General features: G+C 71.9%; 54 protein-coding genes and 1 tRNA gene (2 of these 55 only partly in view). 32 read left to right on the plus strand and 23 right to left on the minus strand.

All coding sequences use genetic code 11. The features are described 5' to 3' along the window. The 5 genes from O7623_RS29795 to O7623_RS29815 form a co-directional block, all read right to left on the minus strand. Positions 1-799: the 5' portion of an amidohydrolase family protein gene (locus O7623_RS29795; protein ID WP_282226238.1), read on the minus strand. 452 nt of this gene lie to the left of the window's left edge; the window shows 799 of its 1,251 coding nt (coding positions 1-799); it begins with the start codon at positions 797-799; its stop codon lies beyond the left edge, outside the window. 177 nt (positions 800-976) lie between these two features. After that, on the minus strand, positions 977-1,795 hold the full coding sequence (locus tag O7623_RS29800; RefSeq protein ID WP_282226239.1) for a TetR/AcrR family transcriptional regulator: 819 nt from the start codon (positions 1,793-1,795) through the stop codon (positions 977-979). Positions 1,796-1,888: 93 nt separating this feature from the next. Next, positions 1,889-3,499, minus strand: a complete 1,611-nt coding sequence (locus O7623_RS29805) for a glycosyl hydrolase 53 family protein (protein WP_282226240.1) — start codon at positions 3,497-3,499, stop codon at positions 1,889-1,891. Continuing rightward, positions 3,496-5,118 (minus strand): glycosyl hydrolase 53 family protein, encoded by a 1,623-nt coding sequence (locus tag O7623_RS29810; protein ID WP_282226241.1) that lies wholly within the window; start codon positions 5,116-5,118, stop codon positions 3,496-3,498. Before O7623_RS29810 ends, O7623_RS29805 begins: the two co-directional genes overlap by 4 nt. 162 nt (positions 5,119-5,280) lie before the next feature. Next, the gene (locus tag O7623_RS29815) at positions 5,281-7,284 is read right to left on the minus strand and encodes a beta-galactosidase (protein WP_282226242.1); all 2,004 of its coding nucleotides are present in this window, start codon (positions 7,282-7,284) and stop codon (positions 5,281-5,283) included. Positions 7,285-7,465: 181 nt separating this feature from the next. On the opposite strand from O7623_RS29815, the gene O7623_RS29820 reads away from it, so the two are divergent. The 5 genes from O7623_RS29820 to O7623_RS29840 are packed head-to-tail and all read left to right on the plus strand — an operon-like array spanning position 7,466 to position 12,506. Next, positions 7,466-8,752, plus strand: coding sequence for an extracellular solute-binding protein (locus tag O7623_RS29820; RefSeq protein WP_282226243.1), 1,287 nt, complete (start codon positions 7,466-7,468; stop codon positions 8,750-8,752). Between the two features lie 8 nt (positions 8,753-8,760). Next, on the plus strand, positions 8,761-9,693 hold the full coding sequence (locus O7623_RS29825) for a sugar ABC transporter permease (RefSeq protein WP_282226244.1): 933 nt from the start codon (positions 8,761-8,763) through the stop codon (positions 9,691-9,693). Continuing rightward, positions 9,693-10,532, plus strand: coding sequence for a carbohydrate ABC transporter permease (locus O7623_RS29830; protein WP_282226245.1), 840 nt, complete (start codon positions 9,693-9,695; stop codon positions 10,530-10,532). Before O7623_RS29825 ends, O7623_RS29830 begins: the two co-directional genes overlap by 1 nt. A 49-nt stretch (positions 10,533-10,581) precedes the next feature. Continuing rightward, the gene (locus O7623_RS29835) at positions 10,582-11,610 is read left to right on the plus strand and encodes a LacI family DNA-binding transcriptional regulator (protein ID WP_282226246.1); all 1,029 of its coding nucleotides are present in this window, start codon (positions 10,582-10,584) and stop codon (positions 11,608-11,610) included. 56 nt (positions 11,611-11,666) lie between these two features. Further along, the gene (locus tag O7623_RS29840) at positions 11,667-12,506 is read left to right on the plus strand and encodes a DUF4081 domain-containing GNAT family N-acetyltransferase (protein WP_282226247.1); all 840 of its coding nucleotides are present in this window, start codon (positions 11,667-11,669) and stop codon (positions 12,504-12,506) included. Between the two features lie 27 nt (positions 12,507-12,533). On the opposite strand, the gene O7623_RS29845 is transcribed toward O7623_RS29840, so the two are convergent. From O7623_RS29845 to O7623_RS29855, 3 genes are read right to left on the minus strand one after another with little or no spacing between them, the layout of a single operon-like run. Beyond that, the gene (locus O7623_RS29845) at positions 12,534-14,054 is read right to left on the minus strand and encodes a serine hydrolase domain-containing protein (RefSeq protein WP_282226248.1); all 1,521 of its coding nucleotides are present in this window, start codon (positions 14,052-14,054) and stop codon (positions 12,534-12,536) included. Beyond that, a complete protein-coding gene (locus O7623_RS29850) occupies positions 14,051-14,593 on the minus strand; it encodes a helix-turn-helix domain-containing protein (RefSeq protein ID WP_282226249.1) in 543 nt (180 codons plus the stop codon). Before O7623_RS29850 ends, O7623_RS29845 begins: the two co-directional genes overlap by 4 nt. Positions 14,594-14,603: 10 nt before the next feature. Continuing rightward, positions 14,604-15,236 (minus strand): DUF998 domain-containing protein, encoded by a 633-nt coding sequence (locus tag O7623_RS29855; protein ID WP_282226250.1) that lies wholly within the window; start codon positions 15,234-15,236, stop codon positions 14,604-14,606. Between the two features lie 121 nt (positions 15,237-15,357). On the opposite strand from O7623_RS29855, the gene O7623_RS29860 reads away from it, so the two are divergent. Together O7623_RS29860 and O7623_RS29865 are read left to right on the plus strand one after the other, a co-directional pair. Continuing rightward, positions 15,358-15,484 (plus strand) — tRNA-OTHER (locus tag O7623_RS29860). A gap of 660 nt (positions 15,485-16,144) precedes the next feature. Beyond that, entirely contained in the window at positions 16,145-16,480 is a 336-nt protein-coding gene (locus O7623_RS29865) for a hypothetical protein (RefSeq protein ID WP_282226251.1), read from the plus strand. Between the two features lie 78 nt (positions 16,481-16,558). On the opposite strand, the gene O7623_RS29870 is transcribed toward O7623_RS29865, so the two are convergent. Genes O7623_RS29870 through O7623_RS29910 form a run of 9 tightly spaced genes read right to left on the minus strand, consistent with a single transcriptional unit; the run spans position 16,559 to position 24,278 of the window. After that, positions 16,559-17,365, minus strand: coding sequence for an IclR family transcriptional regulator C-terminal domain-containing protein (locus O7623_RS29870; protein WP_282226252.1), 807 nt, complete (start codon positions 17,363-17,365; stop codon positions 16,559-16,561). A 28-nt stretch (positions 17,366-17,393) separates the two neighbouring features. Beyond that, positions 17,394-17,897 (minus strand): 4-carboxymuconolactone decarboxylase, encoded by a 504-nt coding sequence (gene pcaC, locus O7623_RS29875; RefSeq protein ID WP_282226253.1) that lies wholly within the window; start codon positions 17,895-17,897, stop codon positions 17,394-17,396. Then, on the minus strand, positions 17,875-18,693 hold the full coding sequence (gene pcaD / locus O7623_RS29880; protein ID WP_282226254.1) for a 3-oxoadipate enol-lactonase: 819 nt from the start codon (positions 18,691-18,693) through the stop codon (positions 17,875-17,877). Before pcaD ends, pcaC begins: the two co-directional genes overlap by 23 nt. Further along, the gene (gene pcaB, locus O7623_RS29885) at positions 18,693-20,084 is read right to left on the minus strand and encodes a 3-carboxy-cis,cis-muconate cycloisomerase (protein ID WP_282226255.1); all 1,392 of its coding nucleotides are present in this window, start codon (positions 20,082-20,084) and stop codon (positions 18,693-18,695) included. The genes pcaD and pcaB overlap by 1 nt, the downstream gene beginning before the upstream one ends. Continuing rightward, positions 20,059-20,643 carry a protocatechuate 3,4-dioxygenase subunit alpha gene (pcaG, locus tag O7623_RS29890; protein WP_282226256.1) on the minus strand — a complete coding sequence of 195 codons (585 nt, stop codon included), beginning with the start codon at positions 20,641-20,643 and terminating at the stop codon, positions 20,059-20,061. Before pcaG ends, pcaB begins: the two co-directional genes overlap by 26 nt. Beyond that, positions 20,640-21,383 (minus strand): protocatechuate 3,4-dioxygenase subunit beta, encoded by a 744-nt coding sequence (gene pcaH / locus O7623_RS29895; protein ID WP_282226257.1) that lies wholly within the window; start codon positions 21,381-21,383, stop codon positions 20,640-20,642. The genes pcaG and pcaH overlap by 4 nt, the downstream gene beginning before the upstream one ends. Positions 21,384-21,414: 31 nt before the next feature. Then, a complete protein-coding gene (locus O7623_RS29900) occupies positions 21,415-22,182 on the minus strand; it encodes a CoA-transferase subunit beta (protein ID WP_282226258.1) in 768 nt (255 codons plus the stop codon). Next, entirely contained in the window at positions 22,179-23,018 is an 840-nt protein-coding gene (locus tag O7623_RS29905; protein WP_282226259.1) for a CoA transferase subunit A, read from the minus strand. The genes O7623_RS29900 and O7623_RS29905 overlap by 4 nt, the downstream gene beginning before the upstream one ends. A gap of 36 nt (positions 23,019-23,054) precedes the next feature. Then, complete coding sequence (locus tag O7623_RS29910; RefSeq protein WP_282226260.1) at positions 23,055-24,278, minus strand: 4-hydroxybenzoate 3-monooxygenase; 1,224 nt, start codon at positions 24,276-24,278, stop codon at positions 23,055-23,057. Between the two features lie 150 nt (positions 24,279-24,428). Between O7623_RS29910 and O7623_RS29915 the strand changes: the two genes are divergently transcribed. The 7 genes from O7623_RS29915 (at position 24,429) to O7623_RS29945 (ending at position 32,256) form a co-directional block, all read left to right on the plus strand. Further along, positions 24,429-25,388 (plus strand): ABC transporter substrate-binding protein, encoded by a 960-nt coding sequence (locus O7623_RS29915; RefSeq protein ID WP_282226261.1) that lies wholly within the window; start codon positions 24,429-24,431, stop codon positions 25,386-25,388. After that, on the plus strand, positions 25,385-26,248 hold the full coding sequence (locus O7623_RS29920; protein WP_282226262.1) for an ABC transporter permease: 864 nt from the start codon (positions 25,385-25,387) through the stop codon (positions 26,246-26,248). The genes O7623_RS29915 and O7623_RS29920 overlap by 4 nt, the downstream gene beginning before the upstream one ends. Beyond that, positions 26,245-27,021: an ABC transporter permease gene (locus O7623_RS29925; protein WP_282226263.1), complete on the plus strand. Its 777-nt coding sequence runs from the start codon at positions 26,245-26,247 to the stop codon at positions 27,019-27,021. Before O7623_RS29920 ends, O7623_RS29925 begins: the two co-directional genes overlap by 4 nt. Before the next feature lie 15 nt (positions 27,022-27,036). Further along, the gene (locus O7623_RS29930) at positions 27,037-27,828 is read left to right on the plus strand and encodes an ABC transporter ATP-binding protein (protein ID WP_282226264.1); all 792 of its coding nucleotides are present in this window, start codon (positions 27,037-27,039) and stop codon (positions 27,826-27,828) included. Between the two features lie 21 nt (positions 27,829-27,849). After that, on the plus strand, positions 27,850-29,055 hold the full coding sequence (gene pcaF / locus O7623_RS29935) for a 3-oxoadipyl-CoA thiolase (protein WP_282226265.1): 1,206 nt from the start codon (positions 27,850-27,852) through the stop codon (positions 29,053-29,055). A gap of 196 nt (positions 29,056-29,251) precedes the next feature. Beyond that, complete coding sequence (locus tag O7623_RS29940) at positions 29,252-30,073, plus strand: SAM-dependent methyltransferase (RefSeq protein WP_282226266.1); 822 nt, start codon at positions 29,252-29,254, stop codon at positions 30,071-30,073. Between the two features lie 2 nt (positions 30,074-30,075). After that, positions 30,076-32,256 carry a GGDEF and EAL domain-containing protein gene (locus O7623_RS29945; protein ID WP_282226267.1) on the plus strand — a complete coding sequence of 727 codons (2,181 nt, stop codon included), beginning with the start codon at positions 30,076-30,078 and terminating at the stop codon, positions 32,254-32,256. Here O7623_RS29945 and O7623_RS29950 read toward each other — a convergent pair. Both O7623_RS29950 and O7623_RS29955 read right to left on the minus strand, forming a co-directional pair. Next, on the minus strand, positions 32,195-32,704 hold the full coding sequence (locus O7623_RS29950) for a DUF309 domain-containing protein (protein WP_282226268.1): 510 nt from the start codon (positions 32,702-32,704) through the stop codon (positions 32,195-32,197). The two genes, O7623_RS29945 and O7623_RS29950, sit on opposite strands and share 62 nt — an antisense overlap. Before the next feature lie 9 nt (positions 32,705-32,713). Next, positions 32,714-33,679 carry a hypothetical protein gene (locus tag O7623_RS29955; RefSeq protein ID WP_282226269.1) on the minus strand — a complete coding sequence of 322 codons (966 nt, stop codon included), beginning with the start codon at positions 33,677-33,679 and terminating at the stop codon, positions 32,714-32,716. Between the two features lie 217 nt (positions 33,680-33,896). Here O7623_RS29955 and O7623_RS29960 point away from each other — a divergent pair, with 217 nt between their 5' ends. Together O7623_RS29960 and O7623_RS29965 are read left to right on the plus strand one after the other, a co-directional pair. Continuing rightward, entirely contained in the window at positions 33,897-34,451 is a 555-nt protein-coding gene (locus tag O7623_RS29960; protein WP_282226270.1) for a pyridoxamine 5'-phosphate oxidase family protein, read from the plus strand. A gap of 257 nt (positions 34,452-34,708) precedes the next feature. Beyond that, on the plus strand, positions 34,709-38,464 hold the full coding sequence (locus tag O7623_RS29965; protein WP_282226271.1) for a SpoIIE family protein phosphatase: 3,756 nt from the start codon (positions 34,709-34,711) through the stop codon (positions 38,462-38,464). Positions 38,465-38,547: 83 nt separating this feature from the next. On the opposite strand, the gene O7623_RS29970 is transcribed toward O7623_RS29965, so the two are convergent. Then, on the minus strand, positions 38,548-38,862 hold the full coding sequence (locus tag O7623_RS29970) for an STAS domain-containing protein (protein WP_282226272.1): 315 nt from the start codon (positions 38,860-38,862) through the stop codon (positions 38,548-38,550). Between the two features lie 130 nt (positions 38,863-38,992). On the opposite strand from O7623_RS29970, the gene map reads away from it, so the two are divergent. After that, positions 38,993-39,853 carry a type I methionyl aminopeptidase gene (map, locus tag O7623_RS29975; protein ID WP_282226273.1) on the plus strand — a complete coding sequence of 287 codons (861 nt, stop codon included), beginning with the start codon at positions 38,993-38,995 and terminating at the stop codon, positions 39,851-39,853. Here the strand turns inward: map and O7623_RS29980 are convergent. The 3 genes from O7623_RS29980 to O7623_RS29990 all read right to left on the minus strand — a co-directional run bounded on the left by O7623_RS29980 (position 39,840) and on the right by O7623_RS29990 (position 41,504). Continuing rightward, on the minus strand, positions 39,840-40,382 hold the full coding sequence (locus tag O7623_RS29980) for a PadR family transcriptional regulator (protein ID WP_282226274.1): 543 nt from the start codon (positions 40,380-40,382) through the stop codon (positions 39,840-39,842). The two genes, map and O7623_RS29980, sit on opposite strands and share 14 nt — an antisense overlap. Positions 40,383-40,473: 91 nt before the next feature. Continuing rightward, a complete protein-coding gene (locus tag O7623_RS29985; protein ID WP_282226275.1) occupies positions 40,474-40,887 on the minus strand; it encodes a ferritin-like domain-containing protein in 414 nt (137 codons plus the stop codon). Then, positions 40,884-41,504: a hypothetical protein gene (locus tag O7623_RS29990; RefSeq protein ID WP_282226276.1), complete on the minus strand. Its 621-nt coding sequence runs from the start codon at positions 41,502-41,504 to the stop codon at positions 40,884-40,886. The genes O7623_RS29985 and O7623_RS29990 overlap by 4 nt, the downstream gene beginning before the upstream one ends. 315 nt (positions 41,505-41,819) lie before the next feature. On the opposite strand from O7623_RS29990, the gene rimP reads away from it, so the two are divergent. The 15 genes from rimP to O7623_RS30065 form a co-directional block, all read left to right on the plus strand. Further along, positions 41,820-42,467 carry a ribosome maturation factor RimP gene (gene rimP / locus O7623_RS29995; RefSeq protein WP_282226277.1) on the plus strand — a complete coding sequence of 216 codons (648 nt, stop codon included), beginning with the start codon at positions 41,820-41,822 and terminating at the stop codon, positions 42,465-42,467. After that, positions 42,464-43,501 carry a transcription termination factor NusA gene (gene nusA, locus O7623_RS30000; protein ID WP_282226278.1) on the plus strand — a complete coding sequence of 346 codons (1,038 nt, stop codon included), beginning with the start codon at positions 42,464-42,466 and terminating at the stop codon, positions 43,499-43,501. The genes rimP and nusA overlap by 4 nt, the downstream gene beginning before the upstream one ends. A gap of 93 nt (positions 43,502-43,594) precedes the next feature. Next, complete coding sequence (locus tag O7623_RS30005; protein WP_282226279.1) at positions 43,595-43,843, plus strand: YlxR family protein; 249 nt, start codon at positions 43,595-43,597, stop codon at positions 43,841-43,843. 93 nt (positions 43,844-43,936) lie between these two features. Then, entirely contained in the window at positions 43,937-46,915 is a 2,979-nt protein-coding gene (infB, locus tag O7623_RS30010; protein ID WP_282226280.1) for a translation initiation factor IF-2, read from the plus strand. A gap of 113 nt (positions 46,916-47,028) precedes the next feature. After that, positions 47,029-47,322 (plus strand): DUF503 domain-containing protein, encoded by a 294-nt coding sequence (locus tag O7623_RS30015; protein ID WP_282226281.1) that lies wholly within the window; start codon positions 47,029-47,031, stop codon positions 47,320-47,322. A gap of 59 nt (positions 47,323-47,381) precedes the next feature. Then, positions 47,382-47,891 carry a 30S ribosome-binding factor RbfA gene (gene rbfA / locus O7623_RS30020; protein WP_282226282.1) on the plus strand — a complete coding sequence of 170 codons (510 nt, stop codon included), beginning with the start codon at positions 47,382-47,384 and terminating at the stop codon, positions 47,889-47,891. After that, positions 47,888-48,922 (plus strand): bifunctional oligoribonuclease/PAP phosphatase NrnA, encoded by a 1,035-nt coding sequence (locus O7623_RS30025; RefSeq protein WP_282226283.1) that lies wholly within the window; start codon positions 47,888-47,890, stop codon positions 48,920-48,922. The genes rbfA and O7623_RS30025 overlap by 4 nt, the downstream gene beginning before the upstream one ends. A gap of 114 nt (positions 48,923-49,036) precedes the next feature. Next, a complete protein-coding gene (locus O7623_RS30030) occupies positions 49,037-49,444 on the plus strand; it encodes a hypothetical protein (RefSeq protein WP_282226284.1) in 408 nt (135 codons plus the stop codon). After that, entirely contained in the window at positions 49,441-49,659 is a 219-nt protein-coding gene (locus O7623_RS30035) for a DUF6186 family protein (protein ID WP_282226285.1), read from the plus strand. The genes O7623_RS30030 and O7623_RS30035 overlap by 4 nt, the downstream gene beginning before the upstream one ends. Positions 49,660-50,023: 364 nt before the next feature. Beyond that, positions 50,024-51,364 (plus strand): MATE family efflux transporter, encoded by a 1,341-nt coding sequence (locus tag O7623_RS30040; protein ID WP_282226286.1) that lies wholly within the window; start codon positions 50,024-50,026, stop codon positions 51,362-51,364. A gap of 38 nt (positions 51,365-51,402) precedes the next feature. Beyond that, a complete protein-coding gene (truB, locus tag O7623_RS30045) occupies positions 51,403-52,287 on the plus strand; it encodes a tRNA pseudouridine(55) synthase TruB (protein ID WP_282226287.1) in 885 nt (294 codons plus the stop codon). A 163-nt stretch (positions 52,288-52,450) separates the two neighbouring features. After that, positions 52,451-53,413, plus strand: coding sequence for a bifunctional riboflavin kinase/FAD synthetase (locus O7623_RS30050; protein WP_282226288.1), 963 nt, complete (start codon positions 52,451-52,453; stop codon positions 53,411-53,413). A gap of 171 nt (positions 53,414-53,584) precedes the next feature. After that, a complete protein-coding gene (gene rpsO / locus O7623_RS30055; RefSeq protein WP_282226289.1) occupies positions 53,585-53,854 on the plus strand; it encodes a 30S ribosomal protein S15 in 270 nt (89 codons plus the stop codon). A 229-nt stretch (positions 53,855-54,083) separates the two neighbouring features. Then, on the plus strand, positions 54,084-56,444 hold the full coding sequence (locus O7623_RS30060) for a polyribonucleotide nucleotidyltransferase (RefSeq protein ID WP_282226290.1): 2,361 nt from the start codon (positions 54,084-54,086) through the stop codon (positions 56,442-56,444). Between the two features lie 11 nt (positions 56,445-56,455). Further along, positions 56,456-56,898: the beginning of a pitrilysin family protein gene (locus O7623_RS30065; protein ID WP_282226291.1), read on the plus strand. 907 nt of this gene lie beyond the right edge of the window; only the first 443 of its 1,350 coding nucleotides appear in the window; the start codon lies at positions 56,456-56,458; the stop codon falls past the right edge of the window.

Here is a 56,898-nt window from a genome sequence, read left to right on the forward strand (position 1 = left end):
CCGTGCCGGTGATGCCCATCATCGAGGCGTTGAGGACCACGCACGCCACGACGAAGGCACCCGAGGCGGCGACCTGCTGGACGATCTCGGTGGTGTGGGGCCGGTCCATGAACAGGTGTGCGAGGCCACCGACGCCTGCCTCGATCGACATACGGGTGGCGTCGATGGTGAGTGCATGGGCGACGGTGAGCATGCCGCGACGGGTAGCCTCGGCAACGCCGGCGTTCAGAGTTCTCTGATCGAGCGCGGGCAGGCCGGGGTGGCCTTCGACGGTGCCGTCGTCGACCATGAACTTGATGTAGTCGGACCCGGTGTCGATCAACTGTGGGATGAAGGCCACCGCCTCCTCGGGCGTGGCGGAGAACGGCATCACCGGCGGTGTCGGCGCGGGCCCGGTGGCCGGACCCGCGCCGGGCGGCGGGCCGGGCCTGAAGCCCTCGGGGAACAGCTCCGACGGATGCCCGCCGGGCGGGGTGATTCCGAAGCCCGACGAGCGTACGTCGGCGACGCCGTCGTCCTCCTCGATGTGCCGACGGTTGGGGCGGGTGTTGGTGCCCTGCATCTCCAGCTGGGTGGTCACCCCGAAGCGCAGGGCCAGCGCCAGGCTCGGCCTGCTGGTGTGCACATGCGCGTCGAACAGACCGGGCAGCAAGGTCTTTCCGGCGGCATCGATGATCTCGGCGTCGGCGGGCGGTTCCCCTCCCACGGCTGTGATCGTGGTGTCGTCGATGAGGACAGTGGTCGCGTCGAGCACCTCGTGTCCGTCGAAGACACGTGCGTTGACGATTGCGGTAGCCATGTTCCATTGGCCCTTCACGGTCGGCGAAGCAGCGGTTCCTGGTACTGATGCACTTGCCAGGGGTTGAACATGTTCGTAACGAACGCGTTCTCACGCGTCCTGGTGGGGCCCTGGACGGGGAATCTCAGCGAGCGCGTGCCAGGTGGGGATACCTGCTGATGAGACTGGGAATGAAGGTCAACGGCGGACGTGGAGCCCGTCGATGATGGTGGCGAACACCCAGCGCATCCGATGTTCGTAGTCGCCCGAGAGAATCTCGTCTCGAACTCGGGTGATGCTCGGATAAGTGTCGGACCTGGCCTCGGCGATCGCGATGGCGAGATCGTGCTCTTCGCCCCTCGCCTCCGCACTGTCGCCCCGACTGCCCTGTTCGGCCGCCATGGCGATCGCCTGCTGTAACAGGATGTCGACGCCCCAGGCGGCGTGTCGTGTCGGAACATCGCCGTCGAGCAGCAGCCCGACGATCGTGTCGATCAACCGTAGGTAATGAGGTCCGGACGGTCGTAGCACGAGCACCGAACGGGCGAGGCTGGGGTACGAGAACAGCAACTCGGTGCAGGAGCACAACAGGCTGATCACCTGCTCGCGCCAGTCCACACCCGTCAGCGGGTCGGGAAGCTCCAGTTCTGCCACCAACTCGTCGAGCAGCGCGCCGTGCAGTTCGGCGGTGTTGCTGATGTAGACGTACAAGGAGGCGGGACCGGTATCGAGCTCAGCGGCAAGTCGTCGCATCGTCACCTGTTCCAGCCCTTCCTCGCGCATGATGCGGGCGGCGACGGCGACCACGCCCGCACGGCTCAGCGGGGCCTTGGCGGGACGATCACGACGGCTGACCGGGTCACGACGGGGGCTCATAACGCGATCGTAGCGAACGCGTTCGTCAGGGGCCAGGCGGTATCGGTGCTTCGTCCGTACGGCCAGGTAACCGTGCCCTTCGATCGACGGCGAGTCCTCCGGGTGAGCGACCACGTCAGGAACCCGACCGGTGCTGCCCACCCGCTCGCCACCGTCGAGCCGGCCGGCCGGCTCGACGGTGGCGAGGTCGAGGTCGAGGTCGAGGTCGTGACTGCCGGCCGCCGGCCGTACCGGTCAGACCTGGCCGAAGATGGCCAGCGCTGGCAGCGCCCGCCCGGAGTAGTCGAACACCGCCTGGTTCTCCCAGCCGTTGCCCGACGACGGGTCGTCCGGATCCCAGCCGGAGCCGGAGACCGCCGTCCAGGTCGGCTCCCAGTAGAAGACCCCGAGGCCGCGCCCGTTCGGCACCGCCTTGACCGCGTCGAAGACCGCCCGCAGCGCGTCGGCCTGGCCCTGCGGGGTCGCCGGGTAGCCGCCGGCCGAGGCGAGCGAGGAGTTGAAGATGTTCGGCTCGTGGTCGTGCTGCGCGGTGGTGAACCCGTACGCGGTCTCCACCACCACGACCGGCCGCTGGTAGCGCGACGCCAGGTCGTTGAGGTTGGTGCGTAGGCTGGTGATCGAGCCGTGCCAGTAGAGGTAGTGCGACACCCCGATCACGTCGAACGGCACGCCGCGCGAGGTGGCCTGGTCGAACCACCAGCGGTGCTGGCTGTTGTTGCCGCCCTCGGCCAGGTGCAGCATCACCCGCGTGGAGCTGTCCACCGCCTTGACCGCCTGCGCCCCGGCGGTCAGGAACGTCGCCAGGTTGGCCCAGTTGTTGCTGCGGCCCTCCGGCCACAACATCCCGTCGTTGATCTCGTTGCCGACCTGCACCATGTCGGCGGTGGTGCCCTGCGCCTGCAACGCGCTCAACACGTCGTACGTGTGGTGGTAGACCGCGTCGCGCAGCTGGGTGACGCTGTAGTTCGCCCAGGCCCGGGGCTTGTACTGCTTGCCCGGGTCGGCCCAGGTGTCGGAGTAGTGGAAGTCGACCAGCAGCCGCATCCCCTGCGCCTTCGCCCGGGCGGCCATGGTCAGCACCCGGGCCTTGTTGTTGTAGCCGTCGGTCGGGTTCACCCACACCTTGAGACGGGCGTAGTTGACGCCGGCCGAGCGCAGCAGCTGCACGGCGTCGCGCTGGTTGCCGGCGGCGTCGCGGTAGACCGCGCCCCGGTCCTCGTTCTTGGCCAGCGTCGAGAAGTCGGCGCCGACCATGAACCCGCCGGGTACGCCGGGGTTGCCGGTCGACCCGCCGGTGAACTCCACATCGTCCACGTTGATCCAGTTTCCGGCGCGGGCGTTGGAGACGAAACTGACCGTGCACTGCCCGTTGCTGACCTGGGTGGTGACCGAGATCTGGGTCCAGCTGCCGGTGGTCGGGATCGCCACCCGGGCCTCGTTGCCGCCACAGTTGCGCAGCGCCATGAACGCCTCGTGCTGCCCACCGCCGGAGCGGACCCAGGCCCGTGCCGTGTAGCTGCCGTTGCCCAGCCCGGACAGGTACTGGTAGGTCTCCACCTGGTAGGCGCCCGACGCCCAGTGCGACAGCCGGTAGCTGCCGGAGCGGCCGCCGGCCTCGGTGTAGCTGGCGCTGGTCTGTCCGGTCGACGAGTACTCGCCCCACCCGGACGGCGTCTGGGTGCCGCCGCCCGCCTCGAAACCGCCGTTGGTCAGCGTCGCGGCGGCGTGCGCGGCTCCGTGCGTACCGCCGGCGAGGCCGACGCCGAACGCGGCCGCGCCGGTCGCGGCCACCGCGACCAGCGCGAGCGCCGCACGTCCGAAGAATCCACGGGTACGGATGGTCATCGCTTGCCTCCCTTGTCACCTGCCACCGCGTCGGCGAAGACCCGCAGGCCGGGCAGCGCCGTGCCGGAGTAGTCGAACAGAGCCTGGTTCTCCCAGCCGTCGCCGGAGGTCGGGTCGGCCGGATCCCAGCCGGCGCCGTCGACGGCGGTCCAGGTCGGCTCCCAGTAGATGACGCCCAGACCCTGCCCGCCCGGTACGGCGGCTACGACGTTGACGATGTCGCGCAGCGCGTCGGCCTGGCCCTGCGGGGTGGCCGGGTAGCCACCTTCGGCGGCCAGCGTCGCGGTGAAGATGTTCGTCTCGTGGTCCTGTTCGTCCAGAGTGAACCCGTACGCGGTCTCGGCCACCAGTACCGGTCTGCCGTAGCGGGCGGTCAGGTCGAACAGGTTGGCCTGCAGGTAGCCCAGCGGCCCGTGCCAGTAGGTGTAGTGCGACACGGCGATGACGTCGAACGGCACCCCGTACGCGACGGCGTTGTCGAACCACCAGCGGTGCCCACCGTTGTTGCCGCCCTCGGCCAGGTGCAGCACCACCTTGCTGCGTGGCGAGGCGTCGGTGACGGCGGTGGAACCGGCGGTCAGCAGCTGTGCCAGGCCCGGCCAGTCGTCCCAGCGGCCGTCCGGCCAGAGCATCCCACCGTTGACTTCGTTGCCGACCTGGACCAGCTCCGGCGGGGTGCCCTGGCGGCGCAGCGCCGACACCACCTCGTAGGTGTGGTCGTAGACGGCCTGCCGCAGCAGGTCGAAGCCCAGTTCCGCCCAGGCGGCCGGCTTGTACTGCTTGCCCGGGTCGGCCCAGGTGTCGGAGTAGTGAAAGTCGATCATCAGTTTCATGCCCTGCGCGGTGACGCGTTTCGCCTTGGCGAGCACGTCGGCTTTGTCGCTGAACCCGTCGGCCGGGTCGACCCATACCTTCAGCCGGGCGTAGTTGACGCCGTTGTCGGCGAGGATCCGCAGCGCGTCGCGGGGGTGGCCCCGGGCGTCGCGGTAGACGGCGCCATGCGCCTCGTTCTTGGTCAGGTGCGACACGTCGGCGCCGCCGATCGCCACCGGCAGTCCTTCGCTGCCGTCGGAGCGGGTGAAGGTGACGTCGTCGACGTTGGCCCACTGCCCGGCGGCGGCGTCGGAGACGACGCTGACGGTGCAGCGGCCGGCGGTGACCCGGACGGTGAGCGCCAACTCCACCCACCATTCGTCGCCGGTGCGGGGCAGGTCGACCCGCTGTGCCGGGCCGCCGCCGCAGCCGGAGACCCCGAGGTACGCCGCGCGTTGGCCGCCGCTGGAGCGCACCGCCGCCCGTAGCGTGTACGTGCCCCGGGCCAGCCCGGTCACCTGTTGGCGGGTCTGCACCCGGTAGCCGGTGTCGGCCCAGTGGCTGAGTCTCTGGTCGCCGGTGCGTCCGCCGGGCTCCACGTAGGAGGCGTCGCGGTCGCCGGTCTCGGTCCAGCCGACCGGGGCGGCCAGGTCGGTGATGTCCTCGAAGCCGGCGTTGACGAGTTCCGGTGCCGGGCGGCCGGCGGTGGACGCACCCGGCGTGCCGCCGACGATGGCGATGGCGGTCGCCAGGGCGACCGCGGCGGACCGGGCGATCGTGGTGGACAGGGGGCCACGGATGTGCATGCCTGCGCCCCTTCTCGGAACGAATCGGACCAGCTCTGGGAGCGCTTACGGCCGCAACGATCCGCTGTGGTGTGGTAATGCGCCCGACGTGAGCCCGTCACGACGATGTAATACTGGGAGCGCTCACAGAATCATCATCGCCGATCCCTGTCAAGAGGCCCGTCACTCCCGGCGTACCACTCGCACCTGCCCGGCCGGCACCGTCACCGTCCCGGTGCAGCTCACGCCGGTGATCAGCTCCGCCCCGGTGGCCGGCAGCACCGCGTCGTCGGCGGTATGGTTGATCGCGATCAGGTAGTCCGCCGTAGGCCCGGACCGTCGGACCAGCTCCACCCCGTCGGGTACGCCCGCCGGCGGGGCGATGCCCGCGTCGGCGTACACCCGGCCCAGGACCGGGGCGAGTGTGGCGGCGTCCAGCCGGGTCGAGACGTACCAGGCGGTGCCGGCGCCGTAGGAGTGCCGGGTGACCGCCGGACCCCCGGCCGCCGGCCCGTCGACGTAGCGCAGCACCGCCTCGGCCCCGGTCAGCTCCACCGCCTCGGCCCACACGTCACCGGTCAGGCCCTGCTCCAGAGTCACTGTCTCCTCGGCGCGCAGCGGCAGGAACTCGTCCACGGTCAACCCGAGCAGCTCCCGCAACGCCCCCGGGTAGGCCCCCGGGTGGACGGTGTCGGTGGCGTCCACGATGCCGGAGAAGTACGACACCAGCAGGGTGCCGCCGCCCGCGACGTAGCGGCGCAGGTGCTCCGCGGCCGCCGGCGTGGTCAGGTACAGGCTCGGCACCACCACCAGTGGATGGTCGTCCAGGGGCGCCTCGGCGCGGGCGAAGTCGACGGTCAACCGGTCGCGCCACAGCCGCTCGTAGTAGGCCTCGACCCGTTCCCGGAAGTCCAGGTCGATCGAGGGGCGCCACTCCAGCTCGACGGCCCACCAGGACTGCCAGTCCCACAGGATCGCCGCGTCGGTGACCACCCGCGTGCCACGCAGCTCGTCGAGGCGGGGCAGGGTGTCCACGCCCAACTGCACCACCTCCCGCCAGATCCGGGTGCCGGTGCCACCGTGCGGCACCATCGCCGAGTGGAACTTCTCCGCCCCGAACCGGGCGGCCCGCCACTGGAAGAACAGCACCGCCTCGGCCCCGCGCGCCAGGTGGGCGAGGCTGTTGCGGGCCAGCTCACCGGGGCGTTTGGCGATGTTGCGGGGCTGCCAGTTGACCGCCGAGGTGGAGTGCTCCATCAGCAGCCACGGCCGGCCACCGGCGACCGAGCGGGTCAGGTCGGCGCACATCGCCAGCTCGATGGCGTTGTCGGCCCGCTCGGCCTGCAGGTAGTGGTCGTTGGCGACCACGTCGACCTCGTCGGCCCACCGCCAGTAGTCCAGCGTCTTGCAGTTGGCCAGCATGAAGTTGGTGGTCACCGGCACGTCGGGGGTGTGCCGGCGCAGGATGTCGCGTTCCCGGCGGAAGTTGGCCAGGTGCGCGTCGGAGGAGAACCGGAGGAAGTCCAGCTGCTGGGCCGGGTTGACCGCGGTCGGCGCGGCGGTCGGCGTCTCGATCTCCGCCCAGTCGCCGTAGCGCTGCCCCCAGAAGCTGGTGCCCCACGCGGTGTTCAGTGCCGCCAGGTCGTCGCCGTAGCGTTCCCGCAGCCAGCCGCGGAACGCCTGAGTGGAGCCGGGGCAGTAGCAGAGCGCGTTGGCGCCGCCGTACTCGTTGTGCACGTGCCACAGCACCAGCGCCGGGTGGTCGGCGTACCGGGCGGCGACCGCCTCGGTGATCCGGGACGCGGCGTCGGCGTACGCCGGTGAGCTGGGGCAGAACGACTGCCGGGCGCCGCCGCCGAGCACCGCGCCGGTGCGGTCGACCAGCCGGGTGTCCGGGTGCGCGCGGCGCAGCCAGGCCGGCGGTACGGCGGTCGGGGTGGCCAGATCGACGGTGATCCCCCCGTCGTGCAGCAGGTCCAACACCTCATCGAGCCAGCCGAAGTCGAACTCACCGGGGGCCGGCTCCAGCAACGCCCAGGAGAAGATCCCGACGCTGACCAGGTTGACCCCGGCGGCGCGCATCAGGGCCACGTCCTGCGGCCAGACCTCGGCCGGCCACTGCTCGGGGTTGTAGTCCCCGCCGTACGCCAGCCGGTCCAGCCGGGGGATCGGTGGTCTCTGCACCATGTGACGCTCCGAAACTGTACGCGCTCCCAACACGACATCGGCATGATCGCACATGCCACAGCAGCGAAGTCAGCCCTGATGTGGCTCTTGACACAGGTGTACCCGGCACCAACACTGTGAGCGCTCACAGTTGTTTCCCCCTGATCACCATCCGATGACGGTCGACAGATGAGAGGTGGAGATGAGCCGCTCCCTCGGCGCGAAGATAATGCTCACGACGCTCGCCGCCAGCCTGGTCGCGGCCTGTGGGGCCGACCCCGGTGACGACGGCCCGGTCGAGCTGACCTTCTGGTCCTGGGCCCCGAACATCGAGAAGGTCGTCGACGCGTGGAACGCCGACAACCCGGACATCCAGGTCACGTTGAGCAAGCAGGCCGGCGGCGGTGACATCGTCACCAAGCTGCTCACCGCCAACCAGGCCGGCAACCCGCCGGATCTCGCCCAGGTCGAGTACCAGTCACTGCCCACCCTGGTCAGCAACGACGTGCTCGCCGACATCGCCGACCTGGCCGGCGACGCGCAGAACGCGTTCGCCGAGGGCGTCTGGCAGCAGGTCACCCTCGGCACCGACGCCGTCTACGCCATCCCGCAGGACGCCGGGCCGATGATGCTCTACTACCGGGCCGACCTGTTCGACCAGTACGGCCTGACCGTACCGACCACCTGGGACGAGTTCGCCCGGACCGCGCGGGACCTGCGGGCGAAGACCACCGACCACTACCTGACCACGTTCTCCGCCAACGATCCCGGCTGGTTCGCCGGGCTGGCCCAGCAGGCCGGCGCCGCCTGGTGGGCGATCGACGGCGAGGCGTGGCAGGTGACCGTCGACGACCCGGCCACCCGACAGGTCGCCGAGTTCTGGGGCGGACTGGTCACCGAAGGCGTGGTCGACGACCAGCCGATGTACACCCCGGAGTGGAACCAGGCGCTCAACGACGGCACCCTGCTGGCCTGGCCGAGCGCCATCTGGGGGCCGGGTGTGCTGGCCGGCAACGCCGCCGACACCGAGGGCCTGTGGGAGATGGCCCCGCTGCCACAGTGGACCGCAGGGGAGAACGTCACCGGTAACTGGGGCGGTTCGTCCACCGGCGTCACCGAGGCCTCCCCGCACCGGGAAGCCGCCGTCACGTTCGCCACCTGGATGAACACCGATCCGGCCGCCACCGAGCTGCTCGTACGCGAATCCGCCATCTACCCGGCCGCCCGCGACGCCCAGACCGGCCCGGCGTTGGCCGACCCGCCGGCGTTCTTCGCCAACCAGCCCGACTTCTACACCCTCGCCCAGGAGATCGCCGACACCGCCGCCGGGTTCACCTGGGGGCCGAACGTCAACGTCACCTACCAGACGTACATGGACTCGTTCGCGGCGGCGATCACCGACGGTACGCCGTTCGTCGACGCGGTCGCCGCGATGCAGACCGCCACCGTCGACGACATGCGCGACAACGGCTTCTCGATCGCCGAATGAGCCCAGAGATGCCTGTGGTCACCCGCGCTCGCGGCGGCCGCCGAGGAAGACGTACGGCGGTGCCGTACGTCTTCCTCGCCCCGGCGGTGACGCTGTTCGTGCTGACCTTCCTGCTACCCATCGGGTACGCCGTCCACCTGAGCCTGCGCAAGGTGCGGGTCTCCGGTCTCGGGCTGGGCCGGGGCTCGCGTACCGAGGTCTTCGCCGGACTCGACAACTACCGTGCCGCGCTGGCGGACCCGACGCTGCTGACCGGCGCGGCGCGGGTCCTCGGCTACGGTGCGCTGCTGGTACCGGTGATGCTCGGCCTGGCGCTGCTGTTCGCCCTGCTGCTGGACCGCCCCCGGGTCGGCCTGCAACGGTTCAGCCGGATCGCGATCTTCCTGCCGTACGCCGTCCCGGCGGTGATCGCCAGCCTGCTCTGGGGCTTCCTCTACCTGCCCGCCACCAGCCCGCTCAACGACGCGCTCGACTGGATCGGCGGGCCGCAGCCCGACCTGCTCGGCACCGGAACCGTCTTCTACGCGGTGGTCAACATCGCGCTCTGGGGCGGCGTCGGGTTCAACATGATCGTGCTGTTCACCGCGCTGCGGGCGATCCCGCCGGAGCTGTACGAGTCGGCCCGCATCGACGGCTGCTCTGAGCTGCAGATCGCCTGGCGGATCAAGATTCCGCTGCTCACTCCGGCGCTGGTGATGACCACCGTCTTCACCATGATCGCCACCCTGCAGGTGTTCAGCGAGCCGATGACGCTGCGCCCGCTGACCAACTCGATCTCGTCGACCTGGACCCCGCTGATGAAGATCTACCGGGACGCGTTCGCCACCGACGACCGGTACGCCGCCGCCGCGACCTCGGTGATCGTCGCCCTGGCGACGCTGGTGCTGTCGTTCGGCTTCCTGCGCCTGGTGCAGCGGCGGGCCTTCGGCCAGGAGCGGTGATGGCCACGGTCCGAAGGCCGCAGCTGGTGCCCACGGCCGTGCTGCTGATCGGCGCGGTCTACTGCCTGCTGCCGGTGGCCTGGGTGCTGGTCGCCGCGACCAAGAGCGGATCAAGCCTGTTCAGCACGTTCACCTTCGCCCCCGGCGACGCGCTGGTCGCCAACATCGCCGAACTGTCGGCGTACCGGGGTGGGCAGTTCTGGCGCTGGGTCGCCAACACCGCCCTGTACGCCGGGGTCGGTGCCCTCGCCTCCGCCGCGCTGTCTGGACTCAGCGGCTACACGCTGGCCAAGTACGACTTCCTCGGCCGGTCGGCGATCTTCAACATGCTGCTCGCCGGAGTGCTGGTGCCCGGGGTGATCCTCGCCGTGCCGCAGTACCTGCTGCTGGCCAAGGTGGGGCTGGCCGACACCTACTGGTCGGTCCTGCTGCCCAGCATCATCAGCCCGTACGGCATCTACCTGGCCCGGATCTACGCGGCGGCGGCCGTGCCCGACACAGTGATCGAGGCGGCCCGTACCGACGGTGCCAGCGAGTTCCGGATCTTCCGCCAGGTGGCCGCACCGATGATGATCCCCGGCCTGATCACGGTGTTCCTGTTCCAGTTCGTGGCGATCTGGAACAACTTCCTGCTGCCGTTCGTCATGCTCGCCGACGACGACAAGTTCCCCGTCACCCTTGGCCTGTACACCCTGCTCAACCAGGGTTCGACCACGCCGGCGCTGTACAGTCTGGTGATCACCGGATCGCTGTTGTCGATCATCCCGTTGGTGGCGCTCTTCCTCTCCCTGCAGCGGTACTGGCGGATCGACCTGTTGTCCGGATCCATCAAGGCATGAGGTCGATCGGGCGTGAGATCGATCAGGGTGTAAGGACGACAATGTGAGCGTGGCCGGAACTGAACGCGGCCGGGCCCGCCCCGGGCGGGCCCGGCCCACCATGGACGACGTCGCCGCCGTCGCCGGGGTGTCGAGGGGCACCGTGTCGCGGTGGCTCAACGGGGGGCACAACGTCAGCGGCCCGGCCGCCGACGCCGTCGAGCGCGCCATCCGCAAGACCGGGTACGTCGTCAACCAGCACGCCCGCAGCCTGGTCACCCAGCGCTCCGACTCGGTGGCGTTCATCCTGTCCGAACCGCAGGACCGGCTCTTCGAGGACCCCAACTTCAACGCCCTGCTGCGCGGCTGCACCCAGGCCCTCGCCGAACGTGACATCACCCTGCTGCTGACCATCGCCGGCACCTCCGAGGACCGCAAACGGGTCGGCCGCTACGTCACCGCCGGACACGTCGACGGCGCGCTGCTGGTCTCCACCCACGCCGGCAGCCCGCTGATCGACGAGCTGAAGGGCCGTGGCCTGCCGTTCGTGGTCTGCGGCAAACCACTCGGGCACGAACGCGACGTCAGCTACGTCGCCGCCGACGACCGCGACGGCGCCCGGCAGATGGTCGGCTACCTGCGCTCCCAGGGGCACCGTACGATCGCCACCATCACCGGCCCGCTGGACACCCCGGGCGGGGTCGAACGCCTCGCCGGCTACCACGACGTGCTCGGTGACACCGATCCCCGACTGGTCGTCACCGGCGACTACACCCGGGCCGGGGGAGAGGCGGCGATGGAGCAGCTGCTGCGTCAGGCACCCGACCTCGACGCCGTCTTCGTCAGCTCCGACCTGATGGCCGCCGGGGCGATCGCCGCGCTGCACCGGGCCGGCCGCCGGGTGCCCGGCGACGTCGCCGTCGGCGGCTTCGACGACTCCGAGGTCGCCACCGCCTCACTGCCGCAGCTGACCACCATCCGCCAGCCACTGGGCCGGATCAGCGTCGAAATGGTCCGGCTGCTCCTCGGCCACCTGGCCGGCGACTCCCACGCCGCCGTCATCCTCCCCACCGAACTGGTGGTCCGCGGCAGCGCCTGATCGTCGACGGCCGATCGGGTCTGCCGCGTCGCGGCGGATCTGGCAGGCTGGTAGCCGTGCTGACGGTGCCGGTGCGGCAACTCGGGGAGACCGAACGCGGGGCGGTGGAACGCATCCTCGACCTCGATCCCTTCGCCGCACCCCAGGTCGCCGAACGGGTCGCCGCGCACGGACTGGCCTGGTGGCGGGCCGACGGCCGGATCTTCGGCTACGGCCCACGGCGGCAACTCGAGTCGCTGTGCTGGCTCGGCGGGCACCTCAGCCCCGTACACGCCACCCCGGCGGCGGTCGCGGCCTTCGCCGAACGGCTCGCCATCGAGGAGCGCGTCTGTTCGTCGATCGTCGGGCGGGCCGACGCCGTACTCGGCCTGTGGGAGCAGCTCGGCGAGCCGTGGGGGCCGGCCCGCGAGATCCGCGCCGAGCAGCCGCTGCTGGTCGCCGACCGGCCGCCGGCGGTGCCGGCCGACCCCGGCGTACGGCTGGTCCGCCCCGACGAGATCGACCTGCTCTTCCCGGCGGCGGTGGCCATGTACACCGAGGAGGTCGGGGCGTCGCCGATCGCCGACGACGCCGGGCGTGGCTACCGGCGGCGGGTCGCCGAACTGGTCCGGGCCCGACGCACGTACGCCCGGATCGTCGACGGCACCGTGGTCTTCAAGGCCGAGCTGGCCGTCGTCACCCGGCACACCGCGCAGGTCCAAGGGGTCTGGGTCGATCCGCTGTGGCGCGGCCGGGGGCTGGCCACGCCGGCGATGGCGGCCGTGGTCCGCGACGCGCTGCGCCGGGTCGCCCCCACGGTCAGCCTGTACGTCAACGACTACAACACCGCCGCCCGCCGGGTCTACGACCGGTGCGGCTTCCGCCGCGTCGGCACCTTCGCCACCGTGCTGTTCTGACCGATCAGCCCGTCTTCATCCTGACGGTCAGCTCAGCAGCAGGGTGACGGCAAGGGCGAGGGCGGTCACGGTGACGGTGGTGGCCAGCCCGGTCCAGCGCAGCCACGGCCGACCGGAGCCGATCACCGGCAGGTGCTGCCAGTGCAGTGTGCCGAGTGCCGTACCGCCGACGGCGAGCCCGACGGCGAGTGCCCACCAGCCGGCCCACACCTCGGACCAGGCGCCGGCCAGGTGGACGATCAGCAGGTAGAGCAGCGCGGTCGTCGCCGCGCCGACCAGCTTGAGCCGGTCCGCCGCCGGCAGCCAGCGCCGCCGGCCGCCGAGCGAGGTCAGCACCGGGGTGACCGCCCCGGCCAGCAGCAACACGACGGTGATGCCGATCATCAGCGGTCGGGCCCCGGTGGAATCGTCGTCGGTGGTCACTCCGAGCAACGCCAGGCCGATCGGGTCGACGGGCCGGTCGGTGTTGCCCAGCACCACCACGGCGTCACCGGTCGCCGGGTCGTAGCCGACGTACGACCGGAAGCCGCCGGTCCCGCCGTTGTGCCAGACGATCTCCCGGCCGTCGTAGCTGGTGGTGAACCAGCCGTACCCGATCCGGCTGTCGTCACCGGCGTCGAAGCGGGGCGATGCCGCATCCGCACCCGGCGCGGTGCCGTCGCGCAGCGCGGCAGCCAACCGGGCCAGGTTGGGCGCGGTGGACCACAGGCCGATCCCGGCACCGGCCAGCCCGGACGCCTGCCACGGCTCGGTGCTCCGGCCGCCGGCCGTGCTGCCGGTCGCCGCACCGTCCGCCACGGCGGCACCGTCGAGGGCGTACCCCGTGTCGGCCATCCCAAGCGGGTCGAGGATCTCCCGTTCGACCAGCTCGGGGAAGCTGGTGCCGGCCCGCTCGGCCAGGGCGATGCCGAGCAGCGCCGTGCCGAAGTTGGAGTAGCTCACGTCGCCGTACCCGTCGCCGACCCGTGCGCTGACCAGCGCCGCGCGCATCCGGTCGGGGTCCAGGCCGGCGTACGGGTCGGTGCCGCGCAACGCGCCGAGCGACATGGCGAGCGTGTCGGTGAGACCGACTGTTGGCAGCCGGGGCAGGCCGGAACGGTGACTGGCCAGCTCCGCCAGGGTGATCTCGCCGACCGCCGGGTCGCCGAACTCCTGACCGGGCAGCGCTTCGGTGAGCGTGGTGTCGGCGGTGGCCTGACCGTCGGCGATCTGGTCGGCCAGCAGCATCCCGGTCAGCGTCTTGCCGATCGAACCGATCTCAAACGGGGTGTCCGGCGTCACCGGCTCACCGGGGCGGCCGGCCAGACCCGGCGTCCGGTCGCCGAGCCCGGCGGTGCGGACCTGTCCGTCGGCGACCCGGGCCACCGCCAGCCCGCGCAACCCGGCGGGGTCGTCGATCACCGCCCGGACCTCGGCGGCGAGCGCGGCGTCTCCGGTGTCGGCGTCGCCGAGGCGGGCCGGCCAGGGGGCGATCAGCGTGGCGAGCAGCCCGCCGACGACGGCGACGACCGTCGCGACGACCACGGCGCGGGTACGGACCGGACTCATCGGTGTGTTCCAGACAGGACGATCAGCAGGGGGACGACCCGCTCCGGCGGTACGGCGTACTGCCCCCGGGCCGACGAGCGCAGCCAGCCGGCGCTGACGAGTTGGCGCAGGTGGTGGTAGAGCTGGCCGGTGGTGCCCAGCCCGTCGATCTCGGCCAGGGCGGCGACGGTCCGGGTGCCGGCCAGGATCTGCCGGATCAGCAGCAGCCGCACCGGGTGGGCGAGCGCGGTCAGGGTCTCGGCGTACCCGCGCCAGTCGGCGTCGAGCAGGTCGTCGACGGTGTGTCCGTACTGCCAGTCGTAGTGCTCGCCGGTGGGCAGGGTGACGGTGCCGGTGTAGAGCACCGCGCCGGAGCTGTCGCCGACCTGTGCCTTGAGCCCGTCGAGCGCCCAGAACGGGTGCCGGTCCGGGCCCGACGGTGTGTCCGGGCCGCTCGTGGCGACAGTCGGGGCGGCCGGCGACCCGGCATCCCACCGCTCGACCAGGGTCCGCACCAGCTGCTCCAGCGCGGTGACCCGCTCGGCCAGCTCATCACTCATGAATCAACTATTACGTACCTACGTACTTCTTGCAATCGGAGTGCTCCGGGTCACGGGCGACGCTCGCCGCCGTACCCACGCACCACGCCACGATCAGCAGCAACAGCAGGCGCTCCAGCACGCCGACCAGCAGCCCTCCGCCGACCAGCAGCATCGTCAGCCCGACCGTCGCCGCCAGCGGCAGTGCGCCCGCCAGCGCCCACAGCGCCAGCCGGCGCGCCGTGCGGGTCGACGCGGCGGACCACCAGGTGGCGACCATCGCGAAGACACAGCAGGCCACCGCGAGCACACTCGCCCCGCCGTGCACCAGATCGGCGACGGTGACCGGATCGTGCGGCGGCAGCGGGCAGCCCTCCCGGCACGGCACCGTCGCCGAGACGGCCGTCGCCACGGCTGCCGCGACCAGCAGCGCGGCGGCGACCGGTACCGGCCGCAGCGCCCCGGCGAGCAGCAGCAGGCTCGCCGCCAGCACCAGGAACCCCAACTGGTACGCCAGCACGTAGCCGCCGTCGCCGACGCCGGACTCGCTGACGTACCCGCGCAGTCGCGGACCGGGACCGGCGACGACCGCGACCGTCGCGGTCACCGCGCCGCCGACCGCGCCGACCGCCGCCCCGACCGCCCACCACCTGGTACGCCTCACGTGCCTACGGTGCCACGTGGCCACGGTTCCCGTGGTTGCGCCACGGTGCGCCGTACATCGGACTCAGATCGCTCGGGAAACGTGGCTGCGGTAGGAGCCATGCTGGCGCGACACTCAACCAGGACCGGTGGCAGAGGCGGGTTATTGCAGCACACGAGTTGTACGCCGGGCACGCACGGACGACTCGACAGTGCGTGGGGCCCCTGGCGTGCCATGCCCCACCAGGGGTTCAAATCCCCTCCGGTCCGCAGGTTCCCTGACCTGCCACAGGAAAGCTGCACCGCGCTCCAGGTACCACATCCCGGTGTGTTGTTCCGGACGGACTGGCGTCCACCACCGGTGGTGACGCACGATCGCAGCTGGCTACCTCTCTCTTGCCCTCGCCCCCTGTGTCGTACCGGCCTGGGCTCCCTGCCACGCGGCGCATCCGTCGTGGCGATTGCCATGGCCGCGCTTGGTCGGGTATGCGACTGGCTGAGCGCAATGGGCTCGGCGTCGTGTGCAATGAAGGCCCGCGTGCCCGGCGACGGAGGAGGGCATGAATGCGGCGATGGTGGCGTGCGCTCAAGCCCGCCGAGCAGGTAGCGGTATCGGGCGTGCTGGTCACGCTGTTCGTCGGTGTCGTGGCGGCCGTGCCGACGTACCTCGCTCTCGGCCGGGAGAACCCACCTGGTCCCGACCCGTCAGCCGTCCACCCGCTACAGCCGACGTGGATGCCGGCCGCGCCAGAGACGCCGAGTGCTTCGCCGGTCCCGCCGACCTCGGGCGCGTCTGGTTCGCCCGAGTCGAGCACCGTGGCTCCTACGCCGGCCCCACCACCGGCCACTAGCGCGCCACCACCCGCTACGACCGCCCCACCACCGACCGCGATGCCACCAGTGCCGTTCGCGATAACGAGTTCCAAGGTCGTGCCGAACTGCTCGGACGTCTCCGGCACCGGATACGAGCCGGCGGACAGCCAAACGGCGGTGCTCTTCGTCCGCGTGGCCGGTCACCTCGACTATTACTACGAACAGCCACTCCACTTCGACTCCACCCGGCACACCTGGCAGGCGAACCGGGTCGTCATCGGCGACTCGACGTCGGCTGGACAGAGCTTCGAACTTCACGTCTACGTCGTCAGCGACGAGTACGCACGGGAACTCGCGACGCACAACGGCACGCCCTACCCGGTACGCAACGTGCCCGGCGAGCGGCTGGCCTGGACCTCCGTGCAGCGTGACGACAAGCTCGGCAACTGCTGACCCGTATCGAGTGTCCCTTGAGCCGTTTCGACGGTCCCGGCGCGCGCCGGGACCGCTCGGTGATCGGTGCTGGCGCGGTCAGGCGCCGGGGAGCCGGGCGGTGCGGCCGGGGGCGGCGATCCGCAGGTCGGCCTCGATCTTCGCGACCGTGGCCAGCAGGTGCGGCAGCAACTCGCGGCGGATCGACTCGAGGGTGTGGCGACTGGCGTGCACCGAGATGTTGACCGCCGCGACCACCGTGCCGGCCCGGTCCCGGATCGGTGCGGCCACCGACCGCAGGCCGTCCTCCAACTCCTGGTCGACGATGGCGTACCCCTGGGCGCGGATCCGGTTCAGCTCCGCCCGCAACGCCGGCACCGTGTGCAGGGTACGGGCGGTGAGCCGGTCCAGCCGGCTGCCCTCCAGCCGGGCGGTGGCCTCCTCCTCGGGCAGGTACGCCAGCAGCACCCGGCCGACCGAGGTGGCGTACGCCGGGAACCGGGTCCCGACGTTGATCGAGACCGTCATGATCCGCGACGTCGGTACGCGGGAGACGTAGACGACCCCGTCGCCGTCGAGGACACACACCGACGACGACTCGTGCACCTGGGCGACCAGCCGTTCCAGGTGCGGCTCGGCCACCTCCGGCAGCGAGATGGCCGACAGGTAGGCGTACCCCAGCTCCAGCACCCGGGGAGTGAGGGAGAACATCCGCCCGTCGGTCCGCACGTACCCGAGGTCGACCAGGGTGAGCAGGAAGCGGCGGGCGGCGGCGCGGGTCAGGTCGCAGATCCGGGCGACTTCACTGAGCGTCAGCTCGGGATTGCGGGCGTCGAACGCGCGGATCACGGCCAGGCCGCGCTCCAACGACTGCACGAAATGAGCTTCCCGCCCGTGCTCGCTCATGGCTCTCCCGTTGTGTTGTCGCAGAACCTTAGCGAGGTTCCACCGCGCCGGGATCCACCGATGATCCCGTTGTGTTGTCGGGGTTCTGACTACCCACGTGCGGGGTCTCGGCAAGCACCCGTTGCGCCACGGCGTACGCGCTGTTCGCAGCCGGCACCCCGGCGTAGACCGCGGTGTGCAGCAGCACCTCGCTGATCTCGTCGGCGGTGAGCCCGTTGCGCAGCGCCGCCCGCACGTGCATGGCCAGTTCGTCGGTGCAGTGCAGTGCGGTGAGCAGGGCGAGGGTGATGCAGCTGCGGGTACGCCGGTCCAGCCCGTCGCGGGCCCATACGCTGCCCCACGCGTACCGGGTGATGAAGTCCTGGAAGTCGGCGGTGAACCCGGTCGTGTTGGCGATCGCCCGGTCCACGTGGGCGTCGCCGAGGACGGCGCGGCGCACCGCCATTCCCGCCTCGTGGCGCGGGTCCGGCGACGGGGTCGCGGAGTCGTACGGCGGGCCGGTCGCCGGGTCAGGCGGCGGGTCGGTCGGCATCGCCGGTCACCTCCTGTCCGGTCAGGTGGGTCAGGATCAGCCGGGACGTGACGTCCGGCTGCTCCACGGTGGCCAGGTGCGCGGCGTCGTCGACGATCCGCAGGGTGGCGCCGGGGATGCCGGCGGCGATCGTCGCACCGTGCGCTGGCGGAGTCGCCGGGTCGTCGGCACCGGCGATCACCAGGGTGGGGGCGGTGATCGAGCCCAGCAGCCCGGTCAGGTCCATCCGTTCGATCGCGGCGCAGCAGCCGGCGTACCCCTCGGGCGGGGTCGCCGCGATCATGTCCCGGGCGGCCGCGACGACCTCGGGTCGCCGGGCGGCGAAGCCCGGGGTGAACCAGCGGGCGGCGACCGCGTCGGCGACGGCGCCGGTGCCGTGGGCCCGGACGGTGGCCGCCCGCTCGACCCACGCCTGCGCCGGCCCGAGCAGCGGCGAGGTGCAGCAGAGCACCAGCCGGTCGACGCGGGCGGCGGCCCTGGCGGCCAGCCACATGCCGATCATTCCGCCGAGCGACAGGCCGACGACATGGACCCGGTCCAGCTCCAGGCGGTCGAGCAGGGCGAGCACGTCGGCACCGAGATCATCCAGGGTGTACGGACCAGGCGGTACGGGGGAGCGGCCGTGGCCCCGGGTGTCGAAGCGCAGCACCCGCAGCCCGGCGTCGGTGAGCACCGGCACCTGCGGATCCCACATCGCCCGGGTGCTGCCCAGTGAGTTGGCCAGCAGCACCACCGGCGCACCGTCGGATCCGACGATCTCGTGGTCGACGTCCACCGGATGGCCGTCGGTGCTCATCAGCGGTCCCCCTGGTCCGGTCGGCGGTGGTGGGCACGCAGCGCCCGGTCGATCAGGTCGTCGTACGCGCCGAGGTAACCGGCCGGGTCGAGCAGCTCGTCCAGCCGCGCCCGGTCGAGTACGGTGCCCACCTGTGGATCGGCGGCGAGCCGCTCGGCCAGCCCGGCGGCGGGCCCGCCGGTGACCGCAGCCTTGACGATCTCGTTGGCCCGTTGCCGGCCGAGCTGCCCGGCCAACGCGCCGCTGACCCGTTCGGCGAGCAGCGCGCCGCCGGTGGCGTCGAGGTTGGCCCGCATCCGGACCGCGTCCACCCGCAGCCCCTCCAGGCAGCGGCGCAGCCAGTACGCCGCCGAGCCGACCGATTCCAGCAGGCTGCGCAGCGGTCGCCACTCGGCGTGCCAGGCACCGGCCGCGCGTTGGTGCTCCTGGGTCATGCTGGCCAACAGGGTGGCGACCAGCCCGGGCGCCTGGGTGGCGCAGGCGAGCGCGGTGACTGCGGCGACCGGGTTGCGTTTGTGCGGCAGGGTCGACGAACCGCCGGGTTGTTCCTCGACGAGCTCGGCGATCTCGGTCTGCGCGTGCAGGGTGACGTCGCGGGCGACCTTGCTGATGCTGCCGGCGGCGCCGCCCAGGACGCCGGCCAGGTCGGCCAGCCGGCTGCGGTCGGTGTGCCACGGCAGCACCGGCGCGGTCAGCCCGAGTTCGGCGGCGAGCCGGTCGACCAGTGCCGGGCCGGTGGGGCCGAACGCGGCGAGGGTGCCGGCCGCGCCGCCGAGCTGCACCGCCGGGACCCGGTCACCGGCGGCGGCCACGGCGTCGGCTGCGGTGTCCAGAGCGGTCAGCCAGCCGGCGGTGACCAGCCCGAAGGTGGTCGGCAGGGCCTGCTGCAGCAGGGTACGGGCGGGCAGCAGGGTGTCGCGGTGGGTCTCGGTGAGCCGGGCGGCGGCCGCGGCCGACCTGGCCACGTCGTCGTGCAACGGTGCCAGGGCACGGCGGACCACCAGCATCGCGGCGGTGTCCAGGATGTCCTGGCTGGTCGCCCCGGCGTGCACGTACCGGCCGGTGTCCGGGCCGACGGCGGCGCGCAACGCGGCGACCAGCGGCACCACCGGGTTTCCGGCGCCGGTGGCTCCTGCGCCGATCCCCGCCAGGTCGAACCGGTGGTCCCGGGCGGTGGCGGTGATCGCTTCGGCGGCGGCCGCCGGCACCGTCCCGAGTGCCGACTGGGCGCGGGCCAGCGCCGCCTCGACGTCGAGCATGGCGCGCAGCCACGCCTGGTCGTCGACGGCGGCGCGGACCGCGCCAGCAGCCAGCAGGGCGTCGAACAGCCCGCCCGGGCCGGCCTCGGCGGGGCCGGTGTCGGGCTCAGACGGCGAAGAAAACGGTTTCATGCTCGCCCTGCAGCCGGATGTCGAAGCGGTAGCCGTCCGGCTCGGCGGTCGCGACGAGCGTGGCCCGCCGGTGGGCCGGCACCTCGGCCAGGACCGGGTCCGCGGCGTTGGCCTCGACCTCGTCCGGGAAGTAGATCCGGGTGACGACCCGGTGCAGCAGCCCTCGGGCGAAGACCGACACGTCGACGTGGGGTGCCTGCGGCCGCCCGTCGGGGCCGGGCACCGGCCCGGGCTTGCGGGTGTGGATGGCGTACCCGCCGGACTCGTCGGTCGGGCAGCGACCGAAGCCACGGAACCCGGCCACCGCACCCCGGGGGTCGTCCGGGTGGTCGAAGCGGCCCTGCCCGTCGGCCTGCCAGGTCTCGATCAGGCCGTCCGGCACCGGGTCGCCGGCCCCGTCGAGCAGCCGGCCACGCAGCCAGATCCCGCCCGGGGCGTCGGGCTCGACGACGTACGGCCCGTCCGGCCAGGGCAGGCCGATCCCCAGGTACGGCCCGACCGTCTGCGCGGGGGTCAGCTCGGTCAGCTGGTCCCACACCGCTGAAGCGCCGCTGGTCATGCTTCCTCCATCGGGGTCGCCTCGCGCCCACGCAGCACGATGTCGAACCGGAACCCGAGCGCCCACTCCTCGACGGTGTTGTCCAGGTCGAAGGTCGAGATCAGCCGTTGCCGGGCGGCCGGGTCGGGGATCGAGTTGAGCACCGGGTCGTAGGCGAACAGCGGGTCGTCGGGAAAGTACATCTGGGTGACCAGGCGCTGGGTGAAGGCCCGGCCGAACAGCGAGAAGTGGATGTGCGCCGGCCGCCAGGCGTTGGCGTGGTTGCGCCAGGGGTAGGCGCCGGGTTTGATGGTGACGAACCGGTAGCGGCCCATCGAGTCGGTCATCGCCCGGCCGACGCCGGTGAAGTGCGGATCCAACGGTACGTCGTGCTGGTCGAGCTTGTGCAGGTAACGCCCACCGGCGTTGGCCTGCCACACCTCCACCAGGGTGTCGGGCACGGGCCGCCCGTCGCTGTCGCGGACCTGGCCGTGCACGATGATCCGCTGGCCCTGCGCCTGGCCGTCGCGGTCGCGGCTGAGGTCGGCGTCGGCGGCGGTGACCCGACCCTCGCCCAGCAGCGGGCCGGTCACCTCGGTGAGAGTCTGCGGCAGAAGCACCAGCGGCTCGGCCGGGGCGCGCAGCACGGTGGACTTGTAGCCGGGGGAGAGCAGCGGCGGGTGTACGGCCGTGTCGTCGCGGCGGTAGCGCGGCAGCAGCAGCCTGCGGGGGCTCGCGTCGGGCGCGGCGGGGTCAGGCATGGGCGGTTGCCTCCTCGGGGGTGTCGACCGGTCAGGGTTGCAGCAGCTGGCGCAGCGTGGCCAGCTCCTGCGCGGTGGGCTCGGCGGTGGTCGTCAGGTCGGGCGCGACCTTCAACGGCCAACCGGTGGCGGCGGTGACCTGGTCGACCTGCACTCCGGGATGCAGCTGGGTGAGGGTCAGTTCACAGGTGTCCGGGTCCGGGCGCAGCAGGCCGAGATCGGTGATGACCAGGGTAGGTCCGCGCCCGCGCAGGCCGAGCCGCTGTCGGTCGCCGGGGCCGGCACCGAAGCCGACCGAGGTGACGAAGTCGACGCGGTCGACGAAGGTCCGTCGGCTCTGCGGCACGATGACGATCACCTCGCCACAGGAGGCGGCGATCTCCGGCGCGCCGCCGGCACCCGGCAGCCGGACCTTCGGGTCGGCGTACGTGGCACCGATGACGGTGGTGTTGATGTTGGCGTACTGGTCGATCTGGGCGGCGCCGAGGAATCCGACGTCGATGCGGCCGGGCTGCAGCCAGTAGTTGAAGATCTCCGGCACCGAGACGACCGCGTCGGCGGTTTCGGCGAGCACGCCGTCACCGATGGACAGCGGCAGCCGGTCGGGCTTTGCCCCGATCGTGCCGGACTCGTAGATCAGCACGAGCCCGGGGGAGTGGGTACGGCGGGCCAGGTTGGCAGCGGTGCTCGGCCGGCCGATGCCGACGAAGCAGCGTGCGCCGTCGCGCAGCGCCCGGGCGGCGGCGACGGTCATCATCTCGTCGAGGGTGAAGTGGCTGCTGGCGGCCGGGTCGCTCATGCGGCACCCCCGTCGGTCGGCGCGGCTTCGGCCGTGTGGTGGATCTGCGTGTCGAGCCAGCGGGTGAACGTCTCGCGGTCCCGGCTGATCTCGTCCCACTGCTGGTAGTAGGCGTTGTCCCGGTCGCTGTAGCCCATCGCGTAGGAGGGGTGGGCCCCGCCGGGCACCTCGGCGACCCGGGTGATCGCCCAGCCGGGGAGCACCATCGCGCCGGGGCGGGGCTCCAACTCGTCGACGATCTCCTCGACGGTGACCAGCGACCGTTTCGCTGCCAGGACGACCTCCTTGTGCACCCCGGTGATGCCCCACACCTGGACGTTGCCCTGTCGGTCGGCGCGTTGGGCGTGCACGATGCCGACGTCGGGGTTGAGCGCCGGTACGGCGGTCAGCACCTCGCCGGTGAACGGGCAGGTGATCGGCGCGATGGTGGCGGTGTGGGCGACCAGGTCGGTGCCGACGTAGCCGCGCAGGACGGCGAAGGGCAGCCCGGCTGCGCCGGCGACGTACCGGTTGGCCATGCCGGCGTGGCTGTGTTCCTCGATCTCCAGTGGCCGGGGCCAGCCGCGCTGCACCGCGTCGCGGAACCGGTGCAGCGATCCGACGCCGGGGTTTCCCGCCCAGCTGAAGATCAGCTTGCGGGCGCAGCCGGCACCGATCAGCTGGTCGTAGACGATGTCCGGGGTCATCCGGATCAGCGTCAGGTCCCGCCGGCCCTGTCGGATGATCTCCTGCCCGGCGGCGGTGGGGATCAGGTGGGTGAAGCCCTCCAGGGCGACGCTGTCGCCGTCGTGGACGAGCTCGGCGACAGCGTCGGACAGTGAGGAGATTTCACCCATGCCACATCCCCGGTGCGTGTGTAGAACAATCGTTCGCTAAGCGAACGGTACGGTCGGCCGCACCGGCGTGTCAACGCGCCGGCTCCAGTCCAACGGCAACCCCACGTAGTTCTCCGCGAGGGTGGTCGCCGCCGCCGTCGAGGTGGCGACGTACTCGAGTTGGGCGATCTGCAACCGGTGGGAGAACTCGTCGGCGTCGGCCGGTCGGTGCAGCAACCCGGTCATCCAGGACGAGAAGTGCTGCACCCGCCAGATCCGTCGCAGGCATCGGGCCGAGTACTCGTCGAGCCCGGTGCCCCGTCCCAGCTTGAACCAGCTGGTCAGCGCCTCGGCCAGGAACCGCACGTCGGCCACCGCCAGGTTGAGCCCCTTCGCGCCGGTCGGCGGCACGATGTGGGCCGCGTCGCCGGCGAGGAACAGCCGACCGTGGCGCATCGGTTCGGTAACGAAACTGCGCATCGGCGTCACCCCCTGCTCCAGGATCGGACCTTCCTTGAGGGTGAAGCCGTCGTCGGTGGCCAGCCGGGTGTGCAACTCGTCCCAGATCCGGGCGGCCGGCCAGTCGGCCAGGTCGGTCTCGTTGGGAACCTGCAGGTAGAGCCGGGTCACCTCGGGGCTGCGCATGCTGTGCAGAGCGAAGCCGTGCTCGTGGTGGGTGTAGATGAGCTCGTGCGCCGACGGCGCGGCCTGGGCCAGGATCCCCAACCAGCTGAACGGGTAGGTGTGCTCGACGGTGCGTCGGGCCGTCTCGGGGATGGCGCCCCGGCAGACTCCATGGAAACCGTCGCAGCCGGCGACGACCAGGCAGTGCAGTTCGCGTATGGTGCCCTCGTGCTCGAACCGGACCACCGGGGCGTCGCTGTCGATGCCGTCCAGGCTGACGTCGGAGACTTCGAACAGGATCTCGCCGCCGGCGGCCAGCCGGGCGGCGATCAGGTCCTTGACCACTTCCTGCTGGCCGTAGACGGTGATCGACCGTCCGCTGGTCAGCGCGGCCAGGTCGATGCGTCGCGACACGCCGTCGAAGCGCAGATCAAGGCCGGTGTGGACGAGTCCTTCCCGGCGCATCCGGTCGCCGACGCCGGTGTCGGCGAGCAGTTGTGCCGTGTCGTGTTCGAGCACGCCGGCCCGGACCCGGCGCTCGACGTACGACCGGCTGCGGGTTTCCAGCACCACGGAGTCGATACCCTCCAGGTGCAGCAGGTGGGAGAGCATCAGCCCCGCCGGTCCCGCTCCGATGATGCCAACCTGGGTGCGCACGCTGCTCCCTCCCCCTGCCGGATTGGCAGAGTATCTTCCGATATGCGACATTGACGTGAGCCGGGGTAGCCCGTACGTTCATCATAAGAACCACCGTTCGGTACGCGAACACCCCCGATCGGTCACACCCATCCCTCAACTGGAGGTCCCATGCGACGGCCCCTCGTCGCCCTCACTCTGGCAACCGCGCTGCTGGTCGCCGCCTGTGGTTCCGACTCGTCCTCCGACGAGGCCGACGGCACCGGCGAAGTAACCGATGTCACCGTCGGCGTCATCCCGATCGTCGACGTCGCACCGATCTACCTCGGTGACGAGAAGGGCTTCTTCGCCAAGCGCGGCATCAACCTGACGATGGAGAGCGGCCAGGGCGGCGCCGCCATCGTCCCTGGTGTCGTCAGTGACCAGTTCCAGTTCGGCTTCAGCAACGTCACCTCGCTGATGACCGCCCAGGTCAGCGACGTGCCGATCAAGGTCGTTTCCAACGGGGTGGCCTCGACCGGCAGCACCGACGGTGACTTCGGTGGCGTCGCGGTCAAGGGTGACAGCCCGATCCAGACGGCTGCCGACCTGGCCGGCAAGAAGGTCGCGGTCAACACCCTCAAGAACATCGGCGACACCAGCGTCCGCGAGTCGGTCCGCAAGGCCGGCGGCGACCCCGAGAACATCGAGTTCGTCGAGATGCCGTTCCCCCAGATGCCCGCCGCGCTGGAAAACGGCGACATCGACGCGGCCTGGATGGTCGAGCCGTCGCTGACCGTCGCCAAGGACGCCGGTGCCCGGGTCGTCGCGTGGAACTTCGTCGACACCGCTCCCGAGCTGACCGTCGCGGTCTACTTCACCAGCACGAAGCTGGCCCAGGAGAACCCCGACCTGGTCACCCGCTTCCAGGAGGCGATGGCCGAGTCGCTGTCCTACGCCAACGCCCACCCGGACGAGGTGCGTGACGTGCTGCGCAGCTACACCGACATCGACCAGGCCATCCTGGACGCGATGACGCTGCCGCAGTGGCCGGCGGAGATCAACCGTGCGTCGATCGAGCGGGTCGCCGAGCTCGGTCTCGCCGACGGCGTCTTCGACTCCGAGCCGGATCTGGACGCGCTGCTGCCGTGACAGCGGTCGACAACACCCCGGTCGGGGCCGGCACCGCCGGCCCCGACCGGGGCACGTCAGCATCCGGGCCCCGGCCGACGCGTCGGCGCCGGCCGTCGAACCTGCTGCTCGGCCTCGCCGGGCTGACCGGCCTGCTCGCCGTGGTGCAGATCCTGCCGGCCACGCCGCTGGTGTCGGCCCGGTACCTGCCGCCGGCCACCGAGATCCTCGCCGCGCTGGTCGACCTGCTCGGCGAAGGCCGCTTCTGGGTGGCGCTCGGCGACACCCTCACCGCGTGGGCGATCGGGTTGGCCATCGCCGTCGGCGCCGGCATCGCGCTGGGAGTGCTGATCGGTACGGTGCCGCTGCTGCGGGCCCTGACCGCCTCGACGGTCGAGTTCCTGCGCCCGATCCCGTCAGTGGCGCTGATCCCGCTCGCCGTACTGCTCTACGGCACCGGCATCGAGTCCACCCTGCTGCTGGTCGTCTACGCCGCCTTCTGGCAGGTGCTGGTCCAGGTGCTCTACGGCGTACAGGACGTCGACCCGGTCGCCGACGAGACCGCCCGCAGCTACGGCCTGGGCACCTGGGCCCGGGTCCGACACGTCGTCTGGCCCACCGCGCTGCCGTACGTGATGACCGGCGTACGACTGGCCGCGGCCGTCGCCCTGGTGCTGGCGATCACCGCAGAGCTGGTGATCGGTGCCCCGGGGCTCGGCAACCGGATCGCGGTCGCCCAGACCTCCGGTGCCGTGCCGTTGATGTACGCCCTGGTGGTGGTCACCGGCCTGCTCGGCGTGGCGATCAACCTGGTCGCGCGGGCGGTGGAGCGCCGGGCGCTGTCCTGGCACCAGTCGATGCGCGGCGAGGTGATCGTGTGACCGGGCTGGCCAAACGGGTGGGCTTCGCACTCGCCCTGCCGGTGGTGCTGCTCGCCGTCTGGTGGTTCGCCACCGCCGGCAGCACCAGCTTCTACTCCCCGCCGCTGAGCCGGATCCTCACCGTCTTCCCCACGACCTGGACGGCCGAGCGGCTGCTGGCCGACGTGCTGCCCAGCCTGTTGCGGCTGGCCGGTGGCTACACCGTCGCCGTCGTGATCGGGGTCGGACTCGGCGTCCTGGTCGGCAGCTTCCGGACCGTACGCGGCGTGCTGGAACCGGTGCTGGAGTTCTTCCGCGCCATTCCGCCACCGGTGCTGGTGCCGATCATCATGCTCTTCGCCGGCATCGACAACACGATGAAGGTCGTGGTGATCGCCGCCGGCTGCGTCTGGCCGGTGTTGCTCAACACCGTCGAGGGCGTACGCGCCACCGACGAGGTGCTCTCCGACACCGCCCGCTCGTACGGGATCACCGGGGCGGCCCGGCTGCGGCACCTGGTGCTGCGCGCGGCCAGCCCGCAGATCGCCGCCGGAATGCGCCAGGCACTGTCGATCGGCATCATCCTGATGGTGATCAGCGAGATGTTCGCGGCCAGCAACGGGCTCGGCTTCACCATCGTGCAGTTCCAACGCACCTTCGCGATTCCGCAGATGTGGAGCGGCATCCTGCTGCTCGGCCTGCTGGGCTTCGCTCTGTCCGTGCTGTTCCGCTTCGTCGAGCTGCGCGCCCTGGCCTGGTACCACGGCCTGCGGCGGGCGCAGCGCAGCTCATGAGAAAGGTGACGAGCGATGCTCGATGTCCAGGGCCTGCGTAAGGTCTACGACGGACGCCAGCGCCAGGTGGAGGCGGTGCGCGACCTGACCTTCACCATCGCCGCCGGTGACCTGGTGTGCCTGGTGGGCCCGTCCGGCTGCGGCAAGACGACGCTGCTCAAGTGCATGGCCGGCCTGCTGCCGCCGACCTCCGGTGAGGTGCGGCTGCGCGGCGAGACGGTCACCGGCCCGCCGCCGGGCATGGCCGTGGTCTTCCAGGAGTACGGGCGCAGCCTGTTCCCGTGGATGAACGTGCGGGACAACGTGGAGCTGCCGCTGCGGCAGAAGCGGATGGCCCGGGCCCGGCGTCGGGCACTGGTCGACGAGGCGCTGGCCGCGGTCGGTCTGGCCGACACCCACAGCGCCTACCCGTGGCAGCTCTCCGGCGGCATGCAGCAGCGGGTGGCGATCGCCCGTGCGGTGGCGTACCAGCCGGACGTGCTGCTGATGGACGAGCCGTTCGCTGCGGTCGACGCCCAGACCCGCGCGGACCTGGAGGATCTGATCCGCCAGCTCTGGCAGCGGCTCGGCGTCACCATCCTGTTCGTCACCCATGACATCGACGAGGCGGTCTACCTGGGTCAGCGGGTGCTGATCCTCTCCTCGTCGCCGACGGTGGTGCAGGACGAGGTCACGGTGGACCTGCCGGTCGACCGGGATCAGCTGCACACCCGCGCCGATCCGCGCTTCACCCAGCTGCGCGGTCACGTCTACGAGCAGATCCAGGCCGCCAAGCGGGGTCAGCGCGCCCCGGCCGGCCAGCACTGACCTGCCGGAGGGAGCCCTGTCATGTCCGTCGCCTACCTGGTGTCCGGCGTCCGTACCCCGATCGGCCGGTTCGCCGGCGCGCTCGCTGCGGTGCGTCCGGACGATCTGGCCGCCCACGTGATCCGCGAACTCGTCGCCCGGCATCCGTCGGTGGACTGGGCGGCCGTCGACGACGTGGTGCTCGGCTGCGCCAACCAGGCCGGTGAGGACAACCGCAACGTGGCCCGGATGGCGGCGCTGCTGGCCGGGTTGCCGGAGCGGACCAGCGGCACCACGGTCAACCGGCTCTGCGGCTCCGGGTTGGACGCGGTGGCGATCGCCGCCCGGGCGGTGGTCGCCGGGGAGGCCGACCTGGTCGTCGCCGGTGGGGTGGAGAGCATGAGCCGGGCACCGTTCGTGCTGCCCAAGGCGACCACGGCGTACTCGCGGGCGGCGGAGATCCACGACACCACCATCGGCTGGCGGCTGGTGAACCCGCTGATGCGCGCCGGCTGGGGCACCGACTCGATGCCGGAGACCGCCGAGAACGTGGCGGCCGAGTACGGCGTCGAGCGTACGGCGCAGGACGCCTTCGCGTTGCGGTCCCAGCAGCGGGCCGCCCGGGCACAGGCCGGCGGCCGGCTGGCCGCCGAGATCACCCCGGTCGAGGTGCCGCAGGGCCGCAAGGGCACCGTGACCGTCGCGGTCGACGAACACCCGCGGGAGACCTCGGCGGAGAAGCTCGCCGCGCTGCCGACGCCGTTCCGCGACGGCGGTACGGTGACCGCCGGCAACTCCTCAGGGGTCAACGACGGTGCGGCGGCGCTGCTGGTCGCCAGCGCCGCCGCCGTCCAGCGGTACGGGCTGACCCCACTGGCCCGGGTGGTCGGGGCGGCCACCGCCGGGGTCGCTCCCCGGGTGATGGGGATCGGCCCGGTGCCGGCGACCCGGCGACTGCTCGACCGCCTCGACGTCGCACTCTCCGACGTGGATGTGATCGAGTTGAACGAGGCGTTCGCGGCGCAGGCCGTCGCGGTGCTCCGCGAGCTGGGCATACCGGAGGACGCCGAGCACGTCAATCCGAACGGAGGGGCGATCGCCCTCGGGCATCCGCTCGGTGCCAGCGGTGCGCGGCTGGCGCTGACCGCGGCGCTGGAGCTGCGCGAACGGTCCGCTCAGCGGGCCCTGTGCACCATGTGCATCGGGGTCGGGCAGGGCATCTCGTTGCTGCTGGAGTCAGCCCGCTGAGCGTCGCCCGAGGCGGCTACGCCGTCGGGCAGCTTTCCGGCATTGTCGTGAATCTGCCAGCGGTGCACATTCTACCGTCGCGGCGCTACCATGGGCCGGCGTACCGCGCGGGGCGGCCGGGGCGCTGCCGGTGCCGCCGCGCGTAGTTGACCGTGCACAGCGGTGCGACGGGCGTCGCAGGAGGCTGAAGGACACGATGACGGACCAGCTCGACGACGTACCGGCCGGAGTGGACATCTCGCGCCCCAGCGCTGCCCGGGTCTACGACTACTTCCTCGGCGGCGCGCACAACTTCGAGGTCGACCGGCAACTCGCCGAGCAGATCATGGCGATGACACCGCATCTGGCCGAGACCATGCGGGCCGGCCGGGCCTTTCTGCGCCGAGCGGTACGGATGCTGCTCGCCGACGGCGTCGACCAGTTCCTCGACATCGGATCCGGCATCCCCACCGTCGGCAACGTCCACGAGGTCACCCACGCGGTCGACCCGACGGCGACCGTCGTCTACGTGGACATCGATCCGGTGGCGGTGGCGCACAGCCGGACCATTCTGGCCGATGTGGCCACCGCCGCCGTGATCCAGGCCGACCTGCGTGAGCCGGACACGATCTGCGACCGGGCCGTGGCGACGGGGCTGATCGACTTCGGCCGGCCGGTGGCGGTGCTGCTCGCCGGGGTGGCCCACTTCATCCCCGACGCCGACGATCCGCAGGAGATCCTGCGCCGGCTGCGGGCCCATCTCGCTCCCGGCAGCTACCTGGTGATCTCCCACGCCACCTACGAGGACCAGCCGGCGGAGGTGCTCGCCGCCCAGCGGCTGTCGGCCCGTACCGACACCGAGATCACGTTGCGGTCCAGGGCGGACGTCGCCGCGATGTTCGGTGACTTCACCGTCGTCGAGCCCGGAATCGTCCACCTGCCGCTGTGGCGGCCGGACTCGCCGACCGACGTGGATGATCACCCGGAGCGGTTCGGTGCCTTCGGCGGTGTCGCCCGCCGGGACGCCGCCCTGTCCTGATCATGCCGGCGTCCGGTACGGGCGACGCGGCCGCCGGGATCGACGTCGACGGTGCGCGGCGGTTCGCACAGCGGTGGGCGGCCGCCGCCGGCCAGCTCGGCTACCTTCCCCTGAGCTCCGCCGAGACCGTCGACATCCTTCTCGGACACACCCTGCGACTGGCAAACGCGGTGGCGGCCGCGACGTTCAGTGACGAGCCCGGCCGTGACGTCGGGCGGGCGATGGTCGACGACCATCTGACCGAGCCGGCCGTGCTCGACTGGACGGTGTCCGCCCTCGGCCGCGACTTCCTGCCGCTGGTGCTGCCGCACCTGGCTGACCCGGCACCGGCCCGGCAGCGGGTCGGCCGGTTGCAGGGAGCGCTGGCCGGCGGCTACGCCCGCGCGTTGCGCAACCGGGTCTTCGCGCAGCAGTCCAGCATCCGCCGGGCCGCCTGGTCCGCCCGCGATGCCGCCGAACAGGCGCTGCGCGACAGCGAGGCCCGGTTCCGGGCGGTGTTCACCGGCGCCGCCATCGGCATCGGCATCGCCGACCTCACCGGCCGGATCATCGACGTCAACCAGGCCTTCGCCGACATGCTCGGGTACCCGGTGGCGCAGCTGCGGGAGGTCAACGTCGGGCAGCTGTTCCACCCGGACGACGCCCCCGGTATGTACCAGCTCTATCTGGAGCTGATCGAGGGCAAACACGACAGCGTCCGGGTCGAGAAGCGGTACTACCGCAAGGACGGCCGACCGATCTGGACCGACCTGGCGGTGTCGCTGGTGCGCCACGACGACGGCCGCCCCCGGTTCACCGTCGCCATGGTCGCGGACATCAGCGACCGGTACGAGATGCAGCGACGGCTGCGGTTCCAGGCCGAGCACGACCCGCTCACCGAACTACCCAACCGGGTGCGGTTCTTCGACCAGCTCGCGGCGGCGCTCGCCGACGATCAGCAGCAGGTCGGGGTCTGCTTCCTCGACATCGACGGATTCAAGTCGATCAACGACGGGCTCGGTCACGGGGTCGGTGACCGGGTGCTGACCGTGGTCGCCCAACGGCTCGTCGCCAGCGTCGCCGACGCCGGGCATCTGGTCGCCCGGATGGGCGGTGACGAGTTCGTGATCCTGGTGTACCACTGCGCCGGCACCGCCGAGCTGGTCGGCGTCGCCCAGTCGGTGCTGACCGCCCTCGCCGCACCGATCCACGTCGACGGTCACCAGCTGACTGTCACAGCCAGCGCGGCGGTGGTGGAATCCGCGCAGATCGGCCGGGATCCCACCGACGTGATGAAGGCCGCCGACACCACGTTGCACTGGGCCAAGGCCGACGGGCGCGGCCGGTGGGCCGCCTTCGACCCGGTCCGTGGCGCGCAGGACGTCACCCGCTCGGCGCTGGCCGCCGCGTTGCCGGCTGCCCTGGACCGGGGCGAGTTCGTGGTGGAGTACCAGCCGATCGTCCGCCTCGCCGACGGTACGACGACCGCGGTCGAGGCACTGGTCCGCTGGGAGCATCCACAACTCGGCCGGCTGGGCCCGGACCGGTTCGTCACCCTCGCCGAGGAGACCGGCCTGATCGTGCGCCTCGGCCGGTGGGTGCTCGAGCAGTCCTGCCGGCAGGCGAGCCGGTGGCACGCCGCGCATCCGTACGTCCCGATCGTGGTCAGCGTCAACATCGCCGCCCGGCAGGTCAGCGATCCGCAGCTGGTAGCCGAGGTGGCCGGGGTGCTGACCCGTACCGGGTTGCCGCCGCACCTTCTGCAGCTGGAGCTGACCGAGAGCGCGGTGATGGCCACCGGAGGCGAGCCGTTGCGGGCCCTGCGCCGCCTCGCCGGTCTCGGCGTCCGGCTGGCGATCGACGACTTCGGTACCGGCTACTCCAACCTGGCCTACCTGCGGCGGATGCCGATCCACGTACTGAAGCTGGCTGGCGGCTTCGTCGAGGGGATGCGCGCCGACGGGCCCCAGAGCGACCGCGACGAGCGGATCGTCGATGCGCTGGTCCGCCTCGCGCACGCCCTTGACCTGACCGTCACCGCCGAGGCCGTGGAGACCGCGAAGCAGGCGCGGCGGCTCGCCGCGCTCGGCTGCGACCAGGCACAGGGCTGGCACTTCGGGCGTCCGGTGCCGGCCGACCAGATCACCGCTGCGCTGTCCCGGAACCGGGACCGGGACCGGGACCGGGACGTAACCGGACCGTGACGGCGCCGTCGAGCGCGGGCCGCTCGGCCACCGCGTGGGCGAACCGCACCAGGTCCGCGACGGGTACGCCGTACGGCGACTGCTCGGCGTACGGCGCGATCCGTTGCGCCGCCCGGGCGAGCAACCGGGCGGCACCGGTCGGGTTCCCCCGCCGAGCATGGGTCAGCCCCACGGCCAGCTGAGCCAGGCCGCGCCAGAACTCCCGCTCTGGCGCCGGTGCTGCCTTCCAGGCCGACTCCAGCACCTCGTGGGCGTGGAACGGTCGGCCGGTGTCGAGCAGCCGCTGTGCCTCGTCGAGTGCCTCGACCGGGGTGAGCACCAGGTCGTCCGGTGTCGTCGGGACCCCGGCTGCCCCCGGTGGCAGCGGCCGGCCGAGCTCGTCGCGGGGCCGGGCGTTGCGGGGACGCCCCGCACCGTCACGGTCACGGTCGATTGGTCGACGGGTCACCGGCCAACCCTAGCCGCCGGTCGGCATCCGACTCCCCGGCTCGACGGCCTCCGTCGGCGTCCAGATACCCCACTGTGGATTCAGCGCGATCGTGAGCGCTTCCTGGGTGGTCAGCGCGGGCTCGGTCGGTGGGTTGGTGCGGCCGTCCCAGGGCTGGCATCGGGCGATGTTCAGCTCGACCCGGATCCCGTCGGGGCGCTGCACCCACAGTCCGCGACCGGCCAGGCAGTCGTCCGTCAGGTCGTAGATGACCACGGCGGTGCCGTCCGGCAACGTGTAGCACAGCTGCCCGGCGTCGCACCGCGATGCCGAGGCCGGATCCGCCTGGGAGATGGTCAACCGGATCATCCCCGGCCCGTCACCGCGATCCAGATGGAGCGCTACGGTCGACAACCCCGACCGGGGCCAGAGCTCGGCGCTCGTCGCATGGTCGCTGGTCCGGCCCTCGGGAAGGAGCCCGAGCAGCAGTTTCAGCGCGTCCTCGGCGGTGGGTGTGGCGAACGTGGTGTCCGGTCCGGGACCGACGACACCGGATTCGGGCCCGACGACGTCGAAATCGAGCGACTCGGGCGCCGGGCAGTTGGTGACGTGGATCCGTGGGGACAGCGACGCCGACAACCCCACCGGGTCGCTCTCCCCGCAGCGGGGACGCGGCGTCGGGCTCGGGGCCGCCGGGGCCTCGGTGGCCGGGCCCCGTGTCGGGGCCGGTACGGCGAGGGTGGCCGGCGGTGCCGCGGCGGGTGCCGCCACCTCGTCGACCGGCCCGGTGGCGATCGCCCCCAGCATCGCCGGAGCGAGCAGAGCCGCGACAGTGGCGAGGGCCGCGGCGGCGACACCGCCGACGGTGGCCAGCACCCGGCGTACCCGGCGGCGCCGACGGCCCTGCCGGATCGACGTCGCCACCAGGTCCCCGAGCGGCGGCGCCGGCTGGCCGAGCAGCTCCTGCTCCAGCAGCCGCTTCATCTCACTCGCCACCGTGCCCGCCTTTCCCGTGTCGCCGAACCGCCCGTGGTCGTGTCGAACGCACCACTCACACCCGGCATGACGTCGCGGCCGCACCGGCGGGTGACCCAGCCGGCGACCTTCGTGCCGTACGGGTGCCACCGGTACACCCTGCAGTGTCGCCTACGGCACGCGTCGCCGGCACCGCGCACCGTGTCGACGCGCGATCGTCGCGTGCGACCATGGAGCGATGGGAAAGGTCTATCCCGACATCGACGGTCGCCTACGGGCCTTCATCGAGGCGCAGCCGATGTTCTTCGTCGCGACCGCGCCGTCGGGAGGTGACGGCCACGTCAACGTCTCCCCGAAGGGAATGCGGGGCACGTTCGCCGTACTCGGCGAGCGCCGGGTCGCGTACCTGGACTACCACGGCAGCGGCGCGGAGACGGTGGCGCATCTGCGCGACAACGGGCGGATCACTCTGATGTTCTGCGCGTTCGACGGCCCACCGAAGATCGTCCGGCTGCACGGCCAAGGGTCGGTGGTGCCGGTCGACGACCCTCGGTTCACCGAGTTGGCCGCGATCTTCGACGATGCACCGGACCAGCACGGGGCGCGGTCGGTGGTTCTGGTCGACGTCACGCGGGTCAGCGACTCCTGCGGGTACGGCGTCCCGCTGCTGCAGTACGGTGGCGACCGCGACCTGTTGATCCAGGCGCACGCCCGCCGCAGTGCCGACGATCTGGTGGACTACCGCGCCACCCGCAACGCGGTCAGCCTCGACGGTCTGCCGGCGTTCTCCTGAACTGTCGGAGCCGGTCCGGTTGGGGGTCCGCACAGCCCGCTGACGGGTCGCCGGGTGACCCGTCGGCGGGCAGGGCGCTCCGTGCGCGGCGGCAGCCGACGGTGTCCGCCGGCACGTTAGGGCGGGCCCGCCACCGGGTAGGAGGCGGGCCACGCCGGGACGGTCCGGGGCAGGGGACGGTCCGGGGCAGGGGACGGTCCGGCACCGGCCGGGCGGTGCGGTGGCGTGCCGGGTTCGATTATTGAGGGTGGTCAGTGATGGCAGAGGGTGATCGGCCGGCAGGGGCCGCCGCAGCGCCGGCACCCGCCACCTCACCAGCAGCCCTGCCTGCCGCACTCGCCGCCGCGTTCGACGCGGGCGGTGAGATGGGGGCGATGATCCGCGACCGAGACTGGTCCGCCACGCCGCTCGGCCCGCCGCACCAGTGGCCGGCGAGTCTCAGCCACGCCGTCGCCATGATGCTCTCCTCCCAGGCCCAGATCGTCCTGTACTGGGGTGACGAACAGCGGGCCTTCTACAACGACGCGTACCTGCCCACCATCGGGGCCAAACATCCGGCGGCCCTGGGGGAGCCCGCAGCGCGACACTGGTCCGAACTGTGGGACGTCCTGGAGCCGCTGTTCGACCGGGTCGTCGCCAGCGGCACCGCCTACCGGGGCACCGACCACCCGTTCATGCTCGAACGGCACGGCTTCCTGGAGGAGACCTACTTCGACGTCTCCTACGATCCGCTGCGGGTCGAGGACGGCAGCGTCGGCGGGGTCTACTGCGTCGTCAGCGAGACCACCGGCCGGGTGCTCGGTGAGCGGCGGTTGCGGGCCCTGGCCGACCTCAGCACCCGGTTGTCGGATCTGCAGAGTCAGGCGGAGCTGCGCCGGGGAGTGCTCGACGTGCTCGACGGGTGCCGCCGCGACGTACCGTTCGCCCTGCTGTATCTGGGTTCCGACGCCGATTCCGCCCGACTCGCCGGTGTGACCGGCGTGCCGGCGGACACCGTCGTCGCGCCCCGGCATCCGGAATCCGACACCGCCCCGGCGGCGCTGCTCGCCGCGTTGCGCGAGGGCACCGACGGGTCGGCACCGGTCGGGGACTTCGTCGCCGTACCGCCGGACAGCGCGGCCGCGGAGGCGTTCGTCCTGCCGATCTGTGCCGCCACCGATCCGGTCGGCGCGTTGGTCCTCGCGGGCAGCCGGCACCTGCCCTTCACCGGTGACTACCGTGACTTCTTCGACCTGCTCGCCCGCCAGGTCTCCAGTGCGGTCACCAACCAGCGGGCCTATCTGCACGAACGGGCCAGGGCGGCGGAACTGGCCGCGATCGACCAGGCAAAAAGTGACTTCTTCGCCAACGTCAGCCACGAGTTCCGGACCCCGCTGACGCTGCTGCTCGGGCCGATCGAGGACCAGCTCGACGAGCCGGACCTGCCCGCCGGGCACCGGGAGCGGGCCGAAATGATGCACCGCAACGCGTTGCGCCTGCTCAAACTGGTCAACACGGTGCTGGACTTCTCCCGGCTGGAGTCGGGGCGGGCGCGGGCCACGTTCCAGCCGGTCGACCTGGCCGACCACACCAACCGCCTGGTCAGCACGTTCCGGTCGGCCGCGCAGCGCGCCGGCCTCGACCTGGTGGCGGACTGCCCGCCGCTGCCCGTCGCGGTCCACGTCGACCCGGACCTGTGGGAGAAGGTCGTGCTGAACCTGCTCTCCAACGCGCTGAAGTTCACCTTCGAGGGCGGCATCACCGTCCGGCTGCGCCAGCGCGACCAGATGGCGGAGCTGACCGTCGCCGACACCGGGATCGGTATCCCGCCGGCGGACCTGCCGCACCTGTTCGAACGGTTCCACCGGGTGGCCGGCGCCAGGGGCCGCAGTCACGAGGGCACCGGCATCGGACTGGCCCTGGTCCGCGAGCTGGTGCAGCTGCACGGCGGCACCGTGGCGGTACGCAGCGAACCCGGCCACGGCAGTGTCTTCACCGTCGACGTCCCGCTCGGCACCGGGCACCTGTTGTCCCCGTCGGTCGGGCCGGCCGACATCGACGTCGGCGGCGTGGGCGACGTCGACGTGGGCGACAGCGACGTGGTCCGGCTGCACCTGGCCGAGACCGAACGGTGGACCGGCACGGCACCGGCCGACCCGCAGGCGACGACGCACGGCGTCACCGACCCCGTGTCCTCGTCGCGGCCCGGGACGCCGGTCGGGCGGGTGCTGGTCGTCGACGACAACGCCGACCTGCGCGACCACGTCAGCCGGCTGCTGGCACCGTACTGGCAGGTGGTGACCGCGACCGACGGCACCGAAGCGTTCGACCTGGCCACCCGCACCGCGTTCGACCTGGTCCTCACCGACGTGATGATGCCGAACCTCGACGGATTCGGGCTGGTCGCCGCGTTGCGGGCGGACCCGCGGACCCGGCATGTACCGGTCGTCGTCCTCTCGGCCCGCGCCGGACCGGAGTCCGCGGTCGAAGGGCTCGCCGCCGGTGCCGACGACTACCTGGTCAAGCCGTTCGCGGCGCGGGAGCTGGTCGCCCGGGTCCGGGCCAACGTCGAACTCGGCCAGCTGCGCGGCCAGATCATCCGGCAGCTGCGGGCGCTCGCCGACGCCGCCATCGCGGTGAACACCGCGCAGACCACCGCTGAGGTGTTGCGGGCGACGGTGGCACACGTCCAGCGGCTGGCCCACGCGGCCCGGGTGGTCGCCACCGCCCCCGGAGCCCGGCACGAGGCCGACGGTGGCGGTCGCAGCACAGGCGAGCCGGCGGCGGCCATTCCGTTCATCGGTGCCACCGGGGAACGACTCGGGGAACTGCTGGTCTGGCCGGCCGACGAGGCCGGCACCGACATCGACTCCGCCGCCCTGTCGGAGTTCGCCCGGCTGGTCGGTCTGCGGTTGGGCAATGCCCGGTTGTACGAGGCGGAACACCGCATCGCCACCACCCTGCAGCACAGTCTGCTGCCGCAGACGCTGCCCCGGGTGCCCGGTGCCCTGCTCGCCAGCCGGTACCTGCCCGGCAACGCCGAGGCCGAGGTCGGCGGCGACTGGTACGACGCGCTGGAGGTCGGCGGTGGCCGGCTCGTGCTGGTCATCGGCGACGTGGTGGGCAAGGGCGTCAGCGCGGCCGCCACGATGGGGCAGTTGCGCAACGCACTGCGCGCCTACCTGCTGGAGGGGTTCGCCCCGGGTGACGCTCTGACCCGGCTGAACCGCCTGATGGCGACGATGAGTCGGCGGTCACTGGCGACCGTGGTGTGCCTGTCGGTCGACGCGTCGACCGGCGAGCTGCGCTACGCCAGCGCCGGGCACCCGCCGCCGGTGCTGGTCGCCGACGGTACGGCACACCTGCTGCACGAGCGGGCCCTCGGGCCGCCGATCGGGGCGATCCCGGCGAGCAGCTACGAGACGTCGCTCGCCCGGCTCGACGTCGGCACCCGGCTGATCTGCTACACCGACGGGCTCATCGAGGACCGGACCGAGGGCATCGACGCCGGCCTGGACCAGGTCCGCGCCGACGCGGTGGCCGGCGGCGACCATGTCGAGGACGTCGCCGACCGGCTGCTGCGGCGGGTGGCCCGCCGGCCCCGCCGCGACGACGTCGCGGTGCTGGTGCTGGAGACCACCGAACTGGACCGGCTGACGCTACGACTGCCGGCGCAGGCGACCAAGCTGGCGCTGCTGCGGCGGCGGCTGGAGGACTTCTTCACCGCGCACGGCCTCAGCGAGACCGACCAGTTCGACCTGACCGTGGCGATCTCCGAGGCGGCGGCCAACGCGATAGAGCACCCGGTGAGCCCGGCGGACTCGGACATCTGGGTCGACGTCTCGATCGACGGCGACGAGCTGACGGCCAGTGTGCGCGACAGCGGCGGCTGGCGGGAGGCGACCGACGCAGGGTTCCGGGGGCGCGGGCTGGCGCTCATCGCCGCCCTGGCCCAGCTGCGGATCGACCGTGACGAACACGGCAGCCGGGTGACGCTCGGCCGGCGGCTGGCGGCGCGCACCGGTCGTGGCTGAGCGGTGACGGTCCGGCGGTGGCTGAGCGGTGATGGTCCGGCGGTGCTGAGCGGTGACGGTCCGGCGGTGCTGAGCGGTGACGGTCAGGTTGCGGCGAGCCACGGTTGTTCGCCGAGACCGGAGACCTCCAGAACCCGGCGGACCTGCCGCGACGGCAGTACCGTCAGCGCCTGCGGGTAGCGGTCGATGAGCTGGATCAACGCGTGGATCGCGGCCGAGTCGAAGAACGACACCTGACGCAGGTCGAGCGTGAGCGCGTCGGCGGCGACCCGGGTCGCCGCCTGGTACATGTTGTCCGCCGTCGCCATGTCGACTTCGCCCTGCACCGTGACGGTCAGGCGGTGGCCGTCGAGGTCACTGGTGGCGGAGAAGACCGGTTCCGGATCCTCGAGGTCCACGCAGTAGAAGATGGCACAACTGTGCGGATCCATCAAGAATCGGAGGTAACGGTTGGTCGGGTCGCCGGCCGGCCGTCCGGGTGGGCCGCCTGGGACGTCAGCTGGCCAGGCCCGGCGATACTCTGGGGGGATGACCGCCGTCCGCGCACCGCTGACCCCCGGCACCGTTTCGCCCTGGCGCGAGGTGCCCGCGCACATCGCCCGGCCGGAGTACGTCGGCAAGGATTCGCCCACCCCGTGGCGCGGCTCGCACGTGCAGACTCCGGAGACGATCGAGCGGATGCGCTTCGCCGGTCGGCTGGCCGCCCAGGCGGTGCAACTCGCCGGCGAGTACTGCAAACCCGGGGTGACCACCGACGAGATCGACCGGGTGGTGCACGAGTTTCTCTGCGACCACGGTGCCTATCCGTCCACGCTGGGGTACAAAGGTTTTCCGAAGTCCTGCTGCACCAGCCTCAACGAGGTCATCTGTCACGGGATCCCGGATTCGACGGTGCTGACCGACGGCGACATCATCAACGTCGACGTGACGGCGTACATCGGCGGCGTACACGGCGACACCGACGCCACGTTCTGCGTCGGTGAGGTCTCCGAGGAGGCCCGGCTTCTGGTGGAGCGGACCCACGAGGCGATGATGCGGGGCATCCGGGCGGTCGCTCCGGGACGGCAGATCAACGTCATCGGTCGGGTGATCGAGTCCTACGCCCGCCGGTTCCGTTACGGCGTGGTCCGCGACTTCACCGGTCACGGCATCGGTGAGGCGTTCCACAGCGGGCTCTACGTGCCGCACTACGACAGCCCGCGCCCCACCGACGTGATGGAACCGGGGATGACCTTCACCGTCGAGCCGATGATCACCCTCGGCACCCACGAGTACGACGTCTGGCGCGACGGCTGGACCGTGGTCACCAAGGACCGTCGGTGGACCGCGCAGTTCGAGCACACCATCGTGGTGACCGAGGACGGCTACGAGATCCTCACCCTGCCCTGACGGTCGCCGGGCCGGGCTGGCCGGTCAGGCCGAGCGTGGTCTCGCAGTGGTCGAGCCACCGGACCTCCGACTCCGCCTGGAACAGCAGGGCGTCCAGCACCAGCCGCTGGGCCAGGTCGGCGGGGTCGATCGCCAGCCGGGTCCGGGTCAGCTCCCGCAGCTCGTCCATGATCGCCGCGCGCTGGGTGGCGAGGATGGCCGGTACGTCGGCACCGGGGCTGACCAGCGCGACCGCCACCTTGATGGCGAGTTCGTCCCGGCCACGGGTGGCGCGGGGGACCGGGCTGGCGAACCAGCGGGCCAGTTCGTCCCGGCCGGCGTCGGTGATCTCGAACGGTCGCTGCCCGCCCTCGTTGGCCGGCAGGGCGCGGACGAGGCCGTCGCGGTGCAGCCGGGCCAGCGTGGTGTAGACCTGCCCGATGTTCAGCGGCCAGGTCTGGCTGGTGTGCGCCTCGAACGCGGCGCGGAGCTGGTAGCCGTACATCGGTCCGGTCCCGAGCAACGCCAGCAGGCCGTGACGGATGGACATGGCACCCGAGTATGCGTACCAGGTATGTCGCCGGCAACCGGGGTCATGAATCCAGGGTCAGGTGTCCGGTCGGGTCGCGCCGGCCGGCGGCTCAGTCCGGCCGTCCCGGCCAGGTCGGCACGACCGGTGTGCTGCCCGCCGCCTGCCGCCACTGGGTGGCCCGCACCGCGTACTCGATCATCGTGGCCAGCGCCGATTCGCGCTGCGTGCCCTCGGTCGCCGGCAGCAGGTCCCGCCAGACGGCGGCGCTGCGCTCCTCGACCTCGGCCGCCAGCCGCAGCGCGCTGGCCTGGTCGGTGACGGGGAAGGGCGTCTGGTAGGCGGCCTGGGCCGGCACCGTGTCGCCACCGGTCGCGCGCAGGATCAACTCGTCGCGTCGTGCCCGGTGGGCGGCTTCGGCGGTGCGCGCCCGGGTCACGGCGTCACCGGTCAGCTGTGCCCCGATCAGCCCGTACGCGAAGATCGCCGCGTGCTCGGCGGCCAGTGCCCGGTCCCACGGGGTCATCGGAGCACCTCCAGGTGGCAGGCGCGGGCGGCGGCGATCGTCCCGAGCAACGCGGCGCGGTCGGCGGTCGCGGCGAGGCACGCGGCGACGGCGGCGTCGCGGGCCGACTCCTCGGCGGTACGCAGCGCGGCGACGACGGCAGCGCGGTCCGGTGCCGGTGTGCCGGTGCCACCTGGGCCCATGCTGCCCGGGGCCCCGGTGGCGCTGCCGCTGGCCGCCGGGCCTGGCGCGGTGGCCGTCGGGTCCGCCGGGGACGTGGGCGTCGCCAGTTCGATGCCGGTGACCCGGGCGAGTTCGGCGGCGTGCGCCCGATGGGTGGTGGCGATCGGCGTCAGCAGGGCATCGAGGTCGGCGACGCGGGCGGCTGCGGCCGCGTACTCGTCGGCCAGCTCGACCGTCGCGGCGAGCAACCCGGCGAGCGGGTCCAGCGCCGGTTCGGGCTCCGGGGTGCGGTCGAACAGACCGCAGCCGGTGGCCGCCGCCGGCGTGACGGCGGCGAACATCGCGCCGGCGGCGCCTCGGAGCAGGTCCCGCCGGCTGCAGCCGGCGCCGGTCCGCGCGCCCGGACGGCCGGTGGCGCGGGCGCGCCGCACCGGGTGGTGGTGGGGTCTGGACACCGGGCTAGTCAACACCATCGGTGCGGCGGATGCGTCGGTACCGGCCCGATTGCGCGTCGGTCGGCCGCCGGCCCGACCGCTGTCTCGGGCGGGCGGCGTGTCGTAGTGATGTCGCGACGCTCGGTGTCGATCGCCGCCTGTGGTGCCCGGCGGTCGCCCCGCGCGTCGCCCCGCATGGTTTCGTCGGTGCGCCGGGCGGTCGATCCCCTCGGGGGCGCGTTACGCTCTGCCCAGCCCCGGATGAACCGCATCCGGCGATGCCGCCGCAGTGGTGACGGCGCATGTCGAAGACGATAACGGTGGAAGGGTGCGGAGATGACACAGCGTGACCGTGCCGGTGGCAGGTCACCCGGTTCCCGCTCCCGCCGGCCCGCTGCGGCGACCCGCTCCCGTCCCGAGGGCGGCCCCCGCCCCCGGGTCGAGCCGGTCGTGCGGCGCGACCGCCTGCGCGCGGTGATCGAGCCGGTGGTCGTGGCCGCCGGCTTCGACCTTGAGGACGTGTCGGTGTCCCGGGCGGGGCGTCGCCACCTGGTCCGGGTGATCGTCGACGCGGACGGCGGTGTCGGTCTGGACGCGGTGGCGGAGGTCTCCCGGTCGATCTCGGCGGCGCTCGACGAGGCCGAGTCCACCGCCGGCGCGGATCTGGTCGCCGGTGAGTACCAGCTCGAGGTCAGCTCGCCCGGGGTGGACCGGCCGCTGCGGTTGCCCCGGCACTGGCGGCGCAACGTCGGCCGGCTGGTCCGGGTGAGCGCGGCCCAGCGTCAGGTGACCGGTCGGGTCGTCGCCGCCGACGACGACTCGGTCAGCCTGGACGTGGACGGATCGGTGCAGCAGTGGCCGTACGCGGATCTCGGCCCCGGCCGGGTCCAGGTGGAGTTCCACCGCCTTGACGAGGTCGACGACGACGACCTGGCGGATTTCGACGGCTCGACCGACGACGAAGTGGAGGACGAGGAGAGGTGAACATCGACCTCGCGGCGCTGCGCGCACTGGAGCGCGAGCGGGAGATCCCGTTCGACACGATTCTCGCGGCGATCGAGGCCGCGCTGCTGACCGCGTACCGGCACACCGAAGGTGCCCAGGCTCAGGCCCGGGTCGAGATCGACCGCAAGAGCGGCATGGCCCTGGTGTACGCCCAGGAGGTCGGCGACGACGGCGTGGTGGTACGGGAGTGGGACGACACCCCGCACGACTTCGGGCGGATCGCGGCGATGACCGCCAAGCAGGTGATCCTGCAGCGGCTGCGGGAAGCCACCGACGAGGTGCACTTCGGCGAGTACGCCGGCCGCGACGGCGACCTGGTCACCGGGATCGTGCAGGCCCACGAGGCGCGGACCGAGAAGGGTATCGTCACCGTCGACCTCGGCAAGCTGGAGGCGGTGCTGCCGGCGCCCGAGCAGGTGCCGGGGGAGAGCTACCCGCACGGACAGCGGATCCGGTGTGTGGTGGTGCATGTCGCCAAGGGCTTCCGTGGTCCGCAGATCACCCTGTCCCGGTCGCACCCGAACCTGGTGAAGAAGCTCTTCGCCCTGGAGGTCCCGGAGATCGCCGACGGCACCGTGGAGATCGCCGCGATCGCCCGCGAGGCCGGTCACCGTACCAAGATCGCGGTACGGTCGACGACGCCAGGCGTGAACGCCAAGGGTGCCTGCATCGGGCCGATGGGTCAGCGGGTTCGGGCGGTGATGAGTGAACTCCACGGCGAGAAGATCGACATCATCGACTGGTCGGACGACCCGGCGACGTTCGTGGGCAACGCCCTGTCCCCGGCGAAGGCGCTACGGGTCGAGGTGGTCGATCTGGCCAGCCGTACGGCCCGGGTGACGGTGCCGGACTTCCAGTTGTCGCTGGCCATCGGCCGGGAGGGGCAGAATGCCCGCCTTGCTGCCCGGTTGACCGGTTGGCGGATCGACATCCGTCCGGATACCGAGTCGGCGCCCGCCGGACGTGACCCTGCTCCGGAACCGGGCGGCGCGGTCTCTGGCGCGGCGGGGTAGACTTTCTTCGTGGTACGACGTGCGTCGCCGGAGCGCACCTGTGTGGGCTGTCGGCGACGTGCACCGGTTCACGAGCTACTACGGTTCGTCGTGGTGGGGGGCGAGAGCGAGTTGCGCCTGCGACCCGATCCGATCCGTGGTCTGCCGGGGCGGGGCGCGCACCTGCATCCCGATCCGGCGTGTCTGCAGCTGGCGCAGCGGCGTCGCGCTTTCGGGCGGGCGTTGCGCGTCACCGGTGTCGTGGACTCCGGTGAGCTGGCTGAGTACATTCGCGCGTCAACCGCTACGTCCGGTCATCCGGCCGGACGAGGGTCGCACAGCAAGGTAGGACGACCGACATGAGCACACGATGAAGTCCCAGCAATGATCAGGCTTCAAGTGCACGAGTGAGGTCGCTGCGGGTGCTGCCCGCACGACCTCGGAGTGAGGAGTGCAGTGGCAGGCAAGGCCCGCGTACACGAGCTCGCCAAGGAGCTCGGGGTCGAGAGTAAGACCGTTCTCGCCAAGCTCAAGGAGATGGGCGAGTTCGTGAAATCCGCGTCGAGCACGGTGGAGGCACCGGTCGCCCGACGCCTCCGTGGTGCGTTCGCGGCATCCGCCCAGTCGTCGACCACGGCGCCGGCCCCCTCGGCCGCGCCGTCGACGGGTAGCACCGAATCCAGGATCTCCGCCAAGCCGGCTCCGCCGCGCCGACCGGCCGCCCCGTCGTCGATGCGGCCCAAGGGTCCGGTCCCCGGACCACCGCCGTCGGCGGCACCGGTGGCCAAACCGGCCAGCGCCCACGACATCGAAGTGGCCGCCGCAGAGGCGCGGGCCGCCGCGCTCAAGGCCGAGCAGGAGGCGAACGTCAAGGCCGCTCAGCAGGCGGCGAAGCAGCGCGACACCACCCGTCGGGACACCCCGCCGGAAGGTGGCCCACGGCCCAAGCCCGGTCCGGGCTCGGTGCCGCCACGGCCGGGCAGCCCGGCCGCTGGCCGGGCGACCGGTGGCCGTCCGCCCGCACCCGGTGCGCCGTCGGCGACGCCGGGTCGTCCGGGTGCCCGCCCGCCGGCCCGTAGCGGCGGCAACAACCCGTTCGGCATCACTCAGGGCGGCGGCCAGCGGCCCGCCGCTGGCGGCGGCGGTCCCCGACCCAACCCGGCGTCGATGCCGCCCCGGCCGAGTCCTGCCTCGATGCCGCCCCGGCCGAGCCCGGCGTCGATGCCGGCGCAGCGTCCGGGTCGGCCCGGTGGTCCCGGCGGTGCCGGGCGTCCGGGTGGCCCCGGCGGTGCCGGTCGCGGTGGCGGCGGCGGTGGTTTCCGTGGCGGTCCCGGTGGCGGCGGCGGTGGTTTCCGTGGCGGTCCCGGTGGCGGTGGCGGCGGCGGTGGTTTCCGTGGCGGTCCCGGTGGCGGTGCCGGCGGCGCGGGTGCCGGCGGCGGTTACCGCCCTGGCGCGCCAGCCGGTGGCGGCGGTCGGCCCGGTGGCGGCGGCCGTGGCCGTGGCGGCGGTACGGCCGGCGCGTTCGGCCGGCCCGGTGGTCGTCCCACCCGTGGCCGCAAGTCCAAGAAGCAGCGCAGACAGGAGTTCGACAACCTGTCGGCACCGACCATGAGCTCGGGCGCACCACGGGGCCAGGGCCAGGTGGTACGGCTGTCGCGGGGCGCGTCGCTGTCGGACTTCGCAGACAAGATCAACGCGAACCCGGGTTCGCTGGTCCAGGAGATGTTCAACCTGGGCGAGATGGTCACCGCCACGCAGTCCTGCTCGGACGAGACCCTGCAGCTGCTCGGCGAGCACCTCGGCTTCAACGTGCAGATCGTCAGCCCGGAGGACGAGGACCGCGAGCTGCTGGCGCAGTTCAACATCGACCTCGACGCCGAGGTGGAGTCCGACCGGCTGGTCAGCCGTCCGCCGGTGGTGACCGTGATGGGTCACGTCGACCACGGTAAGACCAAGCTGCTCGACGCCATCCGCAAGACCAAGATGGTCGAGGGCGAGGCGGGTGGCATCACCCAGCACATCGGTGCCTACCAGGTGCGGGTCCCGCACGACGGGGTCGACCGGGCGTTGACCTTCATCGACACCCCGGGTCACGAGGCGTTCACCGCCATGCGTGCCCGTGGTGCGCAGGTCACCGACATCGTGGTGCTGGTGGTCGCGGCCGACGACGGCGTCATGCCGCAGACCATCGAGGCGCTCAACCACGCCAAGGCGGCCGACGTGCCGATCGTGGTCGCGGTCAACAAGGTCGACAAGCCGGAAGCCAACCCGGACAAGGTCCGCCAGCAACTGACCGAGTACGGTCTCGTCGCCGAGGAGTACGGCGGCGACACCATGTTCGTCAACGTGGCGGCCAAACCCGGGATCGGCATCGACGACCTGCTGGAGGCGGTTCTGCTGACCGCCGACGCGGCGTTGGAGCTGACCGCCCCGATCGACGGTCCCGCGCAGGGCATCGCGATCGAGGCCCATCTGGACAAGGGCCGTGGTGCGGTGGCCACCGTGCTGGTGCAGAAGGGCACCCTGCGCACCGGTGACTCGATCGTCGCCGGTGGGGCGCACGGCCGGGTCCGGGCGATGCTCGACGAGAACGGCCAGCAGGTGTCCGAGGCCGGGCCGGCCCGTCCGGTGCTGGTGCTCGGTCTGACCGCGGTGCCCAGCGCCGGCGACACCTTCCTCGCCGCGCAGGACGACCGCACGGTGCGGCAGATCGCCGAGCAGCGGCAGGCACGCCGCCGGGCGGCGAGCTTCGCCAACTCGCGCGGTCGGGCCACGCTGGAGACGCTCATGGAGCAGATCAAGGAGGGCGAGAAGACCTCGCTCAACCTGATCCTCAAGGGCGACGTCTCCGGCTCGGTCGAGGCGTTGGAGGACGCGCTGTTCAAGCTCGACATCCCGGACGAGGTCCAACTGCGGATCCTGGACCGGGGCGTGGGTGCGATCACCGAGAGCAACGTGATGCTCGCGAGCGCGTCCGCCGAGGCGGCGACGATCATCGGCTTCAACGTCCGGGCCTCCAACAAGGTTCGGGAGATCGCCGAGCGCGAAGGCGTGGAGATCCGGTACTACACCGTCATCTACCAGGCCATCGAGGAGATCGACGCAGCGCTCAAGGGCCTGCTCAAGCCGGAGTTCGAGGAGGTCGAGCTGGGCACTGCGGAGATCCGCGACGTGTTCCGTTCGTCCAAGATCGGCAACATCGCCGGCTGCATGGTCCGGTCCGGCGTCATCCGCCGCAACGCCAAGGCCCGCCTGCTGCGCGACGGGGCGGTGGTCGCGGACAACGTCACGATCAGCTCGCTGAAGCGCTTCAAGGACGACGCGACAGAGGTCCGGGAGGGCTTCGAGTGCGGTCTGACCCTGGGCAACTACAACAACATCCAGGTCGGCGACGTCATCGAGACCTTCGAGATGCGGGAGAAGGCACGTACCTGACCCGCTGAGGTGACACAGCGACCCGACGGGCGGTCGGGGCCGGCGCAGCTGCGCCGGCCCCGACCGCCCGTCGGCCATCGGCGGCAGCGCGGTCAGGCGTATCCTGCGGGACGATGTTCACCGGAACCGCACTCTTCGACATGTTGCTGCCCGGCGACTCCCAGTCGCTGAAGGCCAAACGCTCCTACGTTCGTCCGATCGTCGCCGCGCTGCGCCGGTTCGAGGTGTCGGCGGCCGAGGTCGGTGCGCTCGACCGGCACGGCCGCGCCGAGATCGCGGTGGCGGTGGTCGCCGCCGACGCGGCACACGTCCGTGAGGTGCTGGACAACTGCGAGCGGATGGTGGCCGGCCGGCCCGAGATCGAACTGCTCTCCGTACGCCGTCGCCTCTACGGTGTCGACGACTGAGCGCCGCACCGTGACACAGGTAGGGTCGAGACGTTGACGGACTGCGCGGAGGTAGCAAGATGACGGATCCAGCCCGGGTACGCCGGCACGCCGAGCGCGTGCGCGAGCTGGTGGCTTCGGTGGTGCGTACCCAGATCAAGGACCCCCGGCTCGGGATGATCACGATCACCGACGCGCGGATCACCGCGGACCTGCGCGACGCGACGGTGTTCTACACGGTGCTCGGCGACGCTGCGGCCGAGGCCGGCACGAAGGCGGCGTTGGACAGCGCGAACGGCCTGCTGCGCAGCACGGTCGGCAAGGCGCTGGGGCTGCGTCACTCGCCGACGCTCACCTTCGTCCTGGACAACGTGCAGGAGCACGCCAAGCACATTGACGACCTGCTGGCGGCGGCCCGGAACGCCGACGCCGAGGTGCAGCGCCTGGCGGCGAACGCCCGGTACGCCGGGGACGCCCAGCCGTACCGCGAGGACGCCGACGCCGAGGACGCCGACGCCGATGACGACGAGGCCGACGACGACGCGCCGGCCTCGGCCGACGGAGCGGATCCGGGGCGGCGGGCGCGATGATCAGCGTTCCCTCGCCGGCCGGTCCGCTGGCCGACCGGGTGCCGGGGCCGACCGAGGACGAGTGGGCGGCCGCGGTGGCGGCGATCGAGGCGGTGCCGGCCGGTGGCCGGGTACTGCTGCTGTGCCACGTCAACCCGGACGGCGACGCCCTCGGCAGCATGCTCGGCTTCGGCCTTGGGCTGTGCCGGCTGGGTGGCCGGCAGGTCCAGGCCGCCTATCCCGGAGTGCAGCAGCTGCCACCGGCACTGCACGGCATGCCCGGTGCCCAGCTGCTGGTCGCGCCGCACGAGGTGTGGTCCGATCCGGACCTGGTGCTCTGCTTCGACGTGGCCAGTGCCTCCAGGCTGGGATCGCTGGCCGATCGGATGTCGGTGCCGACATCGATCGTCGTGGACCATCACGCCTCCAACACCCGGTTCGGCGGCATCCATCTGGTGGACCCGGGTGCCGCCGCGACCTCGGTGGTGGTGCAGGGGCTGCTCGACCGACTCGGCGTACCGCTGGACGAGCAGATCGCGGAGTGCCTGTACATCGCGTTGGTCACCGACACCGGCTCGTTCCGGTTCGAGATGACCACGCCGGCCGTACATGAACTGGCCGCCCGGTTGCTGGCCACCGGGATCGCACCCGCGCAGATCGCCCGGCGGGTCTTCGACAGCCGCCCCTTCGGCGCCGTCCGGCTGTTCGGGGCGGTGCTGCAGCGCAGCGTCCTGGAGCCGGCGGCAGCCGGTGGGCGGGGGCTCGTCTGGACCTACGCCACGCTGGCCGACCTGGCGACCTACGATCAGCAGCCGTACGTCCTGGAAGCGCTGATCGATTCGGTCCGCTGTACGGTCGAGGCCGACGTGAGCTGTGTGCTCAAGCAGGTCGCCGAGTCCACCTGGGCGGTGTCGATGCGCAGCAAGGGCGGGGTGGACGTGAGCCGGGTCGCGGTCGCGCTCGGCGGCGGCGGGCACCGGCTCGCGGCCGGCTTCACCGGTGTCGGTACGGCGCCGGACGTGATCCAGGCGATCCGCGCCGAGCTGGACTGATCCGTACCGGTCGCGGGTCGCGTACGACGTCGGTCGATCGATGCCCGGACCGGTCGGCGGGCGCGGCGGCCCGACGTGCTTCACTCGCCGTGAGCTGGCGGGGACAATCGGATGATGGAACAGCCGTCTGAGCTCGCCGCGGACGTGCCGCGGACGTGGGACCGACCGGTGGTCTCGATGCCGGTCATCGCCGTGCTGTCGCTGGTCGGCGGGCAACTGCCGTCCTTTTCGACGGCGGCCAATCTCTACACCATCGGTACCGGCGGCGCGTTGATCTGGATCGGCCTGTCCACCCGGGTGCCCCGGCGGCCGTCGCCGCGCCGCCTCGGCGACGGCGCCGTCTGGTGGGTACTGCCGGTCGCGGTCTTCACCGTCTTCGAGTCGGCGACCTTCGCGCTCGGGTCGACCGAGGACTTTCCGACCTTCTCCAAGCTGGCTGACCCGGTGCTGGAGGCGCCGCTCGCCCGCAGTGCGGGGTACTTCGCCTGGCTCGCCGCGTTCTGGGCGTTGGTGCGCCGATGAGCGTGGCCCGCGTCGTCGTGGTCGGTGGGTTCACGCTGGCTGTCGCCCTGTTCGTGGCGGTGGAGGTGCTCGCCCGCCGGCCGGGTTCGCGCATTCCGTCCTTTGGTGACGTCTGCGCCTACGTGATGCAGTACGAGGTGGGCAAGGTGCCGGTCGGGCGCCTCGGAGTGCTGGGTTTCTGGTGGTGGGTCGGGTGGCACTTCTTCGCCAGGTGATCGACCGACGACGATGTAAATCTCCCACAACGTGGGAACGGTGGGCAGGATGTGGACCTGAACGATAACTTGGGTGTGGTGCGGGCCACACCTGCCCGCGTTCTGCTCGCCTGGTCGCGACCCGGAGATCCCGGCTCTGTCGCCGTCGGCAGCCGGTGTCCACTATGCGAGAAGGTCGTGTCGCCATGCCCAGCAAGCCCAAGCCCGAGACCACCGACGATGCCCGCGAGCAGGCCCGCCGGGCGCTGCAGATGTCGATGGACACCCGCCAGTAACCGGCTGCTCGCGTCAAAGGTGACGTAGGCGGTAGTAAGTGACATAGGCAATAGCGGTCCTTACGGATCGGCTGCGATGCTCTGCGTCGATGACCAGTGCCAGCAGGCCGGGGACCGCCCCGCGCCAGGTGTCCCACCGGCGGATCGCGCGCCTCGCGCTTCCCGCCCTGGTGGTGCTCGCCGCCGAGCCGTTGTACGTCCTGGTCGACACGGCCGTGGTCGGCCGCCTCGGGGCCACCGCGCTCGCCGCGGTCGCCGTCGGTGGCACCGTCATGTCCGTCGCCGCCTGGCTCGGTACGGTCGCGGCCTACGGCACCACGAGCCGGGCCGCCCGCCGGTTCGGAGCTGGCGACGCCTCGGCCGCCCAGGCCGAAGGTGTCCAGGCCTCCTGGCTGGCGTTCGCCGTCGGGGTGGCGCTCGCCGTCGCCGCGCAGTTCGCCGCCGGACCGGTCGCCGCCGGACTCGCCGGCCCGGGCAGCTCGGTCGCCGACGCCGCCGCCCAGTGGCTGCGGATCGCGGCCTGGGGAGCGCCCGGTCTGCTGCTGGCCGCCGCCGGCAACGGGTGGATGCGCGGCGTCCAGGACACCGGCCGCCCCCTGCGGTACGTCCTGGCGGCCAACGGGATCTCCGCCGTACTCTGTCCGCTCCTGGTCTACCCGGCCGGCCTCGGCCTGGTCGGCTCGGCGGTCGCGAACGTGGTCGCGCAGACCCTCGGTGGCGCGCTGTTCGTGCGTGCGTTGGTCCGGGCCGGCGTACCGCTGCGCCCCCGGCCCCGGCACCTGCTGACGCACCTGGCCGTCGGCCGCGACCTGCTGATCCGGGGCGCGGCGTTCCAGGCGAGCTTCCTGTCCGCGACCGCCGTGGCGGCCCGGTACGGCACCGCCCCGGTCGCCGCCCACCAGATCGCCATCCAGCTCTGGTTCTTCACCGCGCTGGCGATGGACGCCCTCGCGATCGCCGGGCAGTCGCTGATCGGTGCCGCGCTCGGTGCCGGTGACGCTGCGGGTGCCCGGCTGCTCGCCCGCCGCCTGGTCTGGCTCGGTGCCGGCGCCGGGGTCGCGTTCGCGGTGGTGTTCGCCCTCGGCGCTCCGGTGGTCCCCGGCTGGTTCAGCCCGGATCCGGCCGTGCACGACCAGGCCATGCTGGTCTGGCCGTGGTTCGTGGCCCTGCAACCGGTCGCCGGTGTGGTCTTCGCCCTCGACGGGGTGTTCATCGGCGCCGGCGATCTGCGGTATCTGCGGAACCTGACGATCGGGGCGGCCCTCGGCGGCTTCCTGCCGGCGATCTGGGCCAGCTACGCGCTGCAGCTGGGCCTGGCCGGCATCTGGGCCGGGCTCGGTCTGTTCATGCTCGTGCGGCTGGTCGGGCTGGTCGCCCGGCTGCGGTCACCACGCTGGGCGGTGCTCGGCGTGCCGGTGGACCGGACCTGATCGCCGTGGCGCGGCGGGATCTGGCAGGCTTGGCAGTCGTGAGTACGCACGGACTGATCGTGGTCGACAAGCCGGCCGGGATGACCTCGCACGACGTCGTCGCCCGGATTCGGCGGCTGGCCGGGACCCGACGGGTCGGCCACGGCGGCACCCTGGACCCGATGGCGACCGGAGTGCTGATCGTGGCGGTGAACCGGGCCACCCGGCTGTTGACCTACGTGATCGGCGCGGGGAAGAGCTACACCGCCACGATCCGGCTGGGCGTGTCGACGACGACCGACGACGCCGAGGGAGAGGTGACCGCCCGTACGGCGGTGACCGACGTCACCCCGGAGCGGATTCAGGCCGGCCTCGCCGCGCTGACCGGCGAGATCGACCAGGTCCCGAGCGCGGTCAGCGCCATCAAGATCAACGGGCAGCGTGCCTACCAGCGGGTCCGCGCCGGCGAGGACGTGGCGCTGGCCGCCCGTCGGGTGACCATCTCCCGGCTGGACCCGCTGGCCGTACACCCCGGCGACGACCGCCACGTCGACGTCGACGTGGCGGTGGACTGCTCGTCCGGCACCTACATCCGGGCGATCGCCCGCGACCTCGGCGCGGCGCTGGGGGTCGGTGGACACCTCACCGCGCTGCGCCGGACCGCCGTCGGCGGCTTCACTCTCGCCGAGGCGGCGACCCTGGCCGAGCTGGAGCAGCAGGCCCCGGACGTGGTGCGGCTGCCGTTGGCCGCCGCCGCCGACCGGATCCTGCCCCGGCGGGAGGTGGGCGCCGACGAGGCACGGGTGCTCGGGCACGGTGGCCCGATCCGGCCGGTCGGTCAGCCGGGCCCGTACGCGGTCTTCGACCCGGCCGGTGAGCTGCTGGCGGTGGTCTCCGAACGGGGCGGTCGGGCCCGCGCGGAGATCGTGCTGGCTCCGGCGTGACAGCATCGGTCCGGCCGGTGGCCCCGGTCGGCACACATCCGGCGGGACGGAACCTACAGGGACGGGAACGTACGGGGACGCCCCCGATGGGGACGGGAATCTACGGGATCCCCGACGGGCACAGACTCGACGGCACAAAGTGGCACCACAGGCGGGAGGCGCAATGCAGCGGTGGCGGGGCGTGACGGCGGCCAGTGGCGGCTTGGGCCGGTCGGTGGTCACCATCGGCGTGTTCGACGGCATCCACCAGGGGCATCAGGCGATCATCGGGCACACCGTCAAACGCGCCCGGGACCTCGGCATCCAGTCCGTGGTGGTCACCTTCGATCCGCATCCGGCCGAGGTCGTCCGGCCGGGCAGCCACCCGGCGGTGCTGACCGGCCCGGCGCGCAAGGCCGAGTTGATCGAGGCGCTCGGCGTCGACGTTCTCTGCGTGCTGCCGTTCACCATGGAGTTCTCCCGGCTGACCGCCGAACAGTTCGTCCACGACCTGCTGGTCGAGCAGTTGCACGCGGCGGTGGTCGTGGTGGGGGAGAACTTTCGGTTCGGCCACCGGGCGACCGGTGACGTGGCGCTGCTGGAGCAGCTCGGCCGGACCTTCGGCTTCGCGGTCGAGGGCGCGGGTCTGGTCAGTGACAACGGGACGATCTTCTCGTCGACGTACATCCGGGCCTGTATCGACGCGGGTGACGTGACCGCGGCGGCCGCCGCGCTGGGACGCCCGCACCGGCTCGAAGGCGTGGTGGTGCGCGGCGACCGACGGGGTCGTGAGATCGGTTTCCCCACCGCGAACCTGCTCACCCCGCAACACGTGGCGGTGCCGGCCGACGGTATCTACGCGGCCCGCCTGGTCCGCTCGGACGGCCCGGTACGCCCCGACGGGCTCAGCGGGGGAGGGCCCGGGCTACCGGCGGCGGCCTCGATCGGCACCAACCCCACCTTCGCCGGGCGCGACCGACGGGTCGAAGCCTTCATCCTCGACTTCGACGGCGACATCTACGGCGAGCAGGTGGCGATCGACTTCGTGGCCCGGCTGCGGGAGACCCGCCGCTACGACGGCGTCGGCCCGCTGGTCGCCCAGATGAACACCGACGTCGCCCAGGTACGGGCGGTCCTCGGCGTCTGAACCCGACACCTGACGACTCGGTGGGGGGCGACCCACCGTGGCCTTGCGATCCCGCGCGGCGACCTGCTGGTAGCCTGAACCTGGCGTCGGAACACCGACGTGTCGTCTCGCGTGCCTGCACGACGCCGCGGGTGCGAGGCGAGGGACACCCCCACACAGATCAGGGAGACCATGGCGCTCGATCAGGAAGCCAAGCGCAAGATCCGCGAAGAGTACGCCACCGCCGATGCGGACACCGGCTCGCCGGAGGTCCAGGTCGCGGTGCTGACCAAGCGGATCGCCGACCTCACCGGGCACCTCAAGGTGCACAAGCACGACCACCACAGCCGTCGTGGTCTGCTGCTGCTGGTCGGTCGGCGTCGTCGGCTGCTCAACTACCTGCAGAAGAAGGACATCAACCGCTACCGGTCGCTGATCGAGCGACTCGGCCTGCGGCGGTGACGTGACGGCCGGCGGCACCGTCAGCGGTGCCGCCGCGCCGTACCACCACCCGACACCGGGCCACCACGACCCACCCGTCGACGGGAGCCGGTCAACGTACCGGTCCTCGGTAGTGGCCCCCGGGCCAGCCGGCACCGCCGGCTCCCCCGGGCGCTTCGATCGAAGACCGGCCGGTTGAGCAGCTCCCCGAGGTCGTGGCCCACGACGCGTAAAGGAGCGCGACATCACCATGACCGAGCAGAACACTCTCGGCACCCAGAGCAGTACCGCAGTGATCGACAACGGGTCCTTCGGCACCCGTGAGGTCACCTTCTCCACCGGCCGGCTGGCCCGTCAGGCCGCCGGCTCGGTGATCGCCCAGCTGGGCGACACCGTGGTGCTCTCGGCCACCACGGCGAGCAAGCAGCCGCGTGAGCACCTCGACTTCTTCCCGCTCACCGTCGACGTCGAGGAGCGGATGTACGCCGCGGGCCGGATCCCCGGCTCGTTCTTCCGCCGCGAAGGCCGGCCCAGCGAGGAGGCGATCCTCACCTGCCGGCTGATCGACCGGCCGCTGCGGCCGACCTTCGCCAAGGGCCTGCGCAACGAGGTCCAGGTCGTCGAGACCGTGCTCGCCCTCGACCCGGCCCACCCGTACGACGTCGTCGCGATCAACGCGGCGTCGATGTCCACCAAGCTCTCCGGCCTGCCGTTCTCCGGGCCGATCGGGGCGACCCGGATCGCCCACGTGGACGGTCAGTGGGTGTCCTTCCCGACCCTGGAGGAGCTGGCCCGGGCCACCTTCGACATGGTCGTCGCCGGCCGGGCCCTGCCCGACGGCGACGTCGCGATCATGATGGTCGAGGCGGAGGCCACGCCGCAGGCGGTCGGCCTGATCGCCGGTGGCGCCACCGCGCCGACCGAGGAGGTCGTCGCCAGCGGGCTGGAGGCGGCCAAGCCGACCATCCGGGAGCTGTGCCGGGCGCAGAGCGAGCTGGCCGAGGTCGCGGCGAAGCCGATCGCCGAGTTCCCGGTCTTCCTGGACTACGCCGACGACGTCTACGAGGCGGTCGTGACCGCCGGACGCGACGAGGTCGCCGAGGCGCTGAAGATCGCCTCCAAGGCCGAGCGCGAGGACGCCCTCGACCGGATCAAGGAGAAGGTCGCCGGCGAGCTCGCCGAGCGGTTCGAGGGACGCGAGAAGGAGCTCGGCGCGGCCTTCCGGTCGCTGACCAAGTCCGAGGTGCGCGCCCGGGTGCTCCGCGAGCAGGTCCGCATCGACGGCCGGGGTCCGCGCGACATCCGGCCGCTGACCGCCGAGGTCGGAGTGTTGCCCCGGGTGCACGGCTCGGCGCTGTTCGAGCGCGGCGAGACCCAGATCCTCGGCGTCAGCACACTCAACATGCTGCGGTTGGAGCAGACGCTGGACACCCTCTCCCCGGAGAAGTCCAAGCGCTACATGCACAACTACAACTTCCCGCCGTACTCCACCGGGGAGACCGGCCGGGTCGGTTCGCCGAAGCGGCGCGAGATCGGCCACGGCGCGCTCGCCGAGCGGGCCCTGGTGCCGGTGCTGCCGACCCGGGAGGAGTTCCCGTACGCGATCCGTCAGGTCTCCGAGGCGCTCGGCTCCAACGGCTCGACCAGCATGGGCTCGGTCTGTGCCTCCACGCTGGCGCTGCTGTCGGCCGGCGTGCCGCTGAAGGCACCGGTGGCCGGCATCGCGATGGGGCTCATCTCCGACGAGGTCGACGGGCAGACCCGCTACGTCACGCTGACCGACATCCTCGGGGCCGAGGACGCCTTCGGTGACATGGACTTCAAGGTCGCCGGCACTCCCGAGTTCGTCACCGCGTTGCAGCTCGACACCAAGCTCGACGGCATCCCGTCGGACGTGCTGGCCGGTGCGCTGCAGCAGGCCCGCGAGGCCCGACTGGCCATCCTCGAGGTGATGCGCCAGGCGATCGAGGGCCCGGCCGCGATGAGCGAGCACGCGCCCCGGGTCACCACGGTGAAGATCCCGGTCGACAAGATCGGCATGGTGATCGGCCCGAAGGGCCAGACCATCAACGCGATCCAGGACGAGACCGGCGCGGACATCTCCATCGAGGACGACGGCACCATCTACGTCGGCGCCACCAACGGGCCGGCGGCCGAGGCCGCCGTCGAGCGGATCAACGCGATCGCCAATCCGACGCTGCCGAAGGTCGGTGACAAGTTCCTCGGTACGGTCGTCAAGACCGCCGCGTTCGGTGCGTTCATCTCGCTGCTGCCCGGCCGCGACGGCCTGCTGCACATCTCCAAGGTGGGCGACGGCAAGCGGGTCGAGCGGGTGGAGGACCACCTCAACGTCGGCGACAAGGTCGAGGTGTCCATCGCCGACATCGACGCCCGGGGCAAGATCTACCTGGACAAGGTCCGCCCGGAGGGTGCCGAGGCGCCGGCCGCCGAGGGTGCCGAGGCCGCCGACGGCGGCGACCGGCCCGGCGGTCGGGACCGGGGCGACCGGGGGCCCCGCGACCGTGGTGACCGCGAGCGTGGCGACCGCGGCCCGAGCCGGGGCGACGGTGACGGCGGGGAGCCGCGTCGCCGCCGCAACCGGCACAGCTGACGCCGGCTGACATGGCCCGGACCGAACCGGTCACCGGCCGGGGCAGGTCCCGGCCGGTCACCCGGACACTCACCACCGACCCGTTGGGCGGCACGGTACGACGTACCGTGCTGCCCAACGGGCTGCGGGTGGTCACCGAAGCGATCCCGGCGATGCGCAGCGTCTCCTTCGGAGTGTGGGTCGGCGTCGGCTCCCGCGACGAGACGCCCGCCCGCTCCGGTGCCTCGCACTTCCTGGAACACCTGCTGTTCAAGGGCACGCGACGGCGTACCGCCTGGGAGATCTCCGCGGCGATCGAGGCGGTCGGCGGCGAGACCAACGCCTTCACCGCCAAGGAGTACACCTGCTACTACGCCCGGGTGCTCGACGAGGACCTGCCGCTGGCCATCGACGTCGTCTGCGACCTGGTCGCCAACTCGGTGATCGATCCGGCCGACGTGGAGACCGAACGCGG

Source organism: Solwaraspora sp. WMMD791 (assembly GCF_029581195.1).
In the GTDB taxonomy this organism is placed as follows: Bacteria; Actinomycetota; Actinomycetes; order Mycobacteriales; family Micromonosporaceae; genus Micromonospora_E.

Bases quoted from the DNA above. Each gene is read 5' to 3' on its own strand.
- O7623_RS29805 (WP_282226240.1), bottom strand. From the start codon at position 3,499: ATGACCATCCGTACCCGTGGATTCTTCGGACGTGCGGCGCTCGCGCTG.
- O7623_RS29810 (WP_282226241.1), bottom strand. From the start codon at position 5,118: ATGCACATCCGTGGCCCCCTGTCCACCACGATCGCCCGGTCCGCCGCG.
- O7623_RS29815 (WP_282226242.1), bottom strand. From the start codon at position 7,284: ATGGTGCAGAGACCACCGATCCCCCGGCTGGACCGGCTGGCGTACGGC.
- O7623_RS29820 (WP_282226243.1), top strand. From the start codon at position 7,466: ATGAGCCGCTCCCTCGGCGCGAAGATAATGCTCACGACGCTCGCCGCC.
- O7623_RS29825 (WP_282226244.1), top strand. From the start codon at position 8,761: ATGCCTGTGGTCACCCGCGCTCGCGGCGGCCGCCGAGGAAGACGTACG.
- O7623_RS29830 (WP_282226245.1), top strand. From the start codon at position 9,693: ATGGCCACGGTCCGAAGGCCGCAGCTGGTGCCCACGGCCGTGCTGCTG.
- O7623_RS29845 (WP_282226248.1), bottom strand. From the start codon at position 14,054: ATGAGTCCGGTCCGTACCCGCGCCGTGGTCGTCGCGACGGTCGTCGCC.
- O7623_RS29850 (WP_282226249.1), bottom strand. From the start codon at position 14,593: ATGAGTGATGAGCTGGCCGAGCGGGTCACCGCGCTGGAGCAGCTGGTG.
- O7623_RS29870 (WP_282226252.1), bottom strand. From the start codon at position 17,365: ATGAGCGAGCACGGGCGGGAAGCTCATTTCGTGCAGTCGTTGGAGCGC.
- pcaC (WP_282226253.1), bottom strand. From the start codon at position 17,897: ATGCCGACCGACCCGCCGCCTGACCCGGCGACCGGCCCGCCGTACGAC.
- pcaD (WP_282226254.1), bottom strand. From the start codon at position 18,693: ATGAGCACCGACGGCCATCCGGTGGACGTCGACCACGAGATCGTCGGA.
- pcaB (WP_282226255.1), bottom strand. From the start codon at position 20,084: ATGAAACCGTTTTCTTCGCCGTCTGAGCCCGACACCGGCCCCGCCGAG.
- pcaG (WP_282226256.1), bottom strand. From the start codon at position 20,643: ATGACCAGCGGCGCTTCAGCGGTGTGGGACCAGCTGACCGAGCTGACC.
- pcaH (WP_282226257.1), bottom strand. From the start codon at position 21,383: ATGCCTGACCCCGCCGCGCCCGACGCGAGCCCCCGCAGGCTGCTGCTG.
- O7623_RS29900 (WP_282226258.1), bottom strand. From the start codon at position 22,182: ATGAGCGACCCGGCCGCCAGCAGCCACTTCACCCTCGACGAGATGATG.
- O7623_RS29905 (WP_282226259.1), bottom strand. From the start codon at position 23,018: ATGGGTGAAATCTCCTCACTGTCCGACGCTGTCGCCGAGCTCGTCCAC.
- O7623_RS29915 (WP_282226261.1), top strand. From the start codon at position 24,429: ATGCGACGGCCCCTCGTCGCCCTCACTCTGGCAACCGCGCTGCTGGTC.
- O7623_RS29930 (WP_282226264.1), top strand. From the start codon at position 27,037: ATGCTCGATGTCCAGGGCCTGCGTAAGGTCTACGACGGACGCCAGCGC.
- pcaF (WP_282226265.1), top strand. From the start codon at position 27,850: ATGTCCGTCGCCTACCTGGTGTCCGGCGTCCGTACCCCGATCGGCCGG.
- O7623_RS29940 (WP_282226266.1), top strand. From the start codon at position 29,252: ATGACGGACCAGCTCGACGACGTACCGGCCGGAGTGGACATCTCGCGC.
- O7623_RS29945 (WP_282226267.1), top strand. From the start codon at position 30,076: ATGCCGGCGTCCGGTACGGGCGACGCGGCCGCCGGGATCGACGTCGAC.
- O7623_RS29960 (WP_282226270.1), top strand. From the start codon at position 33,897: ATGGGAAAGGTCTATCCCGACATCGACGGTCGCCTACGGGCCTTCATC.
- O7623_RS29965 (WP_282226271.1), top strand. From the start codon at position 34,709: ATGGCAGAGGGTGATCGGCCGGCAGGGGCCGCCGCAGCGCCGGCACCC.
- map (WP_282226273.1), top strand. From the start codon at position 38,993: ATGACCGCCGTCCGCGCACCGCTGACCCCCGGCACCGTTTCGCCCTGG.
- O7623_RS29980 (WP_282226274.1), bottom strand. From the start codon at position 40,382: ATGTCCATCCGTCACGGCCTGCTGGCGTTGCTCGGGACCGGACCGATG.
- O7623_RS29985 (WP_282226275.1), bottom strand. From the start codon at position 40,887: ATGACCCCGTGGGACCGGGCACTGGCCGCCGAGCACGCGGCGATCTTC.
- rimP (WP_282226277.1), top strand. From the start codon at position 41,820: ATGACACAGCGTGACCGTGCCGGTGGCAGGTCACCCGGTTCCCGCTCC.
- O7623_RS30015 (WP_282226281.1), top strand. From the start codon at position 47,029: ATGTTCACCGGAACCGCACTCTTCGACATGTTGCTGCCCGGCGACTCC.
- rbfA (WP_282226282.1), top strand. From the start codon at position 47,382: ATGACGGATCCAGCCCGGGTACGCCGGCACGCCGAGCGCGTGCGCGAG.
- O7623_RS30025 (WP_282226283.1), top strand. From the start codon at position 47,888: ATGATCAGCGTTCCCTCGCCGGCCGGTCCGCTGGCCGACCGGGTGCCG.
- O7623_RS30030 (WP_282226284.1), top strand. From the start codon at position 49,037: ATGGAACAGCCGTCTGAGCTCGCCGCGGACGTGCCGCGGACGTGGGAC.
- O7623_RS30035 (WP_282226285.1), top strand. From the start codon at position 49,441: ATGAGCGTGGCCCGCGTCGTCGTGGTCGGTGGGTTCACGCTGGCTGTC.
- O7623_RS30040 (WP_282226286.1), top strand. From the start codon at position 50,024: ATGACCAGTGCCAGCAGGCCGGGGACCGCCCCGCGCCAGGTGTCCCAC.
- O7623_RS30050 (WP_282226288.1), top strand. From the start codon at position 52,451: ATGCAGCGGTGGCGGGGCGTGACGGCGGCCAGTGGCGGCTTGGGCCGG.
- rpsO (WP_282226289.1), top strand. From the start codon at position 53,585: ATGGCGCTCGATCAGGAAGCCAAGCGCAAGATCCGCGAAGAGTACGCC.
- O7623_RS30060 (WP_282226290.1), top strand. From the start codon at position 54,084: ATGACCGAGCAGAACACTCTCGGCACCCAGAGCAGTACCGCAGTGATC.